The sequence below is a fragment of the Corynebacterium axilliensis genome, assembly GCF_046097495.1.
Taxonomy (GTDB): Bacteria; Actinomycetota; Actinomycetes; order Mycobacteriales; family Mycobacteriaceae; genus Corynebacterium.
Genome location: NZ_CP175768.1, coordinates 2,392,391 through 2,449,517, shown reverse-complemented (window position 1 = coordinate 2,449,517; position 57,127 = coordinate 2,392,391). Strand labels below are relative to the sequence as shown.

At 63.3% G+C, this 57,127-nt stretch carries 52 protein-coding genes and 1 pseudogene (2 of these 53 cut by a window edge); 29 read left to right on the top strand and 24 right to left on the bottom strand.

The genetic code is table 11. The annotated features are described in order from the left end of the window. Both ACKFR8_RS11780 and ACKFR8_RS11775 read right to left on the bottom strand, forming a co-directional pair. A protein-coding gene (locus ACKFR8_RS11780; protein WP_296133549.1) for a DUF559 domain-containing protein crosses the window boundary here: on the bottom strand, positions 1-554 show its 5' portion. It extends 358 nt beyond the left edge of the window; only the first 554 of its 912 coding nucleotides appear in the window; its start codon is at positions 552-554; its stop codon lies off the left edge, out of view. 330 nt (positions 555-884) lie between these two features. Continuing rightward, entirely contained in the window at positions 885-2,060 is a 1,176-nt protein-coding gene (locus ACKFR8_RS11775) for an acyl-CoA dehydrogenase family protein (RefSeq protein ID WP_408930169.1), read from the bottom strand. Positions 2,061-2,180: 120 nt separating this feature from the next. Between ACKFR8_RS11775 and ACKFR8_RS11770 the strand changes: the two genes are divergently transcribed. Next, positions 2,181-2,738 (top strand): TetR/AcrR family transcriptional regulator, encoded by a 558-nt coding sequence (locus ACKFR8_RS11770; protein ID WP_408930168.1) that lies wholly within the window; start codon positions 2,181-2,183, stop codon positions 2,736-2,738. On the opposite strand, the gene ACKFR8_RS11765 is transcribed toward ACKFR8_RS11770, so the two are convergent. Then, a complete protein-coding gene (locus ACKFR8_RS11765; protein WP_408930167.1) occupies positions 2,735-3,784 on the bottom strand; it encodes a hypothetical protein in 1,050 nt (349 codons plus the stop codon). The two genes, ACKFR8_RS11770 and ACKFR8_RS11765, sit on opposite strands and share 4 nt — an antisense overlap. Then, a complete protein-coding gene (locus ACKFR8_RS11760; protein ID WP_296133560.1) occupies positions 3,777-4,271 on the bottom strand; it encodes an RNA polymerase sigma factor in 495 nt (164 codons plus the stop codon). Before ACKFR8_RS11760 ends, ACKFR8_RS11765 begins: the two co-directional genes overlap by 8 nt. A 136-nt stretch (positions 4,272-4,407) precedes the next feature. Here ACKFR8_RS11760 and ACKFR8_RS11755 point away from each other — a divergent pair, with 136 nt between their 5' ends. Together ACKFR8_RS11755 and ACKFR8_RS11750 are read left to right on the top strand one after the other, a co-directional pair. After that, positions 4,408-5,448, top strand: a complete 1,041-nt coding sequence (locus ACKFR8_RS11755; RefSeq protein ID WP_306507146.1) for a ribonuclease HI — start codon at positions 4,408-4,410, stop codon at positions 5,446-5,448. A gap of 37 nt (positions 5,449-5,485) precedes the next feature. Then, positions 5,486-5,947, top strand: a complete 462-nt coding sequence (locus ACKFR8_RS11750) for a hypothetical protein (protein ID WP_296133565.1) — start codon at positions 5,486-5,488, stop codon at positions 5,945-5,947. 27 nt (positions 5,948-5,974) lie between these two features. Here the strand turns inward: ACKFR8_RS11750 and ACKFR8_RS11745 are convergent, their stop codons facing one another. Further along, positions 5,975-6,442: a YdcF family protein gene (locus ACKFR8_RS11745; protein WP_408930166.1), complete on the bottom strand. Its 468-nt coding sequence runs from the start codon at positions 6,440-6,442 to the stop codon at positions 5,975-5,977. Between the two features lie 31 nt (positions 6,443-6,473). On the opposite strand from ACKFR8_RS11745, the pseudogene ACKFR8_RS11740 reads away from it, so the two are divergent. Further along, positions 6,474-7,368, top strand: a pseudogene (locus ACKFR8_RS11740) (ribokinase). Here the strand turns inward: ACKFR8_RS11740 and purE are convergent. Together purE and ACKFR8_RS11730 are read right to left on the bottom strand one after the other, a co-directional pair. Then, a complete protein-coding gene (gene purE, locus ACKFR8_RS11735) occupies positions 7,369-7,869 on the bottom strand; it encodes a 5-(carboxyamino)imidazole ribonucleotide mutase (RefSeq protein WP_296133571.1) in 501 nt (166 codons plus the stop codon). A 30-nt stretch (positions 7,870-7,899) separates the two neighbouring features. Beyond that, positions 7,900-9,168, bottom strand: coding sequence for a 5-(carboxyamino)imidazole ribonucleotide synthase (locus ACKFR8_RS11730; protein ID WP_408930165.1), 1,269 nt, complete (start codon positions 9,166-9,168; stop codon positions 7,900-7,902). Here ACKFR8_RS11730 and budA point away from each other — a divergent pair. Continuing rightward, positions 9,154-9,885, top strand: coding sequence for an acetolactate decarboxylase (gene budA / locus ACKFR8_RS11725; RefSeq protein ID WP_306507142.1), 732 nt, complete (start codon positions 9,154-9,156; stop codon positions 9,883-9,885). The two genes, ACKFR8_RS11730 and budA, sit on opposite strands and share 15 nt — an antisense overlap. Here the strand turns inward: budA and ACKFR8_RS11720 are convergent. Then, positions 9,863-10,303 (bottom strand): hypothetical protein, encoded by a 441-nt coding sequence (locus ACKFR8_RS11720; RefSeq protein ID WP_408930164.1) that lies wholly within the window; start codon positions 10,301-10,303, stop codon positions 9,863-9,865. The two genes, budA and ACKFR8_RS11720, sit on opposite strands and share 23 nt — an antisense overlap. Before the next feature lie 338 nt (positions 10,304-10,641). Further along, positions 10,642-11,517 carry a biotin--[acetyl-CoA-carboxylase] ligase gene (locus tag ACKFR8_RS11715; protein ID WP_408930163.1) on the bottom strand — a complete coding sequence of 292 codons (876 nt, stop codon included), beginning with the start codon at positions 11,515-11,517 and terminating at the stop codon, positions 10,642-10,644. Positions 11,518-11,605: 88 nt separating this feature from the next. Here ACKFR8_RS11715 and ACKFR8_RS11710 point away from each other — a divergent pair, with 88 nt between their 5' ends. The 15 genes from ACKFR8_RS11710 to ACKFR8_RS11640 all read left to right on the top strand — a co-directional run bounded on the left by ACKFR8_RS11710 (position 11,606) and on the right by ACKFR8_RS11640 (position 26,110). Then, the gene (locus ACKFR8_RS11710; RefSeq protein WP_296133581.1) at positions 11,606-12,598 is read left to right on the top strand and encodes an ABC transporter ATP-binding protein; all 993 of its coding nucleotides are present in this window, start codon (positions 11,606-11,608) and stop codon (positions 12,596-12,598) included. Between the two features lie 118 nt (positions 12,599-12,716). Next, positions 12,717-14,000 carry an ABC transporter substrate-binding protein gene (locus ACKFR8_RS11705; protein ID WP_296133582.1) on the top strand — a complete coding sequence of 428 codons (1,284 nt, stop codon included), beginning with the start codon at positions 12,717-12,719 and terminating at the stop codon, positions 13,998-14,000. 127 nt (positions 14,001-14,127) lie between these two features. Then, entirely contained in the window at positions 14,128-15,105 is a 978-nt protein-coding gene (locus tag ACKFR8_RS11700) for a carbohydrate ABC transporter permease (protein WP_408930162.1), read from the top strand. Then, the gene (locus ACKFR8_RS11695; protein WP_408930161.1) at positions 15,102-15,923 is read left to right on the top strand and encodes a carbohydrate ABC transporter permease; all 822 of its coding nucleotides are present in this window, start codon (positions 15,102-15,104) and stop codon (positions 15,921-15,923) included. Before ACKFR8_RS11700 ends, ACKFR8_RS11695 begins: the two co-directional genes overlap by 4 nt. After that, positions 15,923-16,108, top strand: coding sequence for a hypothetical protein (locus tag ACKFR8_RS11690; protein ID WP_296133585.1), 186 nt, complete (start codon positions 15,923-15,925; stop codon positions 16,106-16,108). The genes ACKFR8_RS11695 and ACKFR8_RS11690 overlap by 1 nt, the downstream gene beginning before the upstream one ends. Further along, positions 16,105-17,607, top strand: coding sequence for a maltose alpha-D-glucosyltransferase (gene treS / locus ACKFR8_RS11685; protein WP_408930160.1), 1,503 nt, complete (start codon positions 16,105-16,107; stop codon positions 17,605-17,607). The genes ACKFR8_RS11690 and treS overlap by 4 nt, the downstream gene beginning before the upstream one ends. A gap of 145 nt (positions 17,608-17,752) precedes the next feature. Further along, positions 17,753-19,210: an integrase core domain-containing protein gene (locus tag ACKFR8_RS11680; RefSeq protein ID WP_408929761.1), complete on the top strand. Its 1,458-nt coding sequence runs from the start codon at positions 17,753-17,755 to the stop codon at positions 19,208-19,210. A gap of 382 nt (positions 19,211-19,592) precedes the next feature. Continuing rightward, positions 19,593-20,882, top strand: a complete 1,290-nt coding sequence (locus ACKFR8_RS11675) for an inorganic phosphate transporter (protein ID WP_408930159.1) — start codon at positions 19,593-19,595, stop codon at positions 20,880-20,882. Positions 20,883-20,894: 12 nt separating this feature from the next. After that, entirely contained in the window at positions 20,895-21,197 is a 303-nt protein-coding gene (locus ACKFR8_RS11670; RefSeq protein ID WP_408930158.1) for a hypothetical protein, read from the top strand. Positions 21,198-21,488: 291 nt separating this feature from the next. Then, positions 21,489-21,740 (top strand): hypothetical protein, encoded by a 252-nt coding sequence (locus tag ACKFR8_RS11665; protein WP_306508189.1) that lies wholly within the window; start codon positions 21,489-21,491, stop codon positions 21,738-21,740. Between the two features lie 100 nt (positions 21,741-21,840). Further along, positions 21,841-23,475 (top strand): acyl-CoA carboxylase subunit beta, encoded by a 1,635-nt coding sequence (locus ACKFR8_RS11660; protein WP_408930157.1) that lies wholly within the window; start codon positions 21,841-21,843, stop codon positions 23,473-23,475. Positions 23,476-23,566: 91 nt separating this feature from the next. Next, complete coding sequence (locus ACKFR8_RS11655; protein WP_408930156.1) at positions 23,567-24,868, top strand: carboxyl transferase domain-containing protein; 1,302 nt, start codon at positions 23,567-23,569, stop codon at positions 24,866-24,868. A gap of 7 nt (positions 24,869-24,875) precedes the next feature. Further along, the gene (locus ACKFR8_RS11650) at positions 24,876-25,070 is read left to right on the top strand and encodes an acyl-CoA carboxylase subunit epsilon (RefSeq protein WP_296133443.1); all 195 of its coding nucleotides are present in this window, start codon (positions 24,876-24,878) and stop codon (positions 25,068-25,070) included. 10 nt (positions 25,071-25,080) lie between these two features. Next, positions 25,081-25,677, top strand: coding sequence for a Maf family protein (locus ACKFR8_RS11645; RefSeq protein WP_408930155.1), 597 nt, complete (start codon positions 25,081-25,083; stop codon positions 25,675-25,677). Positions 25,678-25,687: 10 nt separating this feature from the next. Beyond that, positions 25,688-26,110: a DUF3151 domain-containing protein gene (locus tag ACKFR8_RS11640; RefSeq protein WP_408930154.1), complete on the top strand. Its 423-nt coding sequence runs from the start codon at positions 25,688-25,690 to the stop codon at positions 26,108-26,110. A gap of 79 nt (positions 26,111-26,189) precedes the next feature. Here ACKFR8_RS11640 and ACKFR8_RS11635 read toward each other — a convergent pair whose 3' ends face one another. Together ACKFR8_RS11635 and ACKFR8_RS11630 are read right to left on the bottom strand one after the other, a co-directional pair. After that, positions 26,190-27,248, bottom strand: a complete 1,059-nt coding sequence (locus ACKFR8_RS11635) for a DUF4282 domain-containing protein (RefSeq protein ID WP_408930153.1) — start codon at positions 27,246-27,248, stop codon at positions 26,190-26,192. A gap of 202 nt (positions 27,249-27,450) precedes the next feature. Further along, positions 27,451-28,509, bottom strand: a complete 1,059-nt coding sequence (locus tag ACKFR8_RS11630) for a Cj0069 family protein (RefSeq protein ID WP_408930152.1) — start codon at positions 28,507-28,509, stop codon at positions 27,451-27,453. A 278-nt stretch (positions 28,510-28,787) separates the two neighbouring features. Here ACKFR8_RS11630 and ACKFR8_RS11625 point away from each other — a divergent pair, with 278 nt between their 5' ends. From ACKFR8_RS11625 to ACKFR8_RS11615, 3 genes are all read left to right on the top strand, one after another. After that, positions 28,788-29,648, top strand: a complete 861-nt coding sequence (locus tag ACKFR8_RS11625; RefSeq protein ID WP_408930151.1) for a sulfurtransferase — start codon at positions 28,788-28,790, stop codon at positions 29,646-29,648. 144 nt (positions 29,649-29,792) lie between these two features. Then, positions 29,793-31,556, top strand: coding sequence for an acetyl/propionyl/methylcrotonyl-CoA carboxylase subunit alpha (locus ACKFR8_RS11620; protein WP_408930150.1), 1,764 nt, complete (start codon positions 29,793-29,795; stop codon positions 31,554-31,556). An 11-nt stretch (positions 31,557-31,567) separates the two neighbouring features. Beyond that, entirely contained in the window at positions 31,568-32,125 is a 558-nt protein-coding gene (locus tag ACKFR8_RS11615) for a GNAT family N-acetyltransferase (protein WP_408930149.1), read from the top strand. Positions 32,126-32,227: 102 nt separating this feature from the next. Here ACKFR8_RS11615 and ACKFR8_RS11610 read toward each other — a convergent pair whose 3' ends face one another. Further along, positions 32,228-35,659, bottom strand: a complete 3,432-nt coding sequence (locus ACKFR8_RS11610) for a pyruvate carboxylase (RefSeq protein WP_408930148.1) — start codon at positions 35,657-35,659, stop codon at positions 32,228-32,230. Positions 35,660-36,226: 567 nt separating this feature from the next. On the opposite strand from ACKFR8_RS11610, the gene ACKFR8_RS11605 reads away from it, so the two are divergent. Next, on the top strand, positions 36,227-36,841 hold the full coding sequence (locus ACKFR8_RS11605; RefSeq protein WP_408930147.1) for an Ltp family lipoprotein: 615 nt from the start codon (positions 36,227-36,229) through the stop codon (positions 36,839-36,841). Positions 36,842-36,859: 18 nt separating this feature from the next. Here the strand turns inward: ACKFR8_RS11605 and ACKFR8_RS11600 are convergent, their stop codons facing one another. The 3 genes from ACKFR8_RS11600 to upp all read right to left on the bottom strand — a co-directional run bounded on the left by ACKFR8_RS11600 (position 36,860) and on the right by upp (position 40,273). Continuing rightward, on the bottom strand, positions 36,860-38,284 hold the full coding sequence (locus ACKFR8_RS11600; protein WP_296133459.1) for an NAD(P)H-quinone dehydrogenase: 1,425 nt from the start codon (positions 38,282-38,284) through the stop codon (positions 36,860-36,862). A 59-nt stretch (positions 38,285-38,343) separates the two neighbouring features. Continuing rightward, positions 38,344-39,525 carry a M20 family metallopeptidase gene (locus tag ACKFR8_RS11595; protein ID WP_296133460.1) on the bottom strand — a complete coding sequence of 394 codons (1,182 nt, stop codon included), beginning with the start codon at positions 39,523-39,525 and terminating at the stop codon, positions 38,344-38,346. Between the two features lie 112 nt (positions 39,526-39,637). Then, positions 39,638-40,273: a uracil phosphoribosyltransferase gene (upp, locus tag ACKFR8_RS11590; protein ID WP_296133463.1), complete on the bottom strand. Its 636-nt coding sequence runs from the start codon at positions 40,271-40,273 to the stop codon at positions 39,638-39,640. A 61-nt stretch (positions 40,274-40,334) separates the two neighbouring features. Here upp and ACKFR8_RS11585 point away from each other — a divergent pair, with 61 nt between their 5' ends. The 3 genes from ACKFR8_RS11585 to ACKFR8_RS11575 are packed head-to-tail and all read left to right on the top strand — an operon-like array spanning position 40,335 to position 42,774. Beyond that, entirely contained in the window at positions 40,335-40,610 is a 276-nt protein-coding gene (locus ACKFR8_RS11585) for a hypothetical protein (RefSeq protein WP_296133465.1), read from the top strand. Continuing rightward, complete coding sequence (locus ACKFR8_RS11580; RefSeq protein WP_408931017.1) at positions 40,610-41,524, top strand: C40 family peptidase; 915 nt, start codon at positions 40,610-40,612, stop codon at positions 41,522-41,524. Before ACKFR8_RS11585 ends, ACKFR8_RS11580 begins: the two co-directional genes overlap by 1 nt. Before the next feature lie 11 nt (positions 41,525-41,535). Further along, positions 41,536-42,774 carry a hypothetical protein gene (locus ACKFR8_RS11575; protein WP_408930146.1) on the top strand — a complete coding sequence of 413 codons (1,239 nt, stop codon included), beginning with the start codon at positions 41,536-41,538 and terminating at the stop codon, positions 42,772-42,774. Positions 42,775-42,801: 27 nt separating this feature from the next. On the opposite strand, the gene ACKFR8_RS11570 is transcribed toward ACKFR8_RS11575, so the two are convergent. After that, positions 42,802-43,668 (bottom strand): adenosine deaminase, encoded by an 867-nt coding sequence (locus ACKFR8_RS11570; RefSeq protein WP_296133469.1) that lies wholly within the window; start codon positions 43,666-43,668, stop codon positions 42,802-42,804. Between the two features lie 39 nt (positions 43,669-43,707). Between ACKFR8_RS11570 and ACKFR8_RS11565 the strand changes: the two genes are divergently transcribed. Next, positions 43,708-44,934: a D-alanyl-D-alanine carboxypeptidase family protein gene (locus tag ACKFR8_RS11565; protein ID WP_296133471.1), complete on the top strand. Its 1,227-nt coding sequence runs from the start codon at positions 43,708-43,710 to the stop codon at positions 44,932-44,934. On the opposite strand, the gene ACKFR8_RS11560 is transcribed toward ACKFR8_RS11565, so the two are convergent. From ACKFR8_RS11560 to ACKFR8_RS11530, 7 genes are all read right to left on the bottom strand, one after another. Continuing rightward, positions 44,909-45,697, bottom strand: a complete 789-nt coding sequence (locus ACKFR8_RS11560) for an RDD family protein (RefSeq protein ID WP_408930145.1) — start codon at positions 45,695-45,697, stop codon at positions 44,909-44,911. The genes ACKFR8_RS11565 and ACKFR8_RS11560 overlap by 26 nt on opposite strands. Before the next feature lie 54 nt (positions 45,698-45,751). Further along, positions 45,752-46,834: a YhjD/YihY/BrkB family envelope integrity protein gene (locus ACKFR8_RS11555; RefSeq protein ID WP_408930144.1), complete on the bottom strand. Its 1,083-nt coding sequence runs from the start codon at positions 46,832-46,834 to the stop codon at positions 45,752-45,754. 65 nt (positions 46,835-46,899) lie between these two features. Then, positions 46,900-47,925, bottom strand: coding sequence for a tryptophan--tRNA ligase (gene trpS, locus ACKFR8_RS11550; protein ID WP_408930143.1), 1,026 nt, complete (start codon positions 47,923-47,925; stop codon positions 46,900-46,902). A gap of 117 nt (positions 47,926-48,042) precedes the next feature. Next, the gene (locus ACKFR8_RS11545; RefSeq protein WP_005322618.1) at positions 48,043-48,234 is read right to left on the bottom strand and encodes a hypothetical protein; all 192 of its coding nucleotides are present in this window, start codon (positions 48,232-48,234) and stop codon (positions 48,043-48,045) included. A 51-nt stretch (positions 48,235-48,285) separates the two neighbouring features. Next, positions 48,286-49,257: a trimeric intracellular cation channel family protein gene (locus ACKFR8_RS11540; RefSeq protein ID WP_408930142.1), complete on the bottom strand. Its 972-nt coding sequence runs from the start codon at positions 49,255-49,257 to the stop codon at positions 48,286-48,288. Beyond that, on the bottom strand, positions 49,257-50,174 hold the full coding sequence (locus ACKFR8_RS11535) for an exodeoxyribonuclease III (protein ID WP_408930141.1): 918 nt from the start codon (positions 50,172-50,174) through the stop codon (positions 49,257-49,259). Before ACKFR8_RS11535 ends, ACKFR8_RS11540 begins: the two co-directional genes overlap by 1 nt. A 21-nt stretch (positions 50,175-50,195) precedes the next feature. After that, positions 50,196-51,449, bottom strand: coding sequence for an MFS transporter (locus ACKFR8_RS11530; RefSeq protein WP_269954150.1), 1,254 nt, complete (start codon positions 51,447-51,449; stop codon positions 50,196-50,198). Positions 51,450-51,665: 216 nt separating this feature from the next. Between ACKFR8_RS11530 and ACKFR8_RS11525 the strand changes: the two genes are divergently transcribed. Further along, a complete protein-coding gene (locus ACKFR8_RS11525; RefSeq protein ID WP_408930140.1) occupies positions 51,666-53,879 on the top strand; it encodes an NADP-dependent isocitrate dehydrogenase in 2,214 nt (737 codons plus the stop codon). A 180-nt stretch (positions 53,880-54,059) separates the two neighbouring features. Here the strand turns inward: ACKFR8_RS11525 and ACKFR8_RS11520 are convergent, their stop codons facing one another. Further along, positions 54,060-57,127: the 3' portion of a type III restriction-modification system endonuclease gene (locus ACKFR8_RS11520; protein ID WP_408930139.1), read on the bottom strand. 10 nt of this gene lie beyond the right edge of the window; 3,068 of the gene's 3,078 nt are visible here — the last part of the coding sequence; the start codon falls outside the window, past its right edge; its stop codon occupies positions 54,060-54,062.

Here is a 57,127-nt window from a genome sequence, read left to right as displayed (position 1 = left end):
TTCACGACTTTCCTAGCCTGAGCAGCGCCCTTCACCCGCCCCATCGTCGTAATCATGGATAGCAATTCATCAACGCCAACGAGTCGTTGACGCAATGCCGAGTCGACCGCCATCAGCCCTTCCTCAAACGTCGCAAGCCGCGCGACGTCTATGCAGGTGCGCGCGACCGACGTACAACGAACGTTAAAGCGCTCCACAATGTCTGAGGCTGGAAGTCTCATCTTTCGATACATCACTTTGTCATCCCATTGCCGTCGTGGCGGGACAGTCTGAGATTGCCGTGCGAGAACGACCTGCGCATCCCTTGGAAACAGCGTCCACAAGCCCAAGACTCTGGCAGCAGATCTTTCCACGAGCACCGACCGATGGGCACTACGCCCGAAGGCGATGGTGTCAAAAAGATGGCGCTGATAATAAGGAAGATCCGAGTAGTACTTACTGCTTATTGCGTATCGCGAGGTAAGACGAATGAGTTCGCCGGAAGCCAGTTGTCTCCACACAGGGTGGTCGTTAGAAAGCGGTCGGAGGTAAATAAGGTGTGAATCATCAATCATGTCTCCCATCATCGCGGCGGCCAGCCTTCGAAAGCTAGGGTCATTTCCCGGCCTGTGGATAACACCGACCAAACAATGCTTTCGGCTGAACCTTCAACAAGGTAATCCACAAGGTTCCACTCAGAAGTTTCAAGTCGAAAGGTTTGTTTGCACCCAAATAAACCATCTAACAGCACAGAAAAGGTTCACTTGCCCCCAAACAAACCTTCTCACTAATGCCTTCTGAGTAGAACCCTTCTGCGACAGCTCACTTCAGTTCCAGGCGAGACTCCCCCACTAGGACTCAAACCTAGAAAGAGCTCGCCGACCCACGTTCAACCCACCGCTGACCTACTTGTACGCCGAGAAGCCCGTAATCTTCTTGCCCATGATGAGGGACTGCACAGTGTCGGTGCCCTCGTAGGTGTGCATGGCCTCAATGTCCGCGAAGTGGCGGGCGATGTCGTTTTCCAGCAGGATGCCGACTCCGCCGAGCATGTCGCGGGCATCGGCGGCGATGCGGCGAGCCGCACGCGTGTTGTGCAGCTTCGCCGCCGAGGCCTGCTCCGGGGCCAGGGTGCCGGCGTCCTCGCGCTGAGACACCTCGCGGCAGGTGAGCATCATCTGGCTGAGGTCAAGGACCATGTTGGCCAGGCGCTGCTGGATGATTTGGGCTTTGGCCAGCTCGCGGCCGAATTGGACGCGTTCGAGCACGTAGGAGCGGGCAATCTCGTAGCAGGCCACCGCGGAGCCGAGCGCCATCCAGGACACACCGATGCGGGTGGAGGTCAGGACGCGAGAGACGTCCTTGAAGCTGCGGCAACCTGGAAGCTGGTTGGCGGCGGGGATGCGGCAATCCTTCAGCGTGATGTGTGCCTGGTGGATGGCGCGCAAGGAAAGCTTTCCCTCAATCACGGTGGCGGAGTAGCCCTCGGTCTCCTGCGGAACGATGAAGCCGCTGACGTTGCCGTCTTCCATGCGGGCGTAGATGATGGTGATGCCGCCGGAAGCACCGTTGCCAATCCACTTCTTTTCGCCGTTGAGGACCCACTCATCGCCATCGCGCACCGCGGTGGTCTCCAGCGCGATGGAGTCCGAACCATGGGCCGGCTCGGTCAGGCCGAAAGCGCCCAGCAGCGAACACGACGCCATCTGCGGCAAGTACGAAGCCTGCTGCTCCGCCGAGCCCAGCATCGCAATCGAGCGCATGGCCAAGCCAGCCTGCACTGCAATGACGGTGCCCATCGAGGCATCCGCGCGGGTGATTTCCATGAGCGTCAGACCCGCCCCCAGGGTGGACATCTGCTCGTGGCCCGGCACGTCAAGCCCGTCCGTCATCACATCCAAGGCACCCAGGCGCGCCACTAGGTCCAGCGGGTACTCGGAGGCCTGCCAGTGCTTGTTGATCACCGGGTCGGAGTACTGGCGGAACTGCGCGGCGCGTTCCCAGCCCGCGGCGTCGGCTGCAGAGAGGCCGTCGAAGACGCCGAGAAAGTCGGTGGTGGGCGCGAAAAGATTGTGGGACATGGTTGGCTCTCCAGGTAATACGAATGACGATTAGCCACAATTGTGACCCACCTCTCCGCACCTGTCAAGCAGCTGCACGGTATGCTAATCACCATTAGCTAGCACAGGAGGGACCCCGCCGTGGCCAACCAGAAACGTCGCGACCAAATCGCCGCCGCCGCGCTCGACCTCTTCGATCAGCGCGGCTACCACGCCACGGGCATGGAGGACATCGCCAAAGCCGTCGGCATGCGCGCCTCCAGCCTCTACAACCACTATTCCTCCAAGCAGGAGCTCCTGGCGGAAGTCACCATCACCGCCATGGAGGACCTCCTCCGCGCCAACGCCGCGGGCCTGGCGGGATTGCAGGATCCCCGCGAGAAGCTCGTGGCCACGATGAAGGCCCACGTGGTCTACCACGCCACCTTTGCCCGGCGCGTGCGCGTGGTCAACAACGAGCTCACCAACCTGGAAGAACCCCACAAGTCGGTGGTACTCCAGCTGCGCCGCGATTACGTGGCGCGCTGGATGTCCGTGGTCAATGCGGGCAACTTCCACGCGGAGAACTTGAAGATTGCCTGCTGGGCGCTCATTGATATGGGCATCGGCGTCGCGCAATGGTTCTCCCCGGACGGCGATTACACCGCCGAGGAGTTGGGAGACATGTACGGCCAGTTCGCCCTGCGCCAGCTCACCTAGGGCGCACAGCCTATCGGCTGCTCCTCTTCGCGGCCGTCCGGGTACTGCACGCGCACGCGAGAGTAGACCTCGGTATTGTAGCCGCACGCCATGCGCTTATCGACGACTACCTTGACCTTCTCCTCACTAAACTCCCCCTCCGCGCAGTTGGGGTCGCAGTTGTTCTCGATTGCCTGCCCCTCCGCTTCGGCGGCGTCCGCACCCCAGTTGGACCACTCGAGCTGGTTGACCAGATAGTTGTTGTCGCCGCAGGCCAGCGAGATGCGGTCGGGGCCTTCCAGGCCGGTAACGGAGACGCAGTCCAGGATGGCGGTGGCGTCGATGGTGGTTTCCACCCCCGGGCCCACGAGCCCGACCACGCGCACGAGCTGACCGGTGGCGGGCAGCACGGAGAAGCTGACGTGGTCAGCGTCGCGCAGCACGGTGACCAGTTGATCCTCGCCCTCGCCGTCGACGGTGCCGACCTCGTTGCCTTCGGCCTCTGCCAGCATGTCGTAGGCAATCTTTTGCTGTTCGCTGCTTAGCCCCGGTTGGAGCAACAGCTCCAGCGCACCAAGCGCGCGGTTGGGAAAGCTATCCGCCAGCCTGTCCAGCCCGGCGCGGTCGGTGGCGATGACAAGGTCCTCCGGGTTCACCGTCGGCTGGGGGTCGAAGCCGGGAACCTCACCCTGGGAGGTCACTTGCACGGCGCCGCCGGCGTCCACGGAGTATTCGGTAACCGCAGTGGCGTCGCCGAGTGTGTCCACGCGCTTCATGTACTCCTTGGCGGTGACCCCCTTGTCCGCGGCGTCGGGGCGTGCTGCAGCGGACTCTCCCGCCTGGGTCAGGATTTCCGCGGCGGAGGCCACCGGCTCAGAATGGTTGAGCAGGGGCACTACCCCGCCCACCAGCGCGAGGGCGAGGATGGCGGCAGCGGCGATAGTCCACGTGGAGCGGGGCCGGGTGATGCGGGCGAGGGTGCGCTCGGAGTGGTCCCGGGAGACGTCGGAAAGCGTGGCGTCGGGGACTGGATTGGCGGCGCGAAGCTGGTCAAGAGAGTTAGGCATCGAAGTCTCCTGTGAGTTCGGACAAGTGGGTACGGGCGCGGTGGAGGCGGACGCGGACGTTGCTGCGGGAAATGCCGAGGACCTCGGCGATCTCCGGGTGGTCGAGCCCCTCCCAGGCGTGGAGGGAGAGGATTTCCTGATCGGGGTAGGACAGGCGGAGGAAGGCCTCGGAGATGTCGAGGCTTAGGTCGATGGCGTCGTAGCCCGCGTAGGACTCGAGCTCATGGTCGTCGAGGTTCTCGGTCTCCCGGCGGGAGCGGTAGAACTCGCGCATCACGTTGCGGGCAATGCCGTAGAGCCACGGCAGCGGCGTTCCCTCGAGGGAATCGAAGCGGGTCCAGGCGCGCTCGAAGACGTCGGCAGCCAGCTCCTCGGCATGACTTGGGGGCACGCGGCGGCGCAGAAAGGCCAGGACCGCCGGGTAGTGCTGGCGAAACAGGCGGGAAAACTCCCGCTTGCGCGCGCCAGGCAGGGTTAGGACAGACACTAATCATCTCCAGAATTCTGATGGGCTCGCTGAGTATGTGGCAGCTTTCCGGTCAGCGTTACAGCCTTTCACTAATCCTCCCAAAGATATGGCCCACTCTGGGTCCACGGCCACTGCTGATGGTTTACTAGTAGGGATGGAACCACTCGAGCTCTCTGCCCTTACGGGCACCCAGTCCCGCACGTACGGCACGCGCAAGATCACCGCGGACATGGTCTCGGCGCCGGTGCACGTGGCGATCGCCCTGTGGGACGAGCGCTGGGACTCAGCGGAGGGCGGGACTGTCGACGGCTGGGTGATCGCCGTCAACACCAAGAAGACCCGCTTCGTGCGCAAGGGCCAGATCAAGAAGGGCGATATCGTCGAGGTGGCGGTGCGCGAGTTTGAGAAGGCCACCAAGGGGCTGCGCGGCCGCAAATGGATTGTTACCGGCCGCCGCCAGGCGGGTCTGCGGGCAGCGCTGGAAAAGCGCGGCTACACGGTGACGGGCAGCTTTGCGGAGGAGAATAGGGCGTCGAAAAGCGCTAGCTCCGTGCGCCGCAAGCAGGCCGGGCTGACCGCGCGCCGCGCCAAGAAGGAAGGCGAGGCTCCCCGCAAGAAGCAGGCGGTCAAGGTGGACACGCCTAAGGCGCACTGGTGGCCAAACTTCGCCACGGCGTCCTCATGGCCGGAGGAAGCCACGGTCCGGATTGCCACGGATGCCTCCTCGGATACGGTCTTCAAGGGCTCGATGTGCTTCGTGGCGGGCAACGGCGACTACCGCCTGCGTACCCGCGAAACCACCGCGAGCACCGACGAGCTAGAGCTCGAATCCCTCACCCTGGCCTTAAAATACCTGCTCAAGGTGGGCGCTGAGAAGGCCATTATCGAATCCGACTCCGTGGCCGCCCTCGAGGCCGTGCAGCAGATCCGCACGAAGGGTTCGAAGGCGGTGCGCTCCCGCGGGACCTGGCGCGGGCTATCTTCCGGCTCGCGTTCGCGCTTTCAGCAGGCCTGGAACGACATCGACGGCGTGTGCGACGTGACCATCCGCCGCGTGCTGGGGCACGCGGGCGACCCGCTCAACCGCGCCGCCGACCAGATCGCGTACATGGGGCTGCGGGCCATCGCGCACCCGATGAAGCAGTCCCGCGCCACGTTGATGGAGGGAATCTCGAAGGCGTTATCCAAGCTCTAATTCGGGTTATGGCCGCGGGTGTCCTACGGTAGAGCGTATGACCAATCCCTTTGACTCAAATCCGTTCGAGGAGCCGGCCGATTCCTACCGCGGCCGCGGGGCGAATCCCTTCGCGGAGCCGGCCACGCCGAACTTCAAGTCCGAGTCGCCCACGTCGCACGAGCGCTCTCCCTTCCAGTCCGGCGCCGTTGAGCCGACGCCGAACTACCTCACCGAGCCCCAGGCGGACCCGCAGCAGGCGGCACAGCCCGCCGCGCCGCAGGAGGGCAAGATCCACCGCTTCTCCGTGGTCAAGGCCTTGCTGAGCGGCTTGCTCCTCTTTTTCGGCCTGTCCACTCTCATCGACGGCAACGTGGCCCAGGCAATCGGCTGGGCCATCCCCGGTGCGTGGTATTTCTTCAAGTCCTACCAACAGAAGCAAAACCCCACGACGCCGCAGAAGCGCCACTGGGTGGCCGTGTGGATCGTCGCCATCCTGTTCCTCATTATCGGCGCCTAGGCTTAAGCTCTATTCGCTCTGCACGCACTAGCGGGACCATCGGTGGGCCGCGCGCCGCCAGGCGATGCGCGCCACGGAGTGCGGCGTAGCGCCCACTTCGCGCACGTAGTTCCAGCCGCGGTCAGCCGCGGGGGTGGGCACGCCGTGCACGCGCACGCGAATGCCCAGGTGCCACGCCCACAGGCGGGTGCGCAGGGCGTGAAAATCATTCGTCACGACGCGGAAGTAGCGGTAGTCCGGGCAGAGCGCGTGGGCGCGCTCGAGGTTCTCGTTCGTGCTGGTAGCGAGGGGCTCGACGATGATTCGGGCGGGATCCAAGCCGCGGGAGATGAGATAGCGGGCCATGGGCTCGGCCTCGCCGAAGCCGGACACGATGACCGGCTGATCCGGCATGAGGCGCGCGGCGACGAGTGCTCGGTCGAGCCGGCTGCGCAGGAGGGAGCCGGGCTCGCCGTCCACCACGCGCGCCCCCAACACCAGAACCGGAAACTGCATGCCCGCAAGCATAGCGTGCATACTGGGCAGCATGAACATGTGCGTAGTCGGGTCCATCAACGCTGACCTCGTGGTCCACACCGCGCGCCATCCCCAGCCGGGCGAAACGCTGCTGGGCCACGGCGGCGAGATTTCCGCCGGCGGCAAAGGGGCCAATCAGGCGGTGGCGGCCGCGTTGCAGGGAGCGGCGGTGAGTTTTGTCGGCGCCGTGGGCAGCGACGCCTATGCGGAACCAGCCATGAATTACTTGCGCGCCAGCGGCGTGGATGTGGCGCATGTGGACGTCACCGACGAGGTCACGGGGCTGGCAGTCATCACCGTGGACCAGGAGGGCGAGAACACCATCATCGTGGTGCCGGGGGCCAACGCGCTTGTCGACGCCCCCTTCGTCTCCTCCCATTCCTCCCCCATCGAGACAGCGGATTCTGCTCCTGATGCAGGGCGAGATTCCCGCCGAGGGTTTCGCCCGCGCCGTCGCGCTGGCCCGGGGCCGAGTGGTGGTGAATCTAGCGCCGGTGGTCGAGGTGGACGCCGAGGCGCTGCTGCGCGCCGACCCGCTGCTGGCTAACGAGCACGAGGCCGGCCTCATCCTGGAGCAGCTGGGTCAGCGAAGCGACGGCTCGCCGGAGGAGCTTGCGCAGCGTTTGAGGGAAGCCGGCTTTAACTCGGTGGTTCTCACGCTGGGCGCACGCGGCGCCCTCGTCGCCGAAGGGACCAACCTCGTGGCTGTCCCCTCCCCGCAGGTCACGCCCGTTGATACGACCGGCGCCGGGGATGCCTTCGCGGGCGCACTATGCGCGCGATTGCTCGAAGGCTACGCCCTCGTTGAGGCCGCCGCCTATGCTGCACGCGTCGGAGCGTTCGCTGTGACTGGGGCTGGAGCGCAGGCCTCATACCCCGATGCCACTGATAAGCTGCCGCGCTAATTACTCGCCGAGGAGCTTCGAGCGGAGATTCTCGTCTTTCTTCTCCACCTCGGCGGCCATGTTCTCCTGGTAGGCGGCCATCTTCTCCACCAGAGCGGGGTCGCCGGCGGACAGGATGCGCACGGCGAGCAGACCGGCGTTCTTCGCGCCACCGATGGAGACGGTGGCCACCGGCACGCCGCCGGGCATCTGCACGATGGACAGCAGGGAGTCGAGGCCATCCAACTCCTTGAGGGCACGCGGGATGCCGATGACCGGCAGCGGCGTGGCCGCGGCGACCATGCCCGGCAGGTGCGCGGCGCCGCCGGCGCAGGCGATGATGGCCTTGAGCCCGCGCTCGTGCGCGGACTTGGCGTAGGCCAGCATCTTCTCCGGGGTGCGGTGGGCGCTGACCACGCCGACCTCAAAGGGAACGCCGAATTCGGCAAGCACCTTGGCGGCGGGTTCTACCGTGGGCCAGTCCGAGTCCGAGCCCATGATGAGTCCAACGAGCGGTTCCATAACTTGTCCTCCTTAGTTGGCTTAGTTGCCTTAGTTGCTAGCCCACTGCGCGTGGACGAGGAAGTGGGCGGCGTCGCGCGCGATGCGGCGGGTCTCATCGGCATCGTCGCCGGTGACGTTGACGTGGCCGATCTTGCGGCCGGGCTGGTGGTCCTTGCCGTACAGGTGGACCTTGGCCTCCGGGTAGCGCTCCATGACGGCGCGCACGCGCTCCGGCATCGGCATATCCGGGTCCTCGTCTGCGCCCAGCACGTTGGCCATGACCGTAATCGGGGCGAGCGGGGTGGTCTCCCCCAGCGGCAGGTCGAGCACTGCGCGCAGGTGCTGCTCGAACTGCGAGGTCACGCCCCCGTCTTGGGTCCAGTGGCCGGTGTTGTGCGGGCGCATGGCCAGCTCGTTGACGGCGATGTCCTCCTCCACCACCATGCCGGGAGCACCGGAGGCGGAGGCGAAGATGGAGCCGGCGTCCTGCTCGGCGGCGAAGGCAAAGAGCTCGACGGCCAGCACACCGGTGACTCCCAGCTCGGTGGCAATCTGGATGCCCACCTGGGAGGCCCGCTCCGCCAGCTCGGGCGAGAGGTTCGGGGCCGGGGCACAAGCCTCGGCGCAGATGCCGTCGCGCTGCACGGACTCAGTGATGGGCCAGGCCCTGACCTCGCCGGAGGGCCGGCGCGCCACCAGGACCGACAGCTCGCGGGTGAGCTGGACTTTTTCTTCGGCCATGAGCGGCGTTGAGGCGTCGAGAAGCTCCTGCACCAGCGGCTCCAACTCCTCTGCGGAGGGGAACCACACGCCGTGCCCGTCGTAGCCGCCGCGGCGGGCCTTCAGGCACACGTTCCCATTGACGCGCTCCGCAAAGGCCCGGGCATCCTCCACCGAGTCGATGGCGGCAAAGCGCGGCACCGGCGCGCCCAGTTCCTCTAGCTTCTGGCGCATGAGCAGCTTGTCCTGCGCATACAGAAGCGCCGAGGGCTGCGGCTGCACGTTGTAGGACGCGGCGATGAGCGCCTCCACGTGCTCGGTGGGGACATGCTCGTGCTCGAAGGTCAACGCGTCCGCGCCTGCGGCGGCACGGGTCAGCACCTCGTAGTCGTGATAGTCACCAAGCACGACATCCGGGATGACCTGAGCGGCGGACTTGTCCGGCGAGGAGGCCAGCACCCGCAGGTGGATATCGAGCTCAGCGGCGGCCGGCTGCATCATGCGCGCGAGCTGGCCGTCTCCGTAAACAGTAACGATGGGTTTGTGTTGTTGACTCACCCCCTCAATACTAGCCTTGAGGGCATGATTGTTCGGCATACTATCTTTCAGAACTCCCTCATGACCGCCCTGCTGGACGGCATTTACGACGGCGAGATGACTATCGGCGAACTCCTCGGCAAAGGCAACTTTGGCCTCGGCACCTTCGATGCGCTGGACGGAGAGATGATCATTCTCGACGGCGTGTGCTACCAGCTCCGTGGCGACGGCACCGCCACCGTGGCCAGCCTCGATCAGAACACCCCCTTCGCGGTGGCGACGAACTTCGTCCCCCGTATTAAGGTGGCCGCACCGAAGGGCCTCAAGCGCAACGAGCTTTCCGCCTTCATCGATGAGCTCGAGCCCTCCGCCAACTACATGTACGCGGTGCGCATCACCGGCCGCTTCAGCGACGTGGTCACCCGCACGGTAGTCAAGCAGTCGAAGCCCTACCCGCCGATGGCCCACGCGGTGGGCGGCGATAAGGAGCTGCGCTTTACCGACGTCGAGGGCGTCATCGGCGGCTTCCGCACCCCGGTCTTTGAGAAGGGCATTTCTGTGCCGGGCTGCCACGTGCACTTCATCGACTCCGACCGCACCTCCGGCGGCCACGTGCTGGACTACACCATCGACGAGGCCACGATTGAGCTGTGCCCGGGCACGGACCTCGAGCTGCGCCTGCCGCTGACCAACGAGTTCGGTGCGGCGAACCTGGCTCCGGAGGATCTGGACTCGCAGCTGCACACCACGGAGATCAAAACACCGCCGGCTCAGTAAGAATCTCCTCAATCCGCTTGGCCTTCGGCACGGCTGGGAAGTACAGGGGGCGCTCCCAGCCATGCAGGGCCAGCGAGATCCCGCCGCGGCGCCGGCGGGCCCCGCGGATATCGGTGAGCGGAATCGAATCGACCCGCTTCCCATCGCGGGCAATAACGCGCAGGTTGGTCACGATAAACCGCTTGCGCCGCGCCTTCACCAGCGGCACGATGAATCGCCACGCCGCCAGCAGCGCCCACACCGCGACGAGCCCGTTGCGCAGCGCTAGCTCGACGCCGTTGTAGTCGCACCAGCCGATGGCAATCCAGCACACGCCGGTGATGACGATGAGCTCAAGAAACGGGAAGAGCAACGTGCGATACGGCGCCGTCATATCCGCGCGCACCACTTCGCCGCGGCCCATCTGCATGAGGTTCATGGGGCTCATGATACCCACCCGCTCACAGGACGTGTGCAGCGAACATTCTTCTCCACGCCGACATCCTGTCCACCACCGTCCTCGAGCTCTACAGCATCAACGACACGACTCGGGTCAGTGTCCGCGCTAGGCGCCGAGCAGCCGCCGCAGATAATCCCGACGCCCGCCAAGCCGACATCACTAATGGTGAGAGCTACATCTTCTCCGTCAACGGAAACGACACCGAGGCCGCCGCAGGCGAACCAGGAGCGCCGCCGCGAGGACCGCGAGAACGGTGCCACGGACAGTGCGACAAATGACGCCTAACTCACCTACGTACTACTACGTATTAAAAGGCTCTACTGTCCGGCCGGGCGCAGGTGGATAACGTCGCCGGCGGAGTAGTACTCGCCGCCGACGTTGATGCGGCCGTCGTCAGCCACACCCTCGACAGTGCCGGTGACATCCCCGGCCGGGGCCTCGAGGCGGACCTCCTGCCCGATGGAGGAGCACACCGTGCGGTAGTCCACCATGAGCTGCGGATCCTGTTGCTCCCACTGAGTGATACGGCGGCGCAGGTTCTTCAGCACGGTAATCGCCAGCGCGGTGCGGTCGGTTTCGCGGCCCTCCAGCGCAAGCGAGGTGGCGGCCTCGATGGGCAGTTCCTCACGCGTCAGGGTGACGTTGATGCCCATGCCGACGACGACGCGGGCCGAGGGCGGGTTCGCGGCCTGGGTCTTAGGCGCGACCTCTGCCTTGGATACCTCGGCCTTGTTGATTTCCGCCTTCGAGACCTCGGCCTTAGAAACCTCGGCCTTCGACACTTCCGTCTTCGGCGCGGACTTGAACGCCTCCCCCACCGGGCCGGCTTCGGCCAGGATGCCGCACAGCTTCTTGCCGTCGATGTGGACGTCGTTGGGCCACTTGAGCACCGCTCCCTCGACGGAATCGGTCACAGCCAGGCCGGCAGCCAAGGGCAGGGTTCCCAGATGATCCAGCGAATCCGGGAGGATAAGCGCGGAGAAGATGAGCTGCGAGCCGGCCGGGCTAACCCAGTGGCGGCCCAGGCGGCCCTTGCCGGAGACCTGCTCATTGGTGAGCAGGACGGTGCCATCGGCCACCTTGTCCGCCTGCATGAGGTCGGTGTTGGTGGAGCCAGTGGACTCGGTGTAATCGATGACGGCGAAGTCATCCTTGAGAGCTTCGCGGATTCGGTCCAGATCAAGAGCTGTCATGGTCCCCGATCGTACTAGTGCGGCACATGGCCGCTGAGGGATGGCCATCCGCCCGCAGTGCGTCCCTGCTGAGTGTTAGGGTTGCTGCATGGCAAAGGTCACTTTTGAGAATGTCGGCATCACCTATCCCCACGCTGACAAGCCCACGGTCACAGACCTCAACCTGGAGATTGCGGACGGCGAATTCCTCGTCCTCGTCGGCCCCTCCGGGTGCGGTAAGTCCACCACGCTGCGCGCACTGGCGGGCCTGGAACCGGTCTCCAGCGGACGCATCCTCATCGACGATAAGGATGTCACCGGCCTGGAGCCGGGCGAGCGCGATATCGCGATGGTCTTCCAGAACTACGCCCTCTACCCGCACCTCACCGTGGCGGAGAACATGGGCTTTTCCCTCAAGCTGGCCAAGCGCCCCAAGCCAGAAATCAAGGCCAAGGTGGAAGAAGCCGCGCAGACCCTGGGTCTCACGGAGTACCTCAAGCGCAAGCCAAAGGATCTCTCCGGCGGCCAGCGCCAGCGCGTGGCCATGGGTCGAGCCATTGTGCGCGAGCCCAAGGCTTTCCTCATGGATGAGCCACTGTCCAACCTCGATGCCAAGTTGCGCGTGCAGACCCGCGCGGAGTTGGCTAGCCTCCAGCAGCGCCTGGGGACGACCACCGTCTACGTCACGCACGACCAGGTGGAGGCCATGACCATGGGTGACCGCGTGGCGGTGCTCAAGGATGGGGTGCTCCAGCAGGTGGCCCCGCCGCGCGAGCTGTACGATGCTCCGGCGAATGAGTTCGTGGCGGGCTTCATCGGCTCGCCGGCCATGAACATCTTCGACTACAACGGTGGGCGCATCGGCGTGCGCCCGGAGAAGATGTATATCAACAAGGGCCCCATCGGCTTCCCGGGTGTCGTGGACTTCGTCGAAGAGCTCGGCGCCGAAGCCTTCGTCTACGTCATGGTGGGTGAGCAGCGCTTTGTCGCCCGCGCCCAGGGTGATGTCCCGCAGCGTGGGGACGACGTGGTGCTGAGCTTTAGCCCGCGAGAAGCACACCACTTTGACCCCGAGACGGGCAATCGAATCGAGAAAAACTAGCGTGCAGAGGGGTAGTTTCACCCCCGCCGCGTGTGGAATATGCGTCAAAACCTCGTGCGATGTGGTGGTGATCCCCTAGTTTTAAGTCACCAGAAGTTTTCCGAAAGGTGAATACTCCATGAAGAAGTCCTTCCTCCCCGCCCGCGCCGTCCGCCGCGGGGTTGTTGTCACCACTGCCGCCTTCGCCCTGACGCTGGCCGGTTGTTCGTCGAGCGACGAGGGAGCACAGTCCAACGCTGGCTCCGAAGCCGGGCCCGTAGACGGTACCGGTCGCGGCCCCATCACCTTTGCCATGGGTAAGAACGACACAGACAAGATCACGCCGATTATTGAGGCGTGGAACGCAGAGCACCCGGACGAGAAGGTTGAGCTCAAGGAGCTCGCCGGCGAAGCAGACGCGCAGCGCGAAACCCTGGTCCAGTCCCTGCAGGCAGGCAATTCCGACTATGACGTCATGGCGCTCGACGTGGTGTGGACCGCTGACTTCGCCGCCAACCAGTGGCTCGCCCCGCTGACCGGTGACCTGGAGGTGGACACCTCTGGCTTGCTGGAGCCCACTGTGGAATCCGCCACCTACAACGACACGCTGTACGCCCTGCCGCAGAACACCAACGGCCAGCTGCTCTACCGCAACACCGACCTGGTGGACAAGGCTCCGGAAAAGTTCGCCGACATTGCTTCTGCCTGCGAGGCCCTCAAGGAGGACACCTCCTGCCTGACCACGCAGCTCAAGCAGTACGAGGGCCTGACAGTCAACACCGCCGGCTTCATCGAGGGCTGGGGCGGCGAAATCCTGGATGACCAGGGCAACGTCACCGTGGACTCGGACAAGTCCAAGGAAGGCCTGCAGGCGCTGGTTGATGCTTACAAGGACGGCACCATCTCCAAGGATTCCACCGCCGCCACGGAGGAGGAAACCAACCTGGCCTTCACCGAGGGCAAGACTGCCTTCGCCATCAACTGGCCGTACATGTACACCAACGCCAAGGACAACGGCGTGAAGTTCGAGGTCCAGCCGCTGGTGGGCAAGGACGGCGGGGGCGTGTCCACGCTGGGTGGCTACAACAACGGCATCAACATCAACTCCGAGCACAAGGCCACGGCTTTGGACTTCATGAAGTTCGTCATCAACGAGGAGAACCAGAAGTCCTTCGCGGAAGCCTCCTTCCCTCCGGTACTGGCCTCCATTTACGACGATGAGTCCCTGGTGGAGCAGTTCCCGTACCTGCCGGCGCTCAAGGAGTCCCTGGAGAACGCCGCGCCGCGTCCGGTCTCCCCGTTCTACACCGCCATCTCCAAGGCCGTGCAGGATAATGCCTACGCTGCACTGACCGCGGACAAGTCCGTCGACGATGCAACGAAGGACATGAAGGCCGCCATCGAGGCCGCAGCCCAGGGCTAGACCCGTGAGCTGACTAGGGCGCGAGTAAGTCCACAGGACTTGCCCGCGCCGCTGGCGTTTTCCGCCCACACGGATCAGCAGACCTCCACTTTCCCACATCCCTTCTTAAGAGAAAGGCAGGAACCGCATGGCTGGATCGACGCGTACCGCGCAATCCCGCAAGCATTACCTGCAGGCCGCCGGGCTCATCGCACCGGCGCTCATTGCCCTGGCCATCGTCATTGGCTACCCCATCGTCCGCGCCATCATGTTGTCCTTCCAGGGCAATAAGCGGCTCAACCCCACCACCGGCCTGTTTGAGGAAGGTGCGTTCGCCGGACTGGACAATTACCTGTACTGGATTACCAACCAGTGCATGTCCACCACTGGCCAGGCCACCACGTGCCCGGACGGTGTCATCGCCACAGACTTCTGGCCGGCACTGAAGATCACGCTCTTCTTCACGGTGGTCACCGTGGTGCTGGAGACCATCCTGGGCATGTTCATGGCGTTGGTGATGAACGGCGAGTACCGCGGACGCGGTCTGGTCCGCGCCGCCGTTCTCATCCCGTGGGCCATTCCCACCGCGGTGACGGCCAAGCTCTGGCAGTTCATGTTTGCCCCGGAAGGAATCGTCAACTCGCTGCTGGGCACCCACATAGCGTGGACCACGGATCCGTTCTATGCCCGCCTCGCCGTCATCATCGCGGACGTGTGGAAGACCGCGCCGTTCATGGCGCTGCTCATCCTGGCCGGGCTGCAGATGATTCCGCGGGACGTCTACGACGCCGCCCGCGTCGACGGCGCCTCCCGCGTCCAGACTTTCTTTAGCATCACGCTGCCGCTGGTCAAGCCCGCGCTCATGGTGGCCGTGCTCTTCCGTACGTTGGACGCGCTGCGCATGTACGACCTGCCGGTCATCATGATTTCCAGCTCCTCTAACTCGCCGACGGCCACGATTTCCCAACTCGTGGTGGAGGACATGCGTCAGGGCCACTTCAACTCGGCCTCCGCGCTGTCCACCTTGATCTTCCTGCTCATTTTCGCCGTGGCCTTTGTCTTGGTCCGCTTCCTGGGCGCTGACGTCTCGGGCCGCAACCGCATGAAGAAGGAGAAGAACTCATGAAAAAGCTGGGACACTACCTAGGCATCCTCTTCATCATGTTCTGGGGGCTCGCCCCCTTCTACTGGATGGTGGTCACCGCCCTGCGCAGCAAGGACCACACCTTTGACACCACGCCGTGGCCCACGCACGTGACCCTGGATAACTTCCGCGATGCACTAGCCACGGACAAGGGCAATGACTTCCTGGGGGCGCTGGGCAACTCGCTGCTTATCTCCCTGCTTACGACGGCGGTGGCGGTGCTCATCGGCGTGTTCACCGCCTATGCCTTGGCGCGCTACGACTTCCCGGGCAAGGGCATAGTCACCGGCATCATCTTGGCCGCGTCGATGTTCCCAGCCATCGCGCTGGTCACCCCGCTGTTCCAGCTCTTTGGCAACCTGGACTGGATTGGCACCTACCGCGCGATGATCATCCCGAACATCTCCTTCGCGCTACCGCTCACGGTGTACACGCTGCTCAGCTTCTTCCGCCAGCTGCCGTGGGAGCTAGAGGAGGCAGCCCGCGTGGACGGTGCTTCCCGGGGCCAGGCCTTCCGCCTCGTGCTCTTGCCCCTGGCGGCCCCGGCGCTGTTTACCACGGCCATCATCGCGTTCATCACCACGTGGAATGAGTTCATGCTGGCCAAGCAGCTGTCCACCACCGACACCGAGCCGGTCACCGTGGCCATCGCTCGCTTCTCCGGGCCGTCCGCCTTTGAGTACCCGTACGCCGCCACCATGGCGGCCGGCGCGCTGGTCACCATTCCCCTGATCATCATGGTGCTCATCTTCCAGCACCGCATTGTGGCCGGCCTGACCGCCGGAGGTGTCAAGGCCTAATGCGCCGCGCACTGCTCTGGGACACCGCGCTGGGATTCGTCGGCTTCTTCGCCGCCCTGTCGTTGCTGCAGGCAGTACTCAACCTGTTCGCCCCCTCCCCCGCCATCTGGCCGGGGCTCCTCGCCGGAGCGCTGTGCCTGACGGAGTACCTGCTGTGGCGGGCTAAACGGAAGGATCTTCGATGAGCTGGTACACCAACGCCATCTTCTACCAGGCCCTGGTTGGGTCCTACAAGGACACCGCCGGCCAGGGCGTCGGCACGCTGCGCGGGGTCATTGAGAAACTGGACTACCTGAAGTGGCTGGGCGTCGACTGTCTCTGGCTCTCCCCCTTCTACGCCTCCCCGCAGCACGATGACGGCTACGACATCGCCGATTACTACTCCATCCACCCCGACTACGGGACGATGGAGGACTTTGAGGAGCTGGTCCACCAGCTCCACGCCCGCGGCATGAAGCTCATGACGGACCTGGCGTTCAACCACACCTCGAGTGATCACCCGTGGTTTGAGGCCTCGCGCACCGATCCGGACGGGCCCTACGGCGACTACTACGTGTGGGGCGACGATCCGCAGCGCTACCCGGAGATCCGCATCATCTTTACGGACACGGAGACCTCTAACTGGGCCTGGGATCCGGTGCGCAAGCAGTACTATTTCCACCGCTTCTACTCGCACCAGCCAGACCTGAACTACGACAACCCCGCGGTCCACGAGGAGGTCTTCAAGGTCCTGTCCTTTTGGCTCGACAAGGGCGTGGATGGATTCCGCCTCGATGCCATTGCCTATTTGTATGAGCGCGATGGCGTGGGCGGCGAGTCCCTACCGGAGACCATCACCTTTGTGGAGAAGGTGCGCAGCTTCCTCGATGACAACTACCCCGACGCGGTACTCATCGCGGAGGCCAATCAGCCGCCGGCGGAGACCATGGAGTTCTACGGCAGCGGCAACCGCTTCCACATGGTGTTCAACTTCCCCGTCATGCCGCGGCTGTATCAGGCGCTGGCGCTTGGCGACGCCACCCCGGTCTACGACATCATGTCCGCCCTCCCCGAGCTTCCCCAGGGCTGCCAGTGGGGAACCTTCCTGCGCAATCATGACGAGCTGACGCTGGAGATGGTTGACGACACCCAACGCGAGGTCCTCTACCGGCACTACCTGCCGGACGAACAGATGCGCGCACACGTGGGCATTGCCCGGCGCCTGGCCCCGCTGCTGGGCAACGACCACCGCCAGATCGAGCTGTTCTACTCGCTGCTCATGACTCTGCCCGGCGCGCCCTTCTTGTATTACGGAGACGAGATCGGCATGAACGACGCCCCGGAGCTACCGGACCGCGATGCCGTGCGTACGCCCATGCAGTGGGAGCCGGGAGCGGGCGCGGGCTTTAGCTCTTCCGAACACCCGCGCCGCCCCGTCGTCGGCGGCGCCGGGGTGTCCGTGGCGGAACAGCTCGCGGAGGAGGACTCACTTCTGAACCGTCTGCGCGGCCTCATTCAGCAGCGCAAGGCCCATCCGGAGCTGGGAACCGCGCCCTTCGAGGCCGTGGAGACTGGGCACACCGGTGTTCTGGGCTACCAGCGCGGCGAGCTGCTGTGTCTGCACAACTTCACCGACCAGCCTGTCGATCTGGGGCCGGTGGAGCTGGGCCCCTACGGATATGCGTGGCTCCCGGTAGAGGTGTAGCTTCTCGCCAGAGGTCTAGTTCAGGTCTAGCCCTTTTCTAGCCCTTTTCTGTGATGTCTAGCGACATTTTGGACACGGAGTCCAGGATGTTTTTGGACGGGATGTCTAGTGGCTTTTTGGACGTTTGCGGCGGTGGAATAGCCGGATGGCTATTCCATTGCATAAGCGTAGAAAGGTCGCAGATTTCGATCCCGTTCGTGACGGCAAGACGGTCACACAGTTTTGCAAAGAATTGGGAATCTCGCGGCAGACGTACCACAACATCAAAAGCCGGATAGCGCAGAAGGGTCGGGCAGGCATTGTGCCGGATTCGACTGCCCCGAAGAATCCGATTAAGAAATTCCACGAGGCCGACAAAATCGCAGTCGTCCACGCCAGGCAGGAGTTGATGGAGCAAGGCTTGGATTATGGGCCTTGGTCGATCTACTACTTCTTGTTCGACACTGTAGGTCCAGATTCCACACCGTCGCGTTCTACAATCGCCTCGTGGCTTCATGAGCTGGGATTCGTTGATGCCAACGCCCGCAAACGGCCACGCAGCTCCTATAAGCGCTTCGCCCGCGCTCTCGTCGGTGAACTCTGGCAGATCGATGGACTGGTCTATCGCCTCTTTGACCACGCCCACACACATGTCACGATTTACCAGGTTATCGATGATGCCAGCAGGTTCGATGTCGGAACCACAGCGTTCGCTCTGCCAGAAAACGGTACTGATGCGCGCGCTGTGCTGGCCGCAGCGTTCGCCGCCTACGGCAAGCCCCAAGAAATCCTTTCCGACAATGGCGATGCGTTTGCCACCTATCACCGTGGTTTTCTCTCTGCTACTGAAACTTGGCTCGCCAGCCAAGGCGTTCTTGCTATTGCTGGTTTCGCCCCGACAACCCAGGGAAAAGACGAGCGCTCTCACCGCACGTTGACCCAGTTCCTCGATGCACGCCACCCAGTTAGCCTTGCTGAGGTCAACGCCTATCTGGCTGAATATCGCCAGGTGTACAACGAGCGACGACGGCATCAATCACTGCTGGTCGGCAAAATGCACATCACACCACGCCAGGCTTTCGATACCTTCCCCAAGGCACCGTCGCCTACGCATCCACTCGATCCTGAGCAGGTCTGGGCCCGCGTAGTCGCCTACAACCAGGCTCACAATCCACACGCTGTACCCGAAATGCTAAACGGCCCCGTGGAAGCGGCAACTTCACACGAGGCCAGCACCGATGACATGGCAGCTCAGCAGGGCATACCTTCCACCGATACCCCCACACTAACGGTGCCGACGACAAATTCAACAAACCATTGGGGCATCCCAGACCAGCTCTGCGTGAGCAAAGATGGCGTTGTACGCGTGTGCGGCTTCGGTCTCTACATTGGTCTGAGGTTTAAAAACCGCAGGCTCTACTCCACGGTCACAGCCGATAACGTTGCGGAGTTTTACACGGCCCATGACGGTGAATTCCTCTTCAGCGTGCCGCTGCCAATCACGTTGAGCCACAGGCCACCAGGTGGCCAGATCAACATCAACCTCGTTGAAGGAATGAAACATCGCCAACCACCGCGGATGAACCCGAAACTATCCAAACCCCGGCCGAAACGCAGGCCATAACCATAAACCGCTAGAAGTGTCCAAGAACTCCATGGATTCCGTGTCCAAGAAGACACCGGACTCCATGTCCAAAAACCCTATGGACATAACATTTCTAGCCCTTTTCTGGTGACGTTGGTAAACAACTCATGAACAATCCATGTACTACACCGTAACTTTCGGACGTTTTACTACACTTTATGACCAATTAGCCAAACATAATTAGGATTTTCGCAGGTCAACATCGTTAACCTAACAATTGTCTAAGCACCTTTTCGAGACTAGTGTTTCGAGACTAGTGTCTAGCGCGGTTAGCACGCAGTCGCCGCACCTTCCCACACGTGCCCGGCACGCTGACCCCTCTTTGCAGATTATTGCCCTAGTCCTGAAAGGGATCACGCTCGTGTCAGCGACACTTATCATCTTGGCCATCGTGGTCATCACGGCACTGGCCTTCGACTTCACCAACGGCTTCCACGACACCGCCAACGCCATGGCGACGTCGATCGCCACCGGCGCCCTGAAGCCTTTTACCGCCGTTGCCATTTCCGCAGTCCTCAACCTCATCGGCGCATTCCTCTCCGTCAACGTGGCCGCCACGGTGGCCAAGGGAATTGTCAACCTTGATCAGTACGACGTCTCCGTCCCCGCCGACGGCGACGCCCTCCTGATGGTCGTCTTCACCGGCCTCATCGGCGGTATTTCCTGGAACCTGTTCACCTGGCTCCTGGGCATGCCGTCTTCTTCTTCCCACGCCCTGTTCGGTGGTCTTATCGGCGCCGCCTTCGCAGCGCTGGGCACCGGCGGCGTGGCCTGGTCCTCCATCGCCGGCAAGATCATCATCCCGGCCATCGCCTCCCCGTTCATCGCCGCACTCGTGTCCGCTGCTGGCACCGCGCTGGTGTACTGGGTGACCAACACCATCCCGGACAAGGTCAAGAACGAGCACTTCCGCCACGGCCAGATCGTCACCGCCTGCCTGGTCTCCCTGGCGCACGGCACCGGTGACGCGCAGAAGACCATGGGCGTTATCTTCCTCGCCCTCGTTGCTGCCGGCGAGGCCAACGCTAATTCCCGCATCCCGACCTGGGTCATCATCGGCTGTGCCGTGGCCATCGCTGCCGGCACCATGTCCGGCGGCTGGCGCGTCATCCGCACCCTGAGCAAGGGTCTCGTGGAGATTGAATCCCCGCAGGGCATGGCCGCAGAGGCCACCTCCGCCGCCATCATCCTGACCTCCGCCACCGGCGGCATGGCACTGTCCACCACCCACGTGTCCACCGGTTCCATCCTGGGTACCGGCCTGGGCCGCAAGGGCGCCAAGGTCCGCTGGGGTGTTGCCATGCGCATGGTGGCCGCCTGGCTCATCACCCTGCCGTGCGCCGCATTCGTCGGCTTCGTCACCTGGTGGATCGCCAACGGCGTCGGCGCAGCCACCAACACCATGGTCGGCGCCATCGTCGACCTGCTCATCCTGCTGGGCATGGTCGCCCTCATCCTCATCCGCGCTCGCCGCAACCCGGTTGATGCCAACAACGTCAACGAGGACTGGGACGAGGACTCCGAGTCCGTTGACTCCTCCATGTCCCGCCGCGAGAAGGTTGCCGCCGGCGTGCCGGCCGGCAACTCCCCGGGCGCCGCTCACGCCGTCAACGATGTGGTCAAGGACCACACCGCCCTCAAGGACAACTAAGGATCCTCCATCATGACCGCACTGGAAATTGTCACCGCTCTGTTTCGCGTGGCTGCCCTGGCACTGACCTTCGGTGCTGGCATCCCGCTCCTGTTCGCCTTGGGCATGCGCTGCATGACCGGCGACCCGATCCGCAACACCGAGGGCGTCGTCATTGATGACACCCAGGCTTCGACCCAGATGAAGGTCTTGGGCTGGACCGTCTACGCAGTTCTCGGCCTCTTCATCCTCCTCGCCATCACGTGGATTGCGAAGGATTCCATCGCCCACTACATCGGCTGGGAGCCCTTTGCCGGAATCGCCGGCGGCCACTAACCGCCACCCGGCCCACACAGCCGGAATCCACCCCCTAGGACGGCACTGTCGCACCGCGCGACGGCGCCGTCCTTCGGCGTTTTCCACGCCCGCTGCGCCAGCCAATCACCCACCGCCGACAGAGAGCCATAGCTCTCAAGTGACGTACGCAACAGGAAACCAAAGTGAACAAAAAGTTAACTACTACTGAAATCCATGTAGCGTTTTGCGGCTTTGGGCGATATAGTTGGTGAATCCCAACGGTACGGAACCCCGTACCATCCCTACAAGAGACAAGAGAGGTGAGCACTAATGAATGCCATTTCCGGATTTTTCTCCGCTATCACCAACACGTTCAAGAGCGCCACCGGTACCGGTCTTGACACCATTACCGCTGCGCCCATCGCAGCCCAAGTAGCCGAGGACCTGTTCAACCACGACCTCGTCCCCGCCACCCGCAACGATGTCGAAGAGACCTATGCCGCCCTCACGGGCGACTTCCCGCGCGAGGGCGACCTTGCAGAGGTTGAACTCTTCCTGATGGACTTCGGTTGGCTGGCATAAGCCACGTCAGACACTCCCCGCACGGCCCGCGCCGCGCGGGGCTTTCTTTATCTACCATGCCCTCCTAGCCGCTACACACCAGCCAGATACACTCAGTTCCATGAACCACAGTAGCCCTACCAGCACCGCCAGCACTGCCAGGACTGCCAGGACTGCTGCCAAGGTTGCTGAGCTGGAGAGGCGTCGACAAGCAGCGGCTCACCCCGTAGGACCCGAAGCGCACGCGAAGCTCCACGCCCAGGGCCGCCTCACCGCGCGCGAGCGGGTGGACTATCTCCTGGACCCTGGCTCCTTCGTGGAAACGGGCATGCTGGCCGTGCACCGCACTACTGACTTCGGGATGGACAAGAAGCGCCCGGTCACCGACGGCATCATTACCGGCTGGGGGACCATCGACGGCCGCGAGGTCTGCATCTTCTCCCAGGACGGCACCGTCTTCGGCGGTGCGCTGGGAGAGGTCCACGGCGAGAAGATGATCAAGGTGATGGAGCTGGCCATCACGTCCGGGCGTCCCCTCATCGGCCTCTACGAGGGCGCCGGCGCGCGCATCCAGGACGGTGCGGTCTCCCTGGATTGGATTGCCCAGACCTTCTATCAGAACGTGCAGGCCTCCGGGGTCATCCCGCAGATTTCGGTCATCATGGGAGCCTGCGCCGGCGGCAATGCCTACTCCCCGGCGCTGACTGACTTCGTGGTCATGGTGGACCAGACCTCTCGGATGTTTATCACCGGCCCCGACGTGGTCAAGACCGTCACCGGTGAGGAGGTCACCCAGGAGGAGCTCGGCGGTGCTCGCATGCACATGGCCGACGCCGGGGACTCGCACTACACCGCCACCAGCGACGAGGACGCCCTGGACTGGGTGCACGACCTGCTGGCCTTCCTGCCCGCCAACAACCGCGAGTTCCCACCAGTCGAGCCCGTCGAGGGCCCGGATGACGAGCACGGCGCAGAAGCCGCGGGCCAGCACGTGCTGGATGAGCTCATCCCGGACTCCCCCACCCAGCCCTACGACGTGAAGGCGGTCATCGAGGCCCTCACTGACGACGGCGATTTTTTGGAGCTCCAGGCCGGGCGCGCTGAAAACATCGTCACCGCCTTCGGCCGCATCGAGGGCCACACCGTGGGTTTTGTGGCGAACCAGCCGCAGGTGCTGGCCGGCTGCCTCGACATTGCCTCCTCCGAGAAGGCCGCGCGCTTCGTGCGCACGTGCGACGCGTTCAACATCCCGCTCGTGCTGCTTGTCGACGTCCCCGGTTTCCTCCCCGGTGCCGAGCAGGAACGCGACGGCATCCTGCGCCGCGGCGCCAAGCTGCTCTACGCCTATGGCGAGGCCACCGTCCCCAAAATCACCGTCACGCTGCGCAAGGCCTACGGCGGCGCCTACTGCGTCATGGGTTCCAAGGGCCTGGGCGCGGACGTCACACTGGCCTGGCCCACCGCCCAGATTGCGGTCATGGGGGCCGCCGGCGCCGTCGGCTTCCTGCACCGCAGAGAAGTCCAGCACGCCCGCGACGCAGGTCTAAGCGACCACGACCTGGCTGACCTCGTGGCTTCCTTTGAGCGAGAGTACGAAGACCACATGCTCAACCCCTACCGGGCCGCGGAGCGGGGGCTTATTGACTCCGTCATTGACCCCTCCGAAACCCGCAGCACCATTGCCAAGAGCTTGCGGTTCTTCTCCGACAAGCGCGTGTCCCGGCCTGCTCGCAAGCACGGCAATATCCCGCTCTGAATCCCACTCTGATCGGCACGCCTCAAGTCTTGTGCCCGCGCTGTATTAGACTAGTGAGCCATGACTGACTTGAAGACGACCGCTGGCAAGATTGAGGATTCTGAGCTCCAAGCTCACTGAGTCCCGCGCGCCGCAGGGAGACGTCCCGGCCGCCCGCAGCGCCATCGAGGCGCTTTTTGACGCCGGCTCCTTCGTGGAGACCGATGCGCTGGCCCGCCACCGCTCCACCGAGTTCGGCCGCGAGCACATCCGCCCCTACACCGACGGCGTAGTCACCGGCTACGGCACCGTGGATGGCCGCAAGGTCTGCGCCTACGCCCAGGACGCTTCGCTTTTCGACGGCACGATGGGTGAGGTCTACGGCGAGAAGGTCACCAAGCTCTACGACCTGGCAATCAAAACCGGCGTGCCCATCGTGGCCCTCGTCGCCGGCGATAAGCCGCGCGCCCAGGAGGGCATTGTTTCCTCCGCCATGCAGGCGCGCATCCTCGCCCGTGCCACCACGGCCTCCGGCCTCATCCCGCAGGTCACCGCCGTCTACGCCGACTCCAAGGACGCCTCCTTGGTCGCCGCGCTCTCCGACGTCGCCATTGCCCCCGACGGCGACCTGACGACGGAGGGTGAGCACGAGGTGAACGTCGCCAAGCGCGTGCTGTCCTACCTGCCGTCCAACAACCGCGCCGCCGCCCCGCGTACCGACGCCACCATCGTGGCCGGCTCCGTCGAGGACAACATCAACGACGCCGACCGCGCCCTGGATTCCCTCGTGGGCGATGACGGTGCGGTCGATCTGGCAGACGTGGTCACCGCCACCTGCGAGGACGTCTACGAAATCGGCGCACGCGTCGAGGGTGTGTTTACCGGTTTTGGCCGCATCGAGGGCCGCACGATCGGTATTGTGGCCAACCGCGGCACCCTGGACGCCGCGGCGGCTTCCAAGGCCGCGCGCTTTATCCGCCTGTGCGATGCGTTCAACACCCCCATCGTCGAGTTCGTCGACGCCCCCGAGCTCACCGTGGAGAAGTCCGCACTGGCCAAGCTCGTGCATGCCTACGCGGCAGCCAGCGTGGGCAAGATCAGCGTCATCGTGCGCCGCGCCCTGGGCACCGGCTACATTGCCTTCGGCTCGAAGGAGCTCGGCGCGGACCTGTCCTACGCCTGGCCCACCGCAGAGATTGCTGTGGCGGACGCCGCTGCTTTGGCCGCCGAGCTGGAGCTGAGCGAGGACGAAGCCGCGCAGTACCTCACCCCGTACCAGGCTGCGGAGCGCGGCCTGGTGGATTCCGTGATCACCCCGGCGGCCACCCGCGGTTCCCTGGTTGAGGGGCTGCGTTTGCTGGACCGCAAGATCATCCCTACCCTGCCGAAGAAGCACGGCAACATCGTTCTCTAGAGGTTTTATGACTACTCCCCTATTCACTGTGCTCCGCGGCAATCCCACCGACGCGGAGGTGGAGGCGTTGAACTCCGTTCTCAAGCAGCTCGACTCGGAAGCCCGCGCTAAGGCTGCCGACACGCGCTCCGCGCGCGACCTGTGGGGCCAGCCGGGCGACGTGTTCAACCCGTCCGCCTTCCGCAACGTCCGCTACTACTAGGCCGCTAACGATGCGCATAGTTCTGGCCTCTCAGTCCCCCTCCCGCGCGTCGATCCTGCGCGGCGCCGGCGTGGAGCCCACCATCGCCCCAGCACACGTGGACGAGCGCGCCATCGAGTCCTCGCTGGAGGGGGCTTTCCCGGCGGAGATCGTGTGCGCCCTGGCTACCGCCAAAGCGGAGGCCATCGCGCCGGAGTACCCCGACGACGTCGTCGTGGGTGGCGATTCCATGCTGCTTCTCAACGGCGAATTGCAGGGCAAGCCCCACACCGAGGCCGCCACGGTAGAGCGCTGGCGCGCCCAGGCCGGCCGCACGGCCGAGCTCATTACCGGCCACTGCGTCCTCTTCGGTGGGCAGCGCTTCGAGGAGGCCTCCCGCACCACGGTGCACTTTGCCGAGGCGACCGAGGCCGACATCGCCGCCTACGCCCGCACCGGTGAGCCCCTCGAGTGCGCCGGGGCTTTTACCTTGGAGGCCATCGGCGGCTGGTTCATCGACCGTATCGAGGGCGATCCGTCCTCCGTCATCGGCTTGTCCCTGCCGGTGCTACGCCGCGCGCTGTATTCTTTCGATCTGTCCGTGTCATCTTTCTGGCAATCCCGCTAGGGTGTGTCCTATGGAAATGAAAGACATGCTTGCACCGAAGCCCATCGAACTCCCGGAGGATCCGGGGGCGAGTGCCACCGACGATCTGCAGGCAGGCATCGTAGCCCACCCCAATTCGCCACTGCTGTGGGCGCTGCTGGCGGAGAAGGAGCTGGCCCGCCTGCGGGAGGACGAGGCCCTGCCGACGGCCTACATCACCGCGTATGCCTATGCCCGCACCGGTTACCACCGCAGCCTCGACCGCCTGCGCGCCAATGGCTGGAAGGGCTGGGGCCCGGTTCCCTACTCTCACGAGCCGAATCAGGGCGTTCTGCGCGCCATCGCAACCCTCGCGCATGCCGCGCAGGCTATCGGCGAGGATGACGAGTACGACCGCCTACGCCAGATGCTTTCCGACGCTTCACCGGACGCCGTCGCCGGTCTCCTGGACTAACCCACCACAACCACAAATCCCGCGGTCCTCTCGAAAGAGGCCGCGGGATTGCGCTTATGTGCGGAAGCTACGTCTGACGCTACTTGGTCGACGTCTTCTCGCCCTGCTCCACCAGCTGGGAGGTGTTCTGCGCGGTGCGGATGTTCGCCACGAAGAATTCCAGGACAAGGCGAACTCCGATGACGTAGAGCAGGTACTGGATACCGCCCAGAATCAACGTCAGGAAGAAGGCCAGGAAGCCGAGCAGGATGCTGTCTGCGAAGGCCGACAAGGAGAAGAGGACGGTGACTGCCCAGAAAATGGCGCCCAGGATGACGGTCAGGATGTAGATGAAGGACGCGAAATCCAGGGTGATGAAGTTCTTGAAGGAGAAATCAAACAGGGCCTTAAAGAAGCCCCCACCCTTGTTGGCCTGTCCAGCCTGGTTGTTCTGCTGCGGGTACTGCTGCTGGTTAGCGGCACCTGCACCGAACGGGGCGACCTGCTGGCCAAAGCCCTGGGACTGGGAGCCGAAGCCCTGGTTCTGCTGAGCACCGAAGCCGTTGTTCTGCTGCTCCTGCTGACCAAAGCCCTGGGACTGAGTCTGGGTCTGGGAGCCGAAGCCCGAAGACTGCTGCTCCTGCTGGTAGCCGCCGAAGCCAGAGGACTGAGCGGTGGACTGGTTGTAGTCCGGCTGCGCGCCGAAAGTCTCGGTCGGCTGCTGGCCAAAGCCCGAGCCCTGCGCCGCAGTGCCCTCGTTGGAGGTGCTCTGGGGGCTGGAGTAATCGTCGGAGTAGTTTCCGTAGGAGGAAGAGGAGGAAGCCTCAGAGGCGGAGGAGGAATCCGCGGACTCGGACGCCGGGACGGCGGATGCAGAGTCGCCGTAGCTACCCGCAGAGGAGGCGGACTCCTCAGCGGCGTGGGAGTCGGTGGAGCCCTGGGCGGAGTTGTCGCCGTAGCTGCCGAAACCGGAGTCCTGGGAGGGGGAACCAAAACCGGACTGGCCGCCCCAGCCGAAGCCCTGATTGGAGGAGGAATCAGCCGAGGAGTCAGCGGCAGAATCAGCAGAGTGGTTCGGGGTGTAGTCGGAGCCGAAGCCGCCGCCGAAACCGTTGTTGTTGTTTTCGCCGTTCTCGCCGAACTGGTTGGGGTTCGTCATGTGCTCGGTAGTCCTTTCATAGAGAAATCTAGGAGAGCAGTTGTGTGTACCAGTCTCAACGTACCTGAGATCCCTTTCACTGGCAGCACGGTTTGGGGACTACGCCCCAAAACGGGGAATCCCCCTCACCACACACTGGTTTTAACAATGCATGGAGAGAGGGAAGAGCAAGAATGAAACACTCAGTAATAAGTGTTCCGCATTAGGCGTGCTTTTCCTCCACGCGCTTGATGGCCTCGGCGGCCACCTTTTCTTGGATGCCCATGTCCAGCTCCGAGGTGAAGCCCACGCAGGAGCAGTTAATCTCACCCAGAACGTAGGTGTCCTGGCCATCGTCGCCATCAGCAAGCATGAAGTCCGCGGTCCAGATCAGCGGGATGTTATCGCCGCCGAGCTTCTCAGCGATCACCGGGCGAACCTCCGCGAACATGTCGATGAGCTCCTGCCACTCCTCCGGCTTCTGGTAGGTGTACTTCGCGCCGGAGAACAGGGTGGCAGAGAAGGCGTCGCCGCCCTCGGCCGGCTTCTTGTGCACGACGAATACCGGGTCCGGGCCGACGAGGAGGATGCGGATTTCGCCCTCCACGATGCGCGGCATGAAGCGCATGTCCACGAGCATGCCGTTATCGCCCTCAATGTACTGGTCGCAGAAGTCCATGAACTCGCCCAGCTCGCGCTCCTCGGTGTGATTGTCCACGGCCTCGGTGCACTTGAGCTTGGTGTCCAGCGGCAGCGCGGTGCCCGGCTCGACGGACTCGGCAACGGACTCATCCGCCAAGCGCACGCGCCAGATGCCGGAGCCGGTGGAGCCGCGATTCTGCTTGAGGACGCGCTCACCGTAGGACAGAGAGGTCGGGAACGTGCTGTGGAAGGATTCCACGTCGTAGTAGGCCGCGGTGTCGGACGGCACCAGGTCGGTGTCGTTGAGCTTGACCAGTGCGTCCTTGGCGCCGTAGGCCATCATCTCGGCCGGGGTGGACATGCCGACCAGGCCAGCCTCAGCAAGCTTGCTCAACAGGTCGAAGTAGCCCTTCTCACCGCCCGGGATGTTGCCCGGGTTCACGCGGGAAATGTAGGCATCAAAGTTCTCAGAGACGTACTCGAAGAGCTTCTCGGACCACTCAGGGCGGTAGAACACAACCTCTGCGTGCCAGCCTGCATCCTTAATACAGTCAACAATGGGCAGGGTGTCCTTGCGATGGCCGTTGAACTGCTTGTCAGAACCGCCCTCGACCTCGAAGACGACGATTGCCTTATGCACAGCTAATCCCTTTCGTTGGGGTAATTTGCGGGGTCACTTCCTAAAATAACTCAGTCACACACTCTGCGCTTGTCAAAGCTGCTACCCCCCAAAAGTCAAGCTCACACACCACTCCATCCCCTGACCTGCACGGTTGTTATAACCAGTGACTGTAACGGGGCTGATTTCGCAGGCCATGTGTATCCAACACCACAAAAGTTTCCCCCGGGTGACCACTCACCCGTCATCCGCGCTAGAGTTGAGGCGACCATTCCTTCTAATGAAAAGGTAGGTGGACTGTGGCCGATTTTGACCCGAATCCCCCCTTCCAGGAGTACGCGCACCCTGAGCGTCTCGTATCCGCACCGTGGCTGTCCGCGCGCCTGGGCGTGAAAGGCCTGCGGGTCATCGAGGTCGACGAGGACTCCCTCCTCTACGACATCGGCCACATCCCCACCGCCACCCGCATCAACTTCCAGAAGGAGTTGATGGACCCCACGACGCGCGACCTCATTGATGAGCAGGGCTTCACCGAGCTCATGCGAGATAAGGGAATTGAGCGCGAGGACACCGTGGTCTTCTACGGCGACAAGTCGAACTGGTGGGCCGCCTTCGCCCTGTGGGTCTTCGAACTCTACGGCCACCCGGACGTGCGCATTCTGGATGGCGGACGCGATGCGTGGATGTCTGAGGAGCGCGATACGTCCTTCATGGTGCCCGACTTCCCTGTGTCCTCCTACCCGGAGGTCACTCTCGATGACACGGCGCGCATCTTCGTCGAGGAACTGCGCGGCGCCTCCGCCAATCTGGTAGATACCCGCAGCCCCGAGGAGTATGGCGGCGAGGCCGCGCGCACCTCGGGAAACGGGGAGTCTCCCTACGGCACCACGATGACGCACGGCCACATCCCCGGCGCCTCCAACCTGGAGTGGGACCGCGCGGTGTACCCCAACGGCTGCTTCCGCGCGCACAACGAGCTCGAGATCAACTACGGGGATCTGGAGCCGGCGACCGAAACGGTGCTCTATTCCCACGTTGGCGCGCAGGCCGCACACACGTGGTTCGTGCTCAAGTACCTGCTGGGCTTTAGCTCCGCGCGGGTCTACGATGGCTCGTGGGCCGAGTGGGGGAATATGATCCGCATGCCCGTTGAGCGCTAACATTGGCGTGAACAACGCGCCTCAACGAAGCCCGCATCCGCGCTGGTGCGGGTTTTCTTTTTGGACACGTGACAATGTTCGCATGTTTTGGTGTGCAAGAATAGTACGCAGTCCTATCACAATTTTTGGAGGAGGGTTCCTGCCGTGGCAGTTGAAACCAAGAACATCACCAAGGTCCTCGTGGCCAACCGCGGTGAGATCGCAGTCCGCGTTATCCGCGCGGCACGGGATGCCGGTATTGCATCCGTCGCCGTCTACGCCGAGCCCGACGCCGATGCTCCCTTCGTCACGCTCGCGGACGAGGCCTTCGCCCTCGGCGGCCAGACCTCGGCAGAGTCTTACTTGGACAGTGCCAAGCTTCTCGACGCCGCCGCTAAGTCCGGCGCCGACGCCATCCACCCCGGTTACGGCTTTTTGTCCGAGAACGCCGAGTTTGCCCAGGCCGTCATTGACGCCGGCCTGACCTGGATCGGCCCCTCCCCGCAGTCCATCGCGGACCTGGGTGACAAGGTCACCGCTCGCCACATTGCTGAGCGCGCCGACGCCCCCATGGCCCCCGGCACCCCGGATCCGGTCAAGGACGCCGCGGAGGTTGAGGCCTTTGCCGACGAGCACGGCCTGCCCATCGCCATCAAGGCCGCCTTCGGCGGTGGCGGCCGCGGCATGAAGGTCGCGCACACCCGCGAGGAGATCGCAGACCTGTACGAGTCCGCTACCCGCGAGGCCACCGCCGCCTTCGGCCGCGGCGAGTGCTTTGTAGAGCGCTACCTGGACAAGGCCCGCCACGTTGAGGCTCAGGTCCTGGCGGATCAGCATGGCAACGTCGTCGTCATGGGCACCCGCGATTGCTCCCTGCAGCGTCGCTTCCAGAAGCTTGTCGAGGAAGCCCCTGCCCCGTTCCTCACCGACGAGCAGCGCGCCGCCATCCACGAGTCCGCCAAGCACATTTGCCGCGAAGCCGGCTACTACGGCGCCGGCACGGTGGAATACCTCGTCGGCTCCGACGGCCTCATCTCCTTCCTTGAGGTCAACACTCGCCTCCAGGTGGAGCACCCCGTCACTGAGGAGACCACCGGCTACGACCTCGTCCGCGAGCAGTTCCGTATCGCTGAGGGCCGTGAGCTCTCCATTACTGAAGATCCTGCCCCGCGCGGGCACGCCTTCGAGTTCCGCATTAACGGCGAGGATGCCGCTGCCGGCTTCATTCCCGCCCCGGGCACCATCACCGGCTACACCGAGCCGGCCGGCCCCGGCGTGCGTGTGGACTCCGGTGTGCGTGAGGGTTCCGTCATTGGCGGCCAGTTCGACTCCATGCTGGCCAAGCTCATCGTGTGGGGACCGGACCGCGCCACCGCCATCGAGCGCGCCCGCCGCGCCCTGGCGGAATACCGCGTCGAGGGCCTGCCCACCGTCATTCCCTTCCACCAAGCCATTCTTAGCGACCCGGCGTTTGCCGCGCAGGACGGCAGTTTCACGGTCTACACCAAGTGGATCGAGGAAGAGTGGGTCAACGAGCTTCCCGCAGCGGAGGATTCCGTCGAACCAGAAGCGCAGGAGAACTCCCAGAAGTTCGTCGTGGAGGTCGGCGGCCGCCGCCTCGAGGTAGCCCTGCCCAGCAATCTACTGCTGGGCGGCGGCCAGCAGCGCAAGAAGTCGAAGAAGCGCCGGAGCGGCGGTGCACAGGCCAACGTGTCCGGCGATGCAGTGACCGCACCGATGCAGGGCAGCGTGATCAAGGTGGCCGTCGAGGAAGGCCAGGAGGTCGCAGAAGGCGACGTCGTCGTCGTGCTCGAGGCCATGAAGATGGAAAACCCCGTCAAGGCCCACAAATCCGGCACCGTCACCGACCTCAAGGTCGCCACCGGCGCGCAGATCAACAAGGGCGAGCCGATTCTGGAGATCAAGTAGCCTCGAAAGGCATGAGCGTCAACGATTCCGAATTCGGAGTGCGGCTAGCCAAGGAGCACGACCGCACCTATCTCTCCCGTCTCCTCTTCCTCGCCGATGTCCTCGGTGATGAAAACGCCCACCTTGGGGACTTCCACACGCCGGATGTGGGGCTCTACATTGATGAGTGGTCACCGCAGGTCGACGGCGGCGTCATCGCCGTCTCCAGCCACCGCGTCCCCGTCGGCGGAGCCTGGCTGCGCTACTACACCACCGAGCAGAAGGGTGCAGCCTACACCGGAAACCCAGAGGCCGACCCATTCGACGAATCCCAGTGGGCCACCGACCTCGATCCGGAGGACATTCCTGAGCTCTTCCTCGCCGTGGAGTCACGTTACAGGGGCCTGGGCGCTGGACGACGCCTCCTGCGCAACGCCTGCGACCTCGCTGAGGCCCAAGAGGCCCCAGCCGTATCGCTCTGGATCGAACCCGAGAACACCGGTGCCCGCAAGCTCTATGAGTCCGAAGGCTTCGTCGACATTGTGGTCCCCGGCCGCCCAGACGCCCAAGTGATGCTCAAGCGCTTCTAGCAGCACAAGCCTCCGAGGCGATAACACAAACGCACGAACCCCCTTCTCCCTGGTGTTTGTTCCAGGCAGGAGGGGGTTCGGCGGCTTTAATTGTTGACGGCTTTAATTGATGACGGCGATAAGGTCGCCGCCCTCAACCTTGGTGGCGGCGCCAATGGCGACGCGCTCGATGGTGCCGTCCTTTGTGGCGGAGATGGACGCTTCCATCTTCATGGCCTCGATGACGGCGATCTGGTCGCCGGCCTTGACCTCGTCGCCCACCTTGGCGGTCGGGTTCACCACGCCGGCGAACGGAGCGGCCACGTGGCCCTCGTTGGACGGATCCGCCTTCTCCACGGTGGGGACGCTGGACTCGATGTTCTGGTCGCGCACCTTGAGCGGGCGAATCTGACCGTTGACATTGAGCACCACGTTGCGGATGCCCTTCTCGTCCGGTTCACCGATAGCGTCGAGACGCACGGTGATCGGGGTAAGGTTCGCGCGGTCCTTGGAGCCCTCCGGGAAGTAGTGGACGATGTAGTCCTTGCCCTCTTCCAGACCGTAGAAGAAGATCGTGTCCGTGAGCGCCTCGGTGTTACCGAAGGTGCGGCGGAACTCGTTGAACTCCTCGAACTGCTTCGGGAAGAGCAGGCGGTTCAGAGAGGCACGACGCTCGGTCGAGTTATCCGAGACTAGGTGCTCCTTCTCCTCCTCCGGGACTGGCTTCACGGTGACGTCGCCAATCGTGCGACCCTCTAGGACCTTGTCACGCAGTGGCGGCCAGCCACCCGGAGGGGTACCGAGCTCACCGCGCAGGAAGGCGATGACGGAGTCCGGAATGTCGTACTTGGTGGGGTTGGCCTCGAAGTCCGCCGGGTCAACGCCCGCGCCCACCAGATGCAGCGCCAAGTCGCCCACGACCTTGGAGGACGGGGTCACCTTGGTCGGTCGGCCCAGCATCTCGTTCACAGCCGCGTAGGTGTCCTCGATGACCTCGAAGCGGTCCTCCAGTCCCAGCGCGCTAGCCTGCGCGCGAAGGTTGGAGAGCTGACCGCCCGGAATCTCGTGGCGGTAGACGCGGCCGGTCGGCCCCGGAATGCCCTTCTCGAACGGGCGGTAGAGCTGGCGCACGGCCTCCCAGTAGGGCTCCAGATCGGAGACGGCCTTGAGGGAAATGCCGGTGTCACGCGCGGAATCAGAGAACGCCGCGATGATGGCAGACAGGGACGGCTGCGAGGTGGTACCGGCCAGCGGTGCAGACGCACCGTCGACGACGTCGGCGCCAGACAGCGCTGCCGCATAGTAGGTGGCCAGCTGGCCGCCCGCGGTATCGTGCGTGTGGACGTGGACCGGTAGATCGAATTCCTTGCGCAGAGCCATGACCAGCTTGGACGCGGACTCCGGGCGCAGCAGGCCGGCCATGTCCTTAATTGCCAGCACGTGGGCGCCGGTGTTGACGATCTCCTCGGCCAACTTGAGGTAGTAGTCCAGCGTGTAGAGCTTCTCATTCGGCGAGCACATATCGCCGGAGTACGCCATGGCGACCTCCGCCACGGTGGTATTGGTCTCCAGGACAGCATCGATGGCGGGGCGCATCTGGGAGACGTCGTTCAGCGCGTCGAAGATGCGGAAGACGTCAACGCCGGACTTTGCCGCCTCCTGAACGAACGCGTTGCACACGTCGTTGGGGTACGGCGAGTAGCCCACGGTGTTGCGTCCACGCAGCAGCATCTGGATGTTCTGGTTCGGCATAGCCTCACGCAGCAGGTCCAAGCGCACCCATGGGTCTTCCTTGAGGAAGCGCATAGCAACGTCGTACGTCGCGCCACCCCAGGCCTCCACGGAGTACAGCTCCGGGGTCATGCGGGCCACGGCTTCTGCCGCGGTGACCAGGGCGGTACCGCGCACGCGGGTGGCCAGCAGGGACTGGTGGGCGTCACGGAACGTGGTATCGGTGACCGCGAGGGCATCCTGCTTGCGGATTTTCTCGGCCCACTTCTTCGGGCCGAGCTCCAGCAGGTCGTCGCGCGAACCGCGCGGCGGGGCCGCCTCGTAGTCTAGGTCCGGCATCTTGTCGAAGGGACGCAAGGTGGTGGGGCGCTCGCCGTTGGGCTTGTTGACGGTGACGTCCGCGATGTAGTCAATGATGCGGCCGGATTCGTCCACAGCCGGCGGGGCCTTAAGCAGGTCCGGGTGCTCCGGGATGAAGCTGGTGTCCACGCGGGTGGTGACGAAGTCCGGTTCGCGCAGCAGGGCGCGCAGGAAGCCGATGTTGGTGGCCACACCGGCCACGGTGAACTCATTGAGCGCGCGCTGCGCACGGGCCACCGCCTGCTCGAAGTTGACGCCGCGGCAGGTCATCTTCACCAGCAGAGAGTCGAAGTTCGGGGAGACCTCGGCGCCGACGGCCGTTGCACCGTCGAGACGCACGCCCGCGCCGCCCGGCGAACGGTACTGGGTCAGCGTGCCCGTATCGGGGCGGAAGCCGTTGGCGGGATCCTCGGTGGTGATACGGCACTGCAGGGCAGCACCGTTGATGTGGATGTCCTCCTGCTTGAGGCCGAGCTCCTCGAGGGACAGGCCGGCCGCAATCTGCATCTGGGACTTCACAATGTCCACGCCCGTGATCTCCTCGGTCACGGTGTGCTCCACCTGCACGCGCGGGTTCATCTCGATGAAGACGTGATTACCCTTCTCATCGACGAGGAACTCCACGGTTCCGGCGCCCTCATAGTTGATGTGCTCGCAGAACTTCACGGCGTCCGCACAGATGCGGTCACGCAGCTCTGGGTCCAGCGTCGGCGCCGGGGCGATCTCGACGACCTTCTGGTGGCGGCGCTGCACGGAGCAGTCACGCTCGAAGAGGTGCATGACGTGGCCTTGGGAGTCCGCCAGAATCTGCACCTCAATGTGCTGCGGACGGATGACAGCAGTCTCGAGGTACACGTTGCCGTCACCGAAGGCGGCCTCCGCCTCACGGGAAGCCTCCGCACACTTGGTCTTCAGTTCCGCCTCGTTCTCAATGAAGCGCATACCGCGGCCGCCACCGCCGGCAACTGCCTTGACGAACACGGGGAACTCAAAGTCGTTGGAGTATTCCGCCAGCTTGTCGACGTCCGTCGAGGGCTCCGAGTCCTTCAACGTCGGCAGCCCAGCCTCTTCCGCGGCGGCCACGGCTGCGGCCTTATCGCCGGTCAGGTCCAGGGTCTCAGCGGTGGGGCCGATGAACTTAATGCCGTTGTCCCGGCAGGCGCGGGCCAGGTCAGCACGCTCTGACAGGAAGCCATAGCCGGGGTAAATGGCATCGGCGCCGGCCTTCTTAGCGGCGCGAATAACCTCATCGATGTCGAGGTATGCCTTGACCGGCTGTCCCTCGGTGCCAATGCGGACGGCCTCATTAGCAAAGGCACGGTGGAAGGAGTTGCGGTCCTCCTTCGGGTAGATGGCCACGGTCTTCGCGCCCACCTCAAAGGCGGCACGGAAGGCACGCACGGCAATCTCGCCGCGGTTGGCCACCAGAATCTTGGAGAAGGACTTCTGGGCGGTATCAGACACTTGCTGTAATCCTTTCAATTAAGCGAGATGCAGACTCCACAGTAGTGCCCGTGACGGACACGTGGGCGAGAATTGACATATCGGTTAACAGAAATTCAGTCCATACGTAGAACTCGGGGATCAAGCGAAAAGAATTCCAGCACATACCGGCTGCACGCTGCTCCGACTATCTATTCGCACGCACCACTCCAGTGGCACCCCGCCCCCGTTCACGCTCCACTGGTTCACTCCAGGCTCCCCTAAGTTGGGCCCTCCTGACGACGACGCTCTCCACACATCTGCAGAGTGCCGCAGACACCCGGACTGGTTCGACTTCAGATTCGTCCACACATTCGAAGCACGTCTACCCCATGTCTGGAGCGAGTGTCATGATGCTTCGCGTTCACTCTTTTTCTCACTCAAGAGGCCGCTCTCTCATGACCAACCACACCAACCCCTACGCCGCCCCGCAGTTCCCCGAAGGCCCAACAGCAGCGCAGCCTGCCCCGCAGCCGAAAAAAGAAGAAGCACGGGTGCCTCGCGTGGGGCGCCGGCGCAGTCGCGGTTCTGTTTCTCGGCAGCATCGCAGTGAACGGCAGCTCCGGCAACGATGCGGCCCCGCACTCCGCGTCCTCATCAGTGTCCGCGTCGTTCGCTTCCGGAACCGATGTCAACACCGATTCCACTGCTGCGGAACTGGTGTCTCAGGACTCCCCCGCCACCGCGGCCCAGGCCGATGACGATGCTCCGAAGGAGTACCGAAATGCCCTGCGTGCGGCCCAGCGCTACCTCGATTTTTCCGGCTTCTCCGAGGCGAAGCTGTACCACCAGCTCACCAGCGAATACGGATCGCAGTACACTCCTGACGCGGCCCAGTACGCGATGGACCACATCACCGTGGACTGGAATGCCGAAGCCCTCGAATCCGCGGAGAGCTACATCGAGTATTCGGGCTTCTCCAAGGCCAAGCTCTATGACCAGCTCACTTCCGAATACGGCGAGCAGTTCACTGCGGAGCAGGCCCAGTACGCCGTTGACAACGTCAATGCGGACTGGATGGAGGAGGCAGTACAGTCAGCGGAGAGCTACCAGGAGTTCTCTGCCATGTCGGGCGCTGGACTCCTGGACCAGCTCACCAGTGAGTACGGCGAGAAGTTCACTATGGAAGAAGCCCAGCATGCAGTCAGCGCGCTGGGCCTCTAGGCAAGTGACTGTGGAGGTCTACTCCAAGTCGTCGTGGGCAACGAGGCGGCGGGCGGCCTCCGTGATGGTGCCGGACAGCGACGGGTAGACGGCGAAGGAATCCGCCAGCTGGTTCACGGTGAGCTGGTTGGTCACAGCAACCGCCACGGGCAGGATGAGCTCGGAGGCGGTGGGGGCGACAATGACGCCGCCGATGACGCGACCGGAGGTGGCGCGGCAGAAGAGCTTGACAAAGCCGTGCTGCAGGGAGCGCATCTTGGCGCGCGGATTGGTCTTGAGCGGCATCGTGATGGTGCGGGCTGCGACCTCACCGGCCTCAATTTCTGCCTGGGTAAAGCCGACGGCGGCGATCTCCGGGCGGGTGAACACCGCGGTAGCGACGGTCTTCAGGCGCAGCGGAGACACGCCCTCACCCAGCGAGTGGTACATGGCGATGCGGCCCTGCATCGCGGCAACAGACGCCAGCGGGAACAGGTCAGAGCAGTCACCAGCAGCGTAGATGCCGGCCACGTTGGTGCGGGAAACGCGGTCGACCTCAATGTGGCCAGACTTGGTGGTGGCCACGCCCACGTGCTCGAGGCCGAGGTCCTTGGTGTTAGGGATGGAGCCGATGGACATGATGACGTGGGAGCCGTGGATCTCACGGCCGTCCTGCGTCTTGACCACCACGTTGCCGTCCTCGGTGCGGGAGACGGTCTCCACGCGGCAGTTCTTCTCCAGCTCCACGCCGCGCTCTGCCAGGACGGTCTCGAGGACGTCGGCCGCATCGGCGTCGTCATGCGGCAGGATGCGGTCACGGGAGGCCACCATGGTCACGCGCACGCCCATTTCCGCGAAGGCGGAGACAAACTCGGCGCCGGTGACACCGGAACCGACGACGATGAGGTGCTCCGGCTCCTCCTTGAGGTCATAGACCTGCTGCCAGGTAAGGATGCGCTCGCCGTCCGGCTGCGCGCCCGGCAGGATGCGCGGGGTGGCACCGGTGGCGACGAGGACGAGGTCAGCGTCGAGCGTCTCGGTGGTGCCGTCGTTACGGGTCACATCAACCCGGTGGGCGGCGCCCGTGACGCCGTTCTGGTCCTCAGAGAACGCCGCGCGGCCATCGATAACCTGGACGCCGATCTTCTCCAGACCGTCACGCACGTCTTGCGACTGGTTGCCGGCAAGTGCTTGCACACGGCCGTTGAGCGCCTGCAGGTTCAGCTTCAACGAGCTGAGCTGGTTGTTGAGCCCCATGTCATCGGCACGGCGGAAGTCGGTCTGAATATTTGCGCCGGCAATAAAGGACTTTGACGGCACGCAGTCCAAAAGAACGGAGGAGCCGCCGGGGCCCTGGTCCTCCACCAACGTAATGTGTGCGCCGTACTTAGCGCCGGCAGTCGCGGCCTCGTAGCCTGCGGGGCCACCGCCAATAATTACGATGCGGGGGGCTTCCTGTGACACTGTCGCTCCTTCTGCAAGAAATTAAATAGAAATCGTGTCACAGTTTAATGGTTGGAAGCTTATTCCTCCACGTTGGCAAACTGCTCCGCCACGGAGCCAAAAAGCTTCACGCCCACGCCAATCGCGCGCTCGTCCGGCGCCAAGTCCCCCATGTGGAGATCGTGCTGCTCCCCTTCCCCGGACCAGCAGCCCAGGCGGGCCATGGAGCCGGGTACTTTCTCCAGGTACCAGGAGAAATCCTCGCCGCCGGAGGACTGCGGGGCCTGGACCACGGCTTGCGGATCGATGGCCTGGGCAGCGCTGGCGAGGAGGGCGGTCGAGACGTCGTCGTTCAGCACCGGCGGAACCCCGCGGTGATAGACCAATTCGTGCTCCACCCCCGTGGGTGCCAGCACCTGCTCCACCAGCTCCGCGAACAGCGTCTGCATCTCGCGCCAGATGGCGATATCAGCGGTGCGCATGGTGCCGGACACCGAGCCGGTCTCCGGGATAGCGTTGGGGGCGTAGCCGGAGTTGACCTGGCCGAAGACCAGGACGGTGCCGGTGCGCGGATCCACCCGGCGCGACAGCAAGCCAGGGAGGTCCGTGAGCAGCTTGCCTAAGGCATAGACGACGTCGGCCGACAGGTGCGGGCGCGAGGTGTGCCCGCCGGGTCCGGTGACGTTGATTTCCACGACGTCCGTCGCGGAGGTAATTGCGCCTGCGCGCACGCCGATGCGGCCCACGCGCAGCTTCGGCTCCACGTGGACGGCGAAAATGGAGTTCACGCCTTCCAGCGCTCCCCACTCGATGACGTCGGTGGCGCCACCCACCCATACTTCCTCAGCGGGCTGGAAGATAACGCGAACGCCGAAATCCAGCGGGTGCTCGCGGTTGAGATCCGCCAGCGCGCAGGCAGTGGCCAGCGCGATTGTGGTGTGCACATCGTGGCCGCAGGCGTGCATGACGCCGGGCACCTCGGAGGTGTACTCGAGGCCAGTGACCTCGGTGACGGGCAGCGCGTCGATATCGGCGCGGAATGCCAAGCGCCCGAGCTCGGTATCCGGCCCGATGTCCACCATGAGGCCGGTCTCCGGGAAGAGCTGCGGCTCCAGGCCATACTCGCGCAGGGTGCGGGCGATGAAACGCGTCGTCTCCACCTCGTTGTTCGAGGTTTCCGGGTGGCGGTGAATATGGCGGCGCCACGCGATGACCTCCGCGCGGTGGCTGCTAAACCACTCACTCACGAACTCTGAGATCATTGCTTCCTCCTCCACGGTTCCTTTCTGGGAGAGTCTACAACTAGACCATGCGGTTCAGTTAGCCGCGCAGGTCAGCCACGCGTGGCACTGAGCGGTCCGCTCGTACGGCGCGCTAAAGATCGATGTTGCGCGGGCCGTACAGGCGGTCGCCGGCGTCACCCAAGCCGGGCACGATGTAGGCGTCCTCGTTGAGCTGCGGGTCAATCGCGGCAGTCACCAAACGGACGGGCAGGCCGGAGTTCGCCAACGCGTCAACACCTTCTTGCGCGGAGACCATGCAGATGGCGGTGATGTCGGTTGCGCCGCGGTCTGCCAGCAACTTGAGGGAGTGCAGCAGCGAGCCGCCGGTGGCCAACATCGGGTCCACCACGAACACGCTGCGGCCGCTGAGATCCTCCGGGAGGGCCTCCAGGTACGGCACCGGCTGGTGCGTCGCTTCGTCGCGCGCCATACCAATGAATCCCACCTGTGCATCCGGAATCATGGACAGTGCCGGGTCCACCATGCCCAGGCCGGCGCGGATGATGGGGACGATGATGGGCGGGTCCTGGAGGCGCGTTCCCTCCGCGGTGGACACGGGGGTGGCGCAGTCGAAGTGCTCGACAGGGAGGTTGCGCGCAGCCTCGTAGACGAGCATGGTGCCCAGGTCCCGCAGGGCGGCGCGGAAGGCGGCGTTATCGCTGCGGGCATCGCGCATCAGCGTCAGGCGGGAGGCGGCGAGGGGGTGGTCTACAACGTGGATATCCATGCCCACCACTGTATAAGAGTTGGGCGGGAACCGATCGGTGGGACGGGCAGTCTAATACGTCATGACGACCTTTCAGATTGATACCGAACACACGCGGCGTTTAGCGCACGAGCTTGCCGACGCCGCCCAGGCCTCCCCCACCCCACCTCCCGCACTTCCCACCGATCCCACGTTGAGTGGCTTCATTACTGCTCTCGAAGGAGCACTCTCCAACCTCGATGCTCGGCTGGCCCAGGTAAGGGCCGATGCCACGGCGGTGGCGGAGTCAAGCTTCCGCATGGCTAGGGAGGCCGAGGACTCCGACGACGGACTGGCCGCTGCCTTAGGAGGTGCGTGATGCTGCAGACCGCCATCGCGCAGATTGCGCGCCTGCAACCAGAGCAGCTTCCGCACGTAGGCCTTCCAGCAGTGCCGGATCTTGCTGCCGCGCGTCCCCTGGCGGACATCGCGCACGGCAATGCCGCCCCGCTTCTCGCTGCGGCTCGTGTGGCGGCGGAGGACCGCTCCACCATCGAGGCAGCCCTAGGAAAGGCTCGCCGGCTTATCGGGGCCACTCTGGGGGATCTGCTCCGCCTCGGCATCGAGCTTCTCCAGCGCGGTTTCCCTATTGCGCTGCGGCTACTTATTCCTGTCCCTGCAGTGCGCGCCGCGGCGTTGGCGAAGCTGCGCTGTCTGGCATCGCAGTACGTGGCGCGGGCCGTGCAGCGCGTGAAGCAACTGGCCGGCGAACTGCTCCAGGCTTCGGCCCCGCTGCTGCCCATTGCGCAGCGCGCAGTGCAGGCGGCGGTGCGCGGCAGCCAGCCGGACAACACCACCGTGACTCGGCATGCACTCCCCGCCCCCACTTCCGCCGAGGCTGATGTGCCTACTCCGGTGGCCGCCCACGCCCCCGCGGACTCGTCCGGCTCCACCCAGGGCCGGGCGGCGGTGCAGGCGGCGATGTCCCAGGTAGGAACTCCATACGTGTGGGGCGGTACGGGCGCCGGCGGATTCGACTGTTCCGGCCTCACCCAGTGGGCGTGGCGCCAGGCCGGGGTGGAGCTCCCGCGCACCGCGGAGAGCCAGGCGGTGGGTCGGCAGGTCAGCGCCGCGGAGCTGCAGCCGGGGGACCTCGTGGTATGGGACGGGCACGTGGCCATGTACTCCGGCGATGGGCTAATGGTGGAGGCGGGAAGCCCCGTGCAGACCAATCCGCTGCGCACCAACAACATGGGGATGGCTTTCAAAGGGTTCTGGAGGCCTACAGGGTAGACTGTTTCCCCATGAACACCCGCGCTATCATCCCCGTCCAGCTCTCCCTTAGCGAGGGAGACTTCTACACCCTGTGGGCGCCGAAGTGGCGCCAGAACGGCTCCGAGTGGCAGGCCTTCTTGGGAGACGATGAGTCCATCCTCCTCTTCCCCACTGAGGCCGCCATGCTGTGTTTCCTCGAATCCGGCAAGAAGCACGACCTGCTTGACCACCCCAAGTGGGAGGCCTTTAACTCCCAGCCGGCTAACCGCGTCGTTGCGTCCAAGAAGGATGTCTACGATCTTGTGGCCATGCCGAAATTCCTGGCAGGCCGCCCGAGCCACGAGAACGTATCCACCGTGGCCCGCTGCCTGGAGATGGCCCGCGCGTTGGCTGAGGTTGCCGCTGCCGAGCACACCGTCATCTTCTTCGCCTCGCACTCCATCCTGCGCAACACCGCCCGCGGCGCCGACCACTACGCCGGCGATGCCGGCATGAACGAGTGGTCCGGCGTGGGCCGCGTGGTCCACGCCAACTGGCGCGAGGTCATTGAGGACCTGGATAAGGTAGTCAAGGTCGTGCCGTCGTCTGACTTTGACGACGCCGCTACTGCCGACGCCGCAACGCGCATCTCCGCGGCCACCACCGCCGCCGAAGAGGCCCGCACCAAGGCCGAGGAGGAGCGCAAGGCAGCCGCCGAGGCCGCCGACCCCTACGACAGCTCCCCGTGGGCTGCCGCCGGCATCGACCCGGTGAAGATCACCGCGGACCAGAAGTCGGTCTACACCCTGCGCACCTACCTCGACGGCAAGCCGGTATTCCTGGGCAAATGGGGCGAGATCTTCACCTTCCCCACGTCCAAGGTGCTCATCCGCTGGATCATGGAAAATGATGACCACGATCTGGCTAAGGTCTCCACGTGGGAAGAGGTCGTCGCCGCGGCCAACGCCGGCGAGCTCGACGTCACCGTGCACCCGGACAACCAGTACACCTTCAATGGCATCGTCCACGACATCGAGAAGGGCCCCGAGTCCGTCGATGCCGAGCAGATGAGCCGCTGCTACGAGGTGTGCGCGGACGCTGCCGACTGGGCGGGCGACGATTCGATTAACTCCTACATGCTGGAGCACCCGCGCTTCCAGGATTACCTGGGCTACATGCTCGGCTCCACGGAGCACGCCGGCTACGTGCCGTCCAAGCCGTACACCGAGCACGCGGAGTCCTGGAAGGGCTTGCAGGACATGCTGACCAAGCGCTTCTCCCGCTTCTAGAGCCTGCTGAGGGCCCGCGGTGGCCGCTTAGGACTCTGTGGGGTCGGAGTCCTCGAGATCCTCCGCGTCTGCATCTTCGGCAAACTCAGGGTCCGCGAGCTCCTCGTAGGCGGGCAGGATCTGCTCCTCGATGAGGCGCTGGCGGTCCTCCTCGCTAGCAAAGGAGTTCTCGATGGCCTTGATGGTCAGATCGAAGAATTCCTCCAGCCCGTAGCCAAAGGTCTCGCTGAGCGCGACGAAGACGTCGCTGAGCACCTCGCCGGCCACCACGCACGTAAAACCCAGCTGCTGCAGCAGCGGCAGGGGGTGATCGCTCAACTCATCCGGCAGCTCCGCCAGCGGGGCGAAGACCAGGGGGATGCGGCGGTCGCGCACCCAGGCCGAGGCCTTCCCGGGGCGGATGCCGTCGAGGTCAGCGCCGAAGTCATCCACCAAGTCAGTCGCGTGAACCAGGCGGGTGGCCCCCGCCTGCACGGCGGTAACGGCCTCCTCGAAGGACGCCACATCCGCCTCCCACGGCACGAACTCGCCGCGAAGCTTCTCCGCGGCCGCCACCTCGCCCGCGTTGCGCGCCGCCACGCCGACAGCCGGCTCGCTCAGTTCGCCGGTCACGATGAGGCGGGCATCGATACCCTCGACGTCCATGCCCTGCACAGCCGCGGCGATGGCCTCGGCGGGCGGGAAGGGGAAGGCGTCGACAGTCAGGCGCAGCTCGGCGTACACCACGTGGTCGTTCACCAGCGCCTCCACGTGCGCGCGGGTGGCCTCGCGGAGGGCGTCGGCAGTCGCGGCGTCGGCAGGCAACGGCGAGAGCAGCGCCACCTTGGGCAGTCCGGCGAAGATCTCGGCACCGGAATCTTTGTTTTCAGGGCTAATTAAAGGTGCGTCATGCATGGGGTTCATACTAGGGCGCGGTCTAGGATGAAGCACGTTATGCACCGCTGTCTCACCCGTGTTCCGGCCCTCCTGGCCGCACTTGCCTTAACCTGCCCGCCCGTTGCGCTGGCGGAGGAGTCCGAAGAGTCTTCCGCCATCCGCACCGAAGCCCCCGATACGGACTCCTGCCCACACTCGCTCGTGCCGGCTGAACCCGTCACAACGTCGGAGCGCCTGGCACCTGGTCAGGAGACCCCCACTCCCCTGCCCGCGGTGGAGGGCGCACCGTGCGGGGTGAGCGTGCCCCGGGGGTTCAACGTCAACAAGGACGTCGTGGCCTCGGCGTGGATGGTCAGTGACATCGATACCGGTGAAATCATCGCGATGAAGGACCCCAACGGGCGCTACCGCCCGGCCTCCATCATCAAGGCGCTGCTGGCGCTCGTGGCCATCGACGAGCTACCCCTGGACCGCCGCATCACCGCCACGCTGGACGACGCCTCCGTGGAAGGCTCCGCCGTCGGCATCGGCCCCGATGGCACCTACACTGTCGAGCAGCTCCTCGAAGGCCTGCTCATGGCCTCCGGCAACGATGCCGCCCACGCGCTGGCCCAGGCACTGGGCGGGGACGAGGTCGCGCTGAAGAAGGTCAACGAGTTGGCGAAGAAGCTGGGCACGCGCTCCACCGTGGCGGCGAGCTACCACGGCCTCGATGCCGCCGGCATGTCGACGTCCGCCGCGGACATCTCGCTCATTTACCGCGCGGCATTTTCCAACGAGACCTTCGCGCGGATTGTCGATACCGAGCACGTGGATTTCCCCGGATGGAAGGATCTTCCCGGCTACGAGCTGTGGAACGACAATGGCCTGTACCTCAACGATCCGGAGGGGATCGGTGGAAAGACCGGCTACACGGAAGACGCACACCACACGTTCGTGGGCGCGATTGACCACGATGGGCGCCGCCTCCAGGCGGTCATTCTGGACACCACCGTGGAGCACGGCTTCCGCGCGTGGGAGCAGGCGCAGATGCTCCTGCGGGAGGCCAGTGACGTAGACCCGGGCGACGGCGTGGGTGAGCTCGCGGACTTCAGCGCCCAGTCGGATTCTGTCACCCCGACGTCAGCAGCGCCCGCTCCCAGTACTGCTCCGAATGCCGCGGCCGCGCCTGCCGACGCCTCCTCGTCACTCGATTCCGTACAGAGCTGGGCCGGCTGGCTCATTACCGCGCTGGTGGCTCTCCTGGTTGTGGCGGTAGCTACTTTTTCGCTACTTCGGCGTTGACCATGCGGTCCTGCTTGCCTTGCAGCTGCGTGTTCGGCCCAATCGTGGTGATGAGGTAGAGCCCGGCCAGGAGTGAAATCAGCGGCCCCACCGCCGGGACCAGGCCCGCCACGCGCCACCAGTTGCGCTGGATGCTCTGGCCCCACGTGAGCTTGTCGTGGGTGGTGGCGTTTCGCACCGTATACCCGAAGAGCATCTTGCCCGGCGTCGCGCCGAGGATAACCTCGAAGCCAACGAAGTACGCCACGACGACGACCGCCATGACAAATGCAGCCAGGCTCCCGCTTTCGGCGGAAGTCGGGGTGGTCGCGGCGCCGAAGAGCGAGGCCACGATGCTGGCGAGGACGAAGTCCAGGATGGCCATCGTGGCCCGCTCTCCGCCGCTGGCGCGCTCCGGATGCGCCGACGCCGCCACCGGGACCGACGCCCCGAAGGCCGCGCTAGCTCCAGCCGGGCCGCCACCGTAGCCGGGCTGCGGCGCCTGCTGCGGCCACCGCCCCGTCTCCGCGACTTGCTCCAGCTGCGCCCACGTGGGCTGGAAGCCACGCTCGATTTCCTGGTCGTAGCTCGCGCGCATGGAGGGCTCGCACAGGATCTTCGAGGCGATGTCCAGCTCCTGGCGGCGCTGGTCCTCCGGGAGGTAGCCGGTATTTGCCAGCTGGATGTCCGCCGCCGCCAACTTCACGCTGAGTTCGCGGGAGGTGGAGCGAGAATCAACCAGGAAGTACCCGTACAGGTTCGGTGCGGGAGTAGCGGGCAGCATAAAAGGAGAACCTTTCTTAACAGATAGGGCTCGGGAGAGAGTTCGTGTGCGGTGCTACTTGCGGCGCAGCAGCGCCCACGCGCCGGCTGCAGCGGCGCCGAGGGCAGCGCCCGCACCTAGCGCGACGCCGGCGTTCGGCCCCTGCTTGACTTCGGTGCGCACGCGGATAACCGCCTGATCCGGTACCGGCGGCTCGAGGAGCTCCAGGGACTCATGGGTCGTCGCCATCCACGCGGAGACGTACAGGACCACGCGCCAGATAAGGTACATGACCACCATGAGGACGATGACCGGACCGAAGACCGCGCCGGCCGGGTTGCCCGCGGCCGAGGACATGATGACGGTGGACAGCTGCTTGATCAGCTCGAAGGCCACCGCACCGATAGCGGCACCGATAAGGCCCGACTTGGTGGGCACCTTCGTGCGCGGCAGGAAGGCCACCATCCACCAAAAGACCAAGAAGTTGGCGATGAGGCCGATGACAATACCGGCCAGGACGATGACTGCATCCATGCCGGGGAAGGAGTCGATGCCGACCTGCTCGAAGATCTTTTGGGTCAGTCCGGAGGAGCCCGCCGCAGTCACGCCGAAGGCGATGATCATCGCCACGAGCAGGCCAATAAGCCCCAGCAGGTCGCTGAGCTTCTTGGTGAAGAAGTTGCCCGGGGCGTCGTTGGGGTCCAGGTTCCACATAGCCGAAATACCGATGCGCAGGTTATTCATCCAGCCCAGGCCGGACCACAGGGTGGTCAGGCCACCGATGCCGTACATGGCGGCGCGCTGCTCAATCGCGGTGTGGAGCAGTTCCGTGATGGAGTTGCCCAGGTCGCCGGAGACGGAGTCCGAAATCTGCTGCTCCAGTTCTGCCATGAGGTCCGGGCGGTTAGCCAGGACCGTGGCCGTCACTGCTACCACGAGCATGAAGATGGGGAAGATGGCCAGCACCGAGAAATAAGTGATGCCCGCGGCGAACTGGTTGCCGCCCTGGCTGCCGTAGCGGTCCAGCATCTTCATGATGTGGTCGACAAAGCCGGACTTCTCACGGACCTTGTCTACCGCACCCGGCTCGTCGGCGTGGGCGCGCTCGATGCCGTATTCGTCGGTCTTTTTCTCATCGGGTCGAGTCGATGGTGCCACGGGCAAACCCCTTTTGTGTTGTCAGTTAAGCGTCCCTCATATGCTAACCGACTATGCTATCCAACTCAGCCCCGGCGTGCTGGGAGGAAGCCCACGGCCTCGTACACCTTGTCTACCAGCGGGGTGGCAATCTCTGTGGCGCGCTCAGCGCCCTGCGCCAGGATGCGCTCGAGCTCTCCGCGGTCCTCCATCAGCTCGTCGTAGCGGGCCTTGAGCGGGGTGGTAAACGCCTCGAGTGCCTCGGCCGTATCGACCTTGAGGTGGCCGTAGCCCTGGCCGGCGTACTTGTCCACGAGAGCGTCGATAGCCTCACCCGTCAGCGCCGACTGGATGGCCAGTAGGTTGGATACGCCCGGCTGCTTGTCCCGGTCGAAGGCCACCACGCCCAGGTCATCGGTCACGGCGGACTTGATGCGCTTGGCGGAGGTCTTCGGTGCATCGAGAAGATTGACAATGCCCTTCGGGTTCGCGCCCGACTTCGACATCTTGGAGGTCGGCTCCTGCAGGTCGTAGATCTTGGCCGAGCCCTCCGGGATGAAGGCCTCCGGGACGCGGAAGACCTCGCCATACTTGTTATTAAAACGCTCCGCCAAGTTACGGGTGAGCTCCAGGTGCTGGCGCTGGTCCTCGCCCACCGGCACGTAATCCGGGGAGTACAGGAGGATGTCGGCGGCCATGAGCATGGGATAGGTAAACAGGCCCACGGTGGTGCGGTCTTGGCCCTGCTTGGCGGACTTATCCTTGAACTGGGTCATGCGGGAGGCCTCGCCGAAACCAGTCAGGCACTGCAGCACCCAGGTCAGCTCCGTGTGGGCGGGCACGTGCGACTGCACGAACAGCGTGGACTTCGCCGGGTCAATGCCCAGGGCGATAAGCTGCGCGGCGCCCGCGATGGTGCGGTGGCGCAACTCCTCCGGGTTCTGCTCCACCGTGATGGCATGCAGGTCCGGGATGAAATAAAAAGCCTCGTAGCTCTCCTGCAGGTCAATCCACTGCTTGAGCGCTCCCAGGTAATTACCCAGGTGATAGGAATCAGCGGTGGGTTGGATACCGGACAGGACACGGGAAACGGTGGAATTGTCTGCAGTCATGGTGCCTTATCCTACCCCCTAGCCCCGACGCACGGTTCACATCCTTCCCCGGCGCCGCCTGAGCGAGGGATCGAAAAATCCCCTGCCCGATTGGGCAAGGGATGCGGCGCAAGGATTTTAGAGCTTGCGGGAGGTCGGGCTGACCACGTCCATCAGGATGGCCCAACCGGATACCATCAGCGCGCCGCCCACGCCCATGAGCACGATGGGGCCGAGGAAAGCGAAGGACGGACCAACAACGGTCCACCACCAGATGCTCAGGCCGAGGATTACAGCGCCGAGGACGAAAGAAATAATTGCGCGAGCCATGAACTTTCTCCGTTGCAGATTACTGATTTTTTTGACCTAACCATAATAGCACTACTGCTTGTGCTTGGGCGCCTTGCGCTTGCCGACGTCCTCCTTATTAAAGCTCCACTGCTGCTCCACGTTTACTCCCCTCGCCCCTGGCGAGTGCCGACCGCTCGGCCGCGTAATCCACTGTTGCTTCGGCCGGCGCGCAATGCGGTTGCTCGAAAAATCGTCGTAGTCCGCCCCCTCTGCCGCAGTAGAAAAAGCTCGTGTCTTGTTCTTAAACGAGCGACTTAAAGGCCTAGTCAGCGGGCGCGTGATGGGGCTGGCATAGCGCGTGGCCGCGCCCGCCTTGCGCTTGGCTTTGCGGGCGCCATCGCGCACGATGCGCGCGGACAAACGCAGGCGCGGGTCCATCTGCTGTTCGGCATCACGATATTCGAAGACGGGCAGGCCTTTCTTGAAGTAAATCGCAGCCAAGCGGGCGATGAAACACACAGAGGCGGTGATAATCGCGGCCGGTTCCTCAGCCAAGCCGCCGTGGTAGAGCACCATAAACAGCGCCGCGGCCAACAGCGAGATGGCGGCATAATACTCGCCGGAAAAGACCAGCGGAATGCGATCTGAAAGCAGGTCACGCAGCACGCCGCCAAAGACGCCGGAAATCACTGCAGACACCGAGGCAATAATGAACCCATGTCCCAGGTGGACCGCGATTTGGGTGCCCAGCACCGAAAAGACCGCGAGCCCCAGGGCATCCAAGATCAGGAAGAGGTGGCGGAAGTAGTGCATGAGGAAGGACATGCCTACCGTCACCACGGCCGCCACGATGACGATCACCAAATAAATGGGATGCTCAACCCAGGTAAAGGGAGGGTCATCGAGGATCATATCGCGCACCGTGCCGCCGCCCAGCGCCGTCATGGAGGCAATCATGGTGACGCCGAATAGATCGAGCTTTTGGCGGCCGGCGGACAAGGCGGCGGTCATGGACTCGGCCGTAATACCAACTACATACAGGACGGTAAATAGTGGCGTCATCAGCGGTACTCCACCAGCAGTGGGGAATGGTCGGACCAGCGCTGCTCCACGGTAGGAGCCTTATCCACCCAGGTGCGCTGCGCGCGCTCCAGCATCGGGCGGGTGGCCGCCTGGTAATCGATGCGCCACCCGGCGTTGTTATTAAATGCCTGGCCGCGGTAGGTCCACCAGGTATAGGGACCATCTTCTTCTGGGTGCAGGCGGCGGGCGACGTCGAACCACTGCGGATCTGCGGCCGGGGACCACGGCTCGCCGCCGGCGTACTCGACCACACCCTGCCACTGCCCCAGGTTCTTCTTTTCCTGCGGCTCAGCATCCGGGAACGCGCCAAAGACGTGATCCATGAAGGCGCGTTCTTCCGGCAGGTGGCCGGCCTTCTTTTCGTTGGCCTTATTATTTTTCAGGTCCTGGGCGCGGTGGCAGATATTCCAGTCGCCGCCGATGACCATGTCGGCGGGGCTGCCATCGGAGTTCGTCCGCGCCGCGTTCTTCGCCAGAATTTCCTGGAACTCGTCCAAGAAGCGGTACTTTTCATCCAACTTCGGCGAACCGGTATCGCCGGAAGGCAAGTACAAGGAGGCGACGCGAATATCGCGGGTGGTAGCCGCAATCCAGCGGCCGGCGTCGGTAAAGGAGCCGAAGCCCACTTCGACGTCGGCAAACGGGGTGCGAGACAGGATACCGACGCCGGCGCGGCCCTTTACGGCGGCGTCGGCAAGCGCTAAGTGCCATCCTGCCTCCAGGGCTGGGGCCAAGGCCTTTTCGGCCTGCTCCGGGGTTGCGCGCACCTCTTGCATGAGCACGATTTCGGCCGGAGTCTCCTCTAGCCAGGCGTTCATACCGGGGTTATTTTCATTGCGCTGCTTGCACGCAGCGCGGATTCCGTTGACGTTAACGCTCGCGATGGTAAGGGTCATGCCAACAGCATATCGGTATACCTAGGCGCGGCGAGCAAGACGCTTTTTATCCCACATCGTTGCAGCCCACACCAGGCAACCCGCAGCCGCCAGGCCGGCACCCGCCAGCGCCGGGGCGGAGTAGCCCAGGCCCGCACCCACCACGGCGCCGCCAATGGTCGCACCGGCCGCATTCGCGATATTCAGCGCGGACTGGTTGAGGGCTGCGGCCAAAGTCTGGGCGTCGCCAGCCACATGCACCAAGCGCAGCTGCAGCGAAGGCACCAAGGTGGAGCCCATAAACGCTACGCAGCCAAAGCACAAGGTAGCGGGGATGGCGTGGCCGGAGAGGAAGTAGAAGGCCGTGAGGATAACGATGAGGCAGGCCAGGGCAAAGATAATGCCAAACTCCAGATTGCGGTCAGCAAGCCAGCCGCCGAAGGCATTGCCGATGGTCATGCCGATGCCATAGGCCATAAGCACCACCCAGATGAGGTTCTGGTCCATGCCGGCGACCTCGGTCATGGTCCACGAAATATAGGTATAGACGGAGAACATGCCGCCAAAGCCGACCACGCCCATGATGACGGTGAACCACACCTGGCTGTTTTTGAACGCCCCAAATTCGGTGCGGATATCGGTCTGTTTCATCTCTGTCATGTGCGGCATCAGGAAGAACAACGCAATGGCGGTGACAATGCCCAAGGCCACGACCACCAGGTAGGCCGCCTGCCAGCCCAGCGCGGAGCCGAGGGCTTGGGCGGCCGGTACACCAATCACCGTGGCGATGGCCAGGCCCATGCCCACATAAGCCATGGCCTTGCCGCGGCCGCCGGGAGGAGCCATGGATGCGGCAGAAAGGTTAGCCACGGAGAAATAAGCGCCGTGCGGCATGCCCGCAATAAAGCGCGCCACCATGAGGATGGCGTAGTTCGGCGCCAAGACCGAAAGCAGATTGCCCACCACGAGGAAGCCGATGAGCAGCAAGATTAAGCGGCGGCGCGGGAGCTTGCCGGTAAAAGCCGCAATCAGCGGGGCGCCGACCACCACGCCCATTGCATAGATGGTGATGAGCGTGGAGGCGTTTTCTTCCGAAATGCCAAAATCATCCGCGATGAGCGGCAGCAGGCCCATGGACACAAACTCCGTCGTGCCGATGGCAAACGCGCCCAGGGCCATGGCCACCATGACGATGGCGCGGCGGCGGGCGGTAATCTCCGTTTGCAACGGCAGCGGACGGCGGCGAATGCGGTGTTCGTGTGCGCTGCGCGGGCTGAGCTCATCGATGATTTTCATGGGGTGTGAGGGTACACCCAGTGCGCGACTGCAGCATGCCCGCAGCGGGGGGCTCGTGAATATCTCCACCCCTCCCGCGCATGGGTGACAGCGGCCACGCAACCCTTTTCAAGGGGCGCAAATGGGGGATCACTATCAGCAAACTGGCCCACATGCCGCCCACAAAATCGGTAATCTGGGCACTTGAACAATTTTCCAACGTTAATTAGGAGAATCATGGCAAAGATTACGTGGACCCGTACCGATGAGGCGCCGCTGCTGGCGACCTACTCCCTCAAGCCCATTGTGGAGGCCTTCGCTTCCACCGCTGGCATCGACGTGGAAACCCGCGATATCTCGCTGGCCGCCCGCATCGCCGCGCAGTTCCCAGAGCGCCTGACCGAGGAGCAGAAGGTCGAAGACGCCCTAGGGGAGCTGGGCAAGATGGCCAAGACCCCGGAAGCAAATATCATCAAGCTGCCGAATATTTCCGCTTCCCTGGTGCAGCTGAAGAAGGCCATCGCCGAGCTGCAGGCTGCCGGCTACGACCTGCCTGATTACCCGGATAATCCTTCCACCGAGGAAGAAAAGGACATCGCTGCCCGCTACGATTCCGTCAAGGGCTCCGCCGTTAACCCGGTGCTGCGTGAGGGCAACTCCGACCGCCGCGCACCGGAGGCCGTGAAGAACTTTGTGAAGAAGCACCCGCACCGCATGGGCGAGTGGTCCAAGGACTCCAAGACCAACGTTGCCACCATGGCGGACAACGACTTCCGCCACAATGAGAAGTCCGTCATTCTGGACAACGAGGACACCCTGTCCATCGTCCTGAAGACCGCCGACGGCGAGCAGACCCTGCTGCCGAAGCTGCCGGTTCTCAAGGGTGAGGTCATCGACGGCACCTTCATGTCCGCCAAGGCCCTAGATGAGTTCCTCATCGCACAGGTCAAGCGCGCCAAGGAAGAAGGCGTGCTGTTTTCCACCCACCTGAAGGCCACCATGATGAAGGTCTCTGACCCCATCCTCTTCGGCCACGTCGTCCGCGCCTTCTTCGCCGATGTGTATGACAAGTACGGCGAGGAGCTGCTGGCTGCCGGCCTCAACGGCGAGAACGGCCTGGGCGCTATCTACGAGGGCCTGAAGAACCTGGACAACGGCGAAGAAATCAAGGCGGCCTTCGATGCCGCGCTTTCCGACGGCCCCGACCTCGCCATGGTCAACTCCCACAAGGGCATCACCAACCTGCACGTGCCTTCCGACGTCATTATTGACGCCTCGATGCCCGCCATGATCCGCACCTCCGGCCACATGTGGAATAAGAACGACGAGGAGCAGGACACCCTCGCCGTCATCCCGGATTCCTCCTACGCCGGCGTCTACCAGGCCGTTATCGAGGATTGCAAGGAAAACGGCGCCTTCGACCCGACCACCATGGGTACTGTCCCGAACGTCGGCCTCATGGCTCAGAAGGCCGAGGAATACGGCTCCCACAACAAGACCTTCAAGGTGCCGGAAGCCGGCACCGTCGAGGTTCGCAACTCCCAGGGCGAGGTCCTCATCTCCCACGACGTGGAGGAGGGTGACATCTGGCGCGCCTGCCAAACCAAGGACGCCCCGATCCAGGACTGGGTCAAGCTGGCTGTCAACCGTGCTCGCCTGTCCGGCATGAAGACCATCTTCTGGCTCGACCCGGAGCGCGGCCACGACGCCAACCTCATCGAGCTGGTCAAGAAGTACCTGGCCGACCACGACACCGAGGGCCTGGACATCTCTATCGAGGACCCGGTCACCGCCACCAAGACCTCGGTCGAGCGCATCCGCAAGGGCGAAGACACCATCTCCGTCACCGGTAACGTCCTGCGTGACTACAACACCGACCTCTTCCCCATCCTCGAACTGGGCACCTCCGCGAAGATGCTCTCTGTGGTTCCGCTCATGGCAGGTGGCGGCCTGTTCGAGACCGGTGCAGGCGGCTCCGCCCCGAAGCACGTCCAGCAGGTTCAGGAGGAGAACCACCTGCGCTGGGATTCCCTGGGTGAGTTCCTGGCTCTGGCTGAGTCCTTCCGCCACGAGCACAACACCAACGGCAACGCCAAGGCCGGCGTGCTGGCCGCCGCGTTGGACAAGGCCACCGAGACCCTGCTGGATGAGGGCAAGTCCCCGTCCCGCAAGGTGGGCGAGAACGACAACCGCGGTTCCCACTTCTTCCTGACCCTCAACTGGGCCAAGGAGCTGGCTGCGCAGACTGACGACGCCGAGCTGGCCGAGGCCTTCAAGCCGGTCGCTGAGGCCCTCGAGGCCAAGGCAGGCGAGATTGAGCAGGCGCTTCTCGACGTCCAGGGTTCCCCCGTCGACCTCGGCGGCTACTACGCCCCGAACGAGGAGAAGCTGGCCGAGGTCATGCGCCCAGTCGCTGCCTTCAACGAGATCATTGACGGCCTGAAGAAGTAATTCTGCGCTAGACGCTTAACAAAAGACCGCTTCGTCTCCTCCTTGGAGTTCGAGGCGGTCTTTTCTTGCTTTGTCTACCCTTTCAACCGGCGCGATAACCGAGATCGGGTAGCCCAAAGCGGCGCTCAGAGGCACCGAGCTCCGCGCTTGACTGCGCCCTGATCCCCTAGCAACAACCGCTTACGCAGTAACCATTGTCAGAAGGTCGTCATAGGTGGAAACCACGTCATAGCGCACATCGTTATGATCCACGGAGTTGAGCTTGGCGAAGAACTTGCGCGCGCACTCAATCTTTCCGAGTTCTGCGCCCTTAAGCTGCAGACTCGACATACTGCCCTTGGTTTCGGCAACAAAGTACACGTGCTTGACAGAATTCTCGGTAAACGCAATTGCCCAGTCGGGGTTGTAGTTTCCCAGCGGAGTCGGGATAAAGAATCCTCCGGGCAGCTTGGCATAGACAGCCACTTCCGCCTGTTCCTCAAGCTTTTTCAAGAATGCCCGCTCGGTAAGTGAATCCGTGACCGCGTAGTCATAAATGTGCTTTTGAAGTTTCTTATCATCCTCCCCGAGCTCCTGACGGGTCTGGTTGGCGGTAAAGATAGTGGTATCGAATTCACTATCCAACATGTTGTAGGTGAGGTGCTCTATAACCTCGGTCGCCTTTTGTTCATTGACAATCCGCGATACTTCCATGATGAAGTGCTCCGGATTCAACCGGTACATGGCAAACTTCTCAGCTCCGATCCCTTTCAGGATTGTTGCGCACGTGCGTCGGGTCAGCATAGTTTTTTCGGCAATCTCACCGATGAGGTCGTACTTCACTGAGGATGATGCAGTGATGGACTCCGATTGGCGCACGGACATGCGATCACCGAACCCCTCTCGCTTGTCTAGATCGTCCTGTTTCAAGCGGAAGTTTTGAGTACCAGACTCGACCACATATTGCATAGAAGCAACATGAAGCTCTTTATTGAGAGCCCGAACAGCCTTCTCTATAAGCTCCGTAGAGTCGAAGTCCACTGTGTAGACAGCCTTGTGGTTGATTCGCTTCCACAGTTCTTGAAACTCTTTACGCTTCAAGTTGGCGTTGGGCAGCAAACGCTTCGCTTTCCGGTCATCACGCGGCTTCGGAACACTCATATACAGAGCATCAACGAGCGGAAGCATGGCTGCCAATTCGTCCTCGAGGATAGACTCCGGAGGCTCCTCTAAATGCCTTCCTTCTCTCCTAGCTTCCTTAAACGCCTGAGTCACGTGCCAGTCATCGTCGATATAGTCATTTACAAGCAGGTATTTAAACATCACCTTTGCTTGCTTTTCGGTCACCTTAGTTTTCTCACCGCCAGCGATACTGATGGACTGCCCGATGAAGTAGTCGACGCTAGCTTTGCGTGGTCGGAAGGATAGGGACTCGGCGATTTCCTTTTGCAGACCGTCAACAAACTCCGTGTAGGACTCATCCGTGACCACGGTAAGCACGTTAATATCATGCACACGGCCCATCACCGAAGCAGCGTCTTGGCGGTCGCCCTCCTGATTAACGCACAGGCGTAGGCCACGTCCGATCTCCTGGCGGCGGGAGACTGTGTTATCGCTTTTCTTGAGCATGCCCATCGTGAACACGTTGGGGTTATCCCAGCCCTCGCGCAAGGCAGAGTGGGAAAAGATGAACCGCACGGGTTCTTCTAGGCTTAACAATCGCTCCTTATCCCGAAGAATCAGATCGTACGCATCAGAGTCTGTTGATTGCCCTTTATCATCACCACGCTTGGAAATCTTACCGTCCACAGCCTGCTTGGACTTCTTGTCCACGGAGAAGTAGCCCTGGTGAATAGAATGCACCTCATCGCGAGAAACGTACTTGAGATATTTACTAAACTCTGGTGCAAGCTCCAGCTCGTCGAAAAGGGCATCACGAGCCATCGTGTATTCCTCTTCGAATACGCGGGCATACTCACCCATTGTGTCCTCGCGGGAATAGTCACGGTACTTCGCGACCTCATCGATGAAGAACAAAGAAAGCACCTTAATGCCTTTCGGGTAGAGTTCCCGTTCCTTGTCTAGGTGAGCCTTAACCACTTCACGGATCTGAATGCGTCGTTTGGTTTCTTCAGTGACGTCGCGGTCCGCCAGCTGCCCAGCAACTACATCATCACCATTACTTAGGCGTACAACATCTGCGGTGGCGTCTATATCAACAACGAAGAGCCCCTTGTAAGCTTCGATTCCGTTAGATAGATCATGAAGATTGTCACCCTTTGACAAGCGCCTTCGCTGGCGTTTAATGCCCGTCTTGGTCTGCACCTCGATCTCAGCACGCGCAAATGGCGGCTTACTGGGCGACACCTCAATGTTTTCGACGTAAAGGTACGCCTCCGTTCCTGCAAGCCCTTTCACCGTGATACCACGCACGCCGATGCGCTTAACCAGCTGCTGGTTATAAGCGTCGACAGCATCGAGGCGATAGACCTTAGTGTGCTCGTCCTTGTGAGTGGCGGAGTAGCGCAACATTATCAGGGCCTTAAACTCTGCCAACGACTGCAGCGACCTTCTAGCGCTCATCTTCTGCGGCTCGTCAATGATAACGATGGGACGGTTAGCTGCAATGACATCGATAGGCCGGCGGGAGCCGAACTCATCCAGTTCCTCGTAGATACGACGGTTGTCCTTCCCCGTCGAATTGAAGGCCTGAATATTGATGATCATGACCTGCACGCCGGTATTTTCGCTGAAGGCCTCGATTTCATTTAGCCGGCTGGAGTTATAAACAAACGCACGCGGACTCGTCCCGTACTCTTGTTTGAAGTGATCCGCAGTGACTTCAAAGGTCTTCTTCACGCCCTCGCGGATAGCGATCGACGGCACCACGATGATGAATTTTGACCACCCAAAACGCCGGTTAAGTTCCATAATCGTCTTGATATAGACGAACGTCTTGCCGGTTCCGGTTTCCATCTCAATGTCAAGGTTGGGCACATTTGGCGCCGCGATGGAATCCTTGAGCTCCAGCGATTCCTTCAATCCACCCTGACGCTGAATTTTCTGCACGTTCTCCAGCAACTGCTGATGTGTCAGGAGAATATCCGCATTACGCAGGCCCATGTCATCCCCTTGGGACATGCGGATTTGTCCGTCGTTCCAAACACCAGGATCAATACGATAAGCAGTTCCATCATTGCGTGGCTGCCCCAGAAACGCGTCGGCGACAGAATTGACAGCATCTAGCTGGTATTGCTGTTTCTTAAATT

What these genes read in the sequence shown, in the direction of transcription:
- ACKFR8_RS11775 (WP_408930169.1), bottom strand. Translation starts at nt 2,060, where the DNA reads ATGTCCCACAATCTTTTCGCGCCCACCACCGACTTTCTCGGCGTCTTC.
- ACKFR8_RS11765 (WP_408930167.1), bottom strand. Translation starts at nt 3,784, where the DNA reads ATGCCTAACTCTCTTGACCAGCTTCGCGCCGCCAATCCAGTCCCCGAC.
- ACKFR8_RS11755 (WP_306507146.1), top strand. Translation starts at nt 4,408, where the DNA reads ATGGAACCACTCGAGCTCTCTGCCCTTACGGGCACCCAGTCCCGCACG.
- ACKFR8_RS11750 (WP_296133565.1), top strand. Translation starts at nt 5,486, where the DNA reads ATGACCAATCCCTTTGACTCAAATCCGTTCGAGGAGCCGGCCGATTCC.
- ACKFR8_RS11745 (WP_408930166.1), bottom strand. Translation starts at nt 6,442, where the DNA reads ATGCAGTTTCCGGTTCTGGTGTTGGGGGCGCGCGTGGTGGACGGCGAG.
- purE (WP_296133571.1), bottom strand. Translation starts at nt 7,869, where the DNA reads ATGGAACCGCTCGTTGGACTCATCATGGGCTCGGACTCGGACTGGCCC.
- budA (WP_306507142.1), top strand. Translation starts at nt 9,154, where the DNA reads ATGATTGTTCGGCATACTATCTTTCAGAACTCCCTCATGACCGCCCTG.
- ACKFR8_RS11730 (WP_408930165.1), bottom strand. Translation starts at nt 9,168, where the DNA reads ATGCCGAACAATCATGCCCTCAAGGCTAGTATTGAGGGGGTGAGTCAA.
- ACKFR8_RS11720 (WP_408930164.1), bottom strand. Translation starts at nt 10,303, where the DNA reads ATGAACCTCATGCAGATGGGCCGCGGCGAAGTGGTGCGCGCGGATATG.
- ACKFR8_RS11715 (WP_408930163.1), bottom strand. Translation starts at nt 11,517, where the DNA reads ATGACAGCTCTTGATCTGGACCGAATCCGCGAAGCTCTCAAGGATGAC.
- ACKFR8_RS11710 (WP_296133581.1), top strand. Translation starts at nt 11,606, where the DNA reads ATGGCAAAGGTCACTTTTGAGAATGTCGGCATCACCTATCCCCACGCT.
- ACKFR8_RS11705 (WP_296133582.1), top strand. Translation starts at nt 12,717, where the DNA reads ATGAAGAAGTCCTTCCTCCCCGCCCGCGCCGTCCGCCGCGGGGTTGTT.
- ACKFR8_RS11700 (WP_408930162.1), top strand. Translation starts at nt 14,128, where the DNA reads ATGGCTGGATCGACGCGTACCGCGCAATCCCGCAAGCATTACCTGCAG.
- ACKFR8_RS11695 (WP_408930161.1), top strand. Translation starts at nt 15,102, where the DNA reads ATGAAAAAGCTGGGACACTACCTAGGCATCCTCTTCATCATGTTCTGG.
- ACKFR8_RS11690 (WP_296133585.1), top strand. Translation starts at nt 15,923, where the DNA reads ATGCGCCGCGCACTGCTCTGGGACACCGCGCTGGGATTCGTCGGCTTC.
- treS (WP_408930160.1), top strand. Translation starts at nt 16,105, where the DNA reads ATGAGCTGGTACACCAACGCCATCTTCTACCAGGCCCTGGTTGGGTCC.
- ACKFR8_RS11680 (WP_408929761.1), top strand. Translation starts at nt 17,753, where the DNA reads ATGGCTATTCCATTGCATAAGCGTAGAAAGGTCGCAGATTTCGATCCC.
- ACKFR8_RS11670 (WP_408930158.1), top strand. Translation starts at nt 20,895, where the DNA reads ATGACCGCACTGGAAATTGTCACCGCTCTGTTTCGCGTGGCTGCCCTG.
- ACKFR8_RS11665 (WP_306508189.1), top strand. Translation starts at nt 21,489, where the DNA reads ATGAATGCCATTTCCGGATTTTTCTCCGCTATCACCAACACGTTCAAG.
- ACKFR8_RS11660 (WP_408930157.1), top strand. Translation starts at nt 21,841, where the DNA reads ATGAACCACAGTAGCCCTACCAGCACCGCCAGCACTGCCAGGACTGCC.
- ACKFR8_RS11650 (WP_296133443.1), top strand. Translation starts at nt 24,876, where the DNA reads ATGACTACTCCCCTATTCACTGTGCTCCGCGGCAATCCCACCGACGCG.
- ACKFR8_RS11645 (WP_408930155.1), top strand. Translation starts at nt 25,081, where the DNA reads ATGCGCATAGTTCTGGCCTCTCAGTCCCCCTCCCGCGCGTCGATCCTG.
- ACKFR8_RS11640 (WP_408930154.1), top strand. Translation starts at nt 25,688, where the DNA reads ATGGAAATGAAAGACATGCTTGCACCGAAGCCCATCGAACTCCCGGAG.
- ACKFR8_RS11635 (WP_408930153.1), bottom strand. Translation starts at nt 27,248, where the DNA reads ATGACGAACCCCAACCAGTTCGGCGAGAACGGCGAAAACAACAACAAC.
- ACKFR8_RS11615 (WP_408930149.1), top strand. Translation starts at nt 31,568, where the DNA reads ATGAGCGTCAACGATTCCGAATTCGGAGTGCGGCTAGCCAAGGAGCAC.
- ACKFR8_RS11595 (WP_296133460.1), bottom strand. Translation starts at nt 39,525, where the DNA reads ATGATCTCAGAGTTCGTGAGTGAGTGGTTTAGCAGCCACCGCGCGGAG.
- upp (WP_296133463.1), bottom strand. Translation starts at nt 40,273, where the DNA reads ATGGATATCCACGTTGTAGACCACCCCCTCGCCGCCTCCCGCCTGACG.
- ACKFR8_RS11585 (WP_296133465.1), top strand. Translation starts at nt 40,335, where the DNA reads ATGACGACCTTTCAGATTGATACCGAACACACGCGGCGTTTAGCGCAC.
- ACKFR8_RS11580 (WP_408931017.1), top strand. Translation starts at nt 40,610, where the DNA reads ATGCTGCAGACCGCCATCGCGCAGATTGCGCGCCTGCAACCAGAGCAG.
- ACKFR8_RS11575 (WP_408930146.1), top strand. Translation starts at nt 41,536, where the DNA reads ATGAACACCCGCGCTATCATCCCCGTCCAGCTCTCCCTTAGCGAGGGA.
- ACKFR8_RS11570 (WP_296133469.1), bottom strand. Translation starts at nt 43,668, where the DNA reads ATGCATGACGCACCTTTAATTAGCCCTGAAAACAAAGATTCCGGTGCC.
- ACKFR8_RS11565 (WP_296133471.1), top strand. Translation starts at nt 43,708, where the DNA reads ATGCACCGCTGTCTCACCCGTGTTCCGGCCCTCCTGGCCGCACTTGCC.
- ACKFR8_RS11560 (WP_408930145.1), bottom strand. Translation starts at nt 45,697, where the DNA reads ATGCTGCCCGCTACTCCCGCACCGAACCTGTACGGGTACTTCCTGGTT.
- trpS (WP_408930143.1), bottom strand. Translation starts at nt 47,925, where the DNA reads ATGACTGCAGACAATTCCACCGTTTCCCGTGTCCTGTCCGGTATCCAA.
- ACKFR8_RS11545 (WP_005322618.1), bottom strand. Translation starts at nt 48,234, where the DNA reads ATGGCTCGCGCAATTATTTCTTTCGTCCTCGGCGCTGTAATCCTCGGC.
- ACKFR8_RS11540 (WP_408930142.1), bottom strand. Translation starts at nt 49,257, where the DNA reads ATGACGCCACTATTTACCGTCCTGTATGTAGTTGGTATTACGGCCGAG.
- ACKFR8_RS11535 (WP_408930141.1), bottom strand. Translation starts at nt 50,174, where the DNA reads ATGACCCTTACCATCGCGAGCGTTAACGTCAACGGAATCCGCGCTGCG.
- ACKFR8_RS11530 (WP_269954150.1), bottom strand. Translation starts at nt 51,449, where the DNA reads ATGAAAATCATCGATGAGCTCAGCCCGCGCAGCGCACACGAACACCGC.
- ACKFR8_RS11525 (WP_408930140.1), top strand. Translation starts at nt 51,666, where the DNA reads ATGGCAAAGATTACGTGGACCCGTACCGATGAGGCGCCGCTGCTGGCG.